Here is a 56,264-nt window from a genome sequence, read left to right as displayed (position 1 = left end):
CGCCATTGATTACGGGGGAGAGCGCAGGTTCGACCCCGTAGGCCTTGAGGTTCGCCCAGTGTTTCTTCAATTCCTCCGCGCATCCCGTAAGATGGCCCCCGGTGCCGACGCCGGTGATCATCACGTCGATCGGGGTATCGGCGAAATCGGCAAGAATTTCCTGCGCAGTGGTGCGCGCGTGGACCGCGGGGTTGGCCGCATTGTCGAACTGGCTCGGCATCCATGCGCCCGGGGTCTTTTCGACTAGCTCCTGCGCCCGTTCAATTGCGCCCTTCATGCCGAGCTCGCGCGGTGTCAGGTCGAAACTTGCCCCATAGGCGAGCATCAGGCGGCGCCGTTCGATCGACATCGATTCCGGCATCACCAGCACCAGCTTGTAGCCCTTGACCGCTGCGACCATTGCAAGGCCGATCCCGGTGTTGCCCGAGGTCGGCTCGACGATCGTGCCGCCCGGCTGCAAGGCGCCGCGGGCTTCCGCATCCTCCACCATGGCGAGCGCGATGCGGTCCTTGATCGAGCCGCCCGGATTGGCCCTTTCCGACTTCACCCACACCTCGTGGTTAGGGAACATCCGGGCAAGGCGGATATGCGGGGTGCCGCCGATTGTGGCGAGGATGTTGTCAGCCTTCATGTCGATACCTCTCTCTTGAGTTCCTGCGGCTCGAAACTGCGGGCGCGGCGCAATTCGGGGAAATACCACGCCCATACCAGTGTCACGACTATCGCACCCGCACCGCCGAACACAACCGCGCCGGTCGCACCCAGAAGTGCGGCAGCAAGGCCCGACTGCATTTCGCCAAGTTCGTTCGAGGCGGAGATAGCAAGGCCCGATATCGCCGAGACGCGTCCGCGCCGGTCGTCGGGGGTGAAAAGCTGGACCAGCGAGCTGCGGATGAAGACGGAGACCATGTCCACCGCGCCCATCGCGACCAGGATTGCCAGCGACAGCAGAAAATTGCGCGAGAAGGCAAAGGCAATGGTGAAGGCTCCGAAGGCGGCAACCGCCCAGAGCATTTTCATCCCGACCTCGCTCACGAGTGGCCGGAAGGATAGCCACAGCGCCACACTTGCCGCGCCCAGCGCAGGAGCAGCCCGCATCAGCCCCAGGCCTTCCGGCCCCACGAACAGGATGTCGCGCGCGAAGACTGGCAGCAGCGCGGTTGCTCCCGCCAACAGCACTGCAAACAGATCGAGCGTGATGCAACCGAGCAGAAAACGCTCGCGCCAGACATAGACCATGCCCTCGATGATCTGTCGCAAGGGTTTGAGGTGCGGGCCATCATGCTTTGCCTTGATCGGACGAACCGACAGGATCAGGGCCGTCGCTCCCAGCAACATCGCGGCGGACAGGGCGTGCGGGAGCCATTCGTAGCGCGCGAAGATCAGCCCGCCGACTGCCGGTCCCGCCACGCTCGCCGTCTGCCATGCGATCGACGACAGCGCGATCGCTCGGGGCAGCAGGACGGGGGGGACGATATTGGGGGCAATCGCGCTCATCGCCGGATTGACGAACACCCGCGCGGTGCCGTGGGCGGCGGCAAGCGCAAACAGGATCGGAATATTGAGCGCATCAGCCCAAGTCGTTACCGCCAGCAGCACCGCGACCAGGCCGTCGATCCCGTTGGCAAAGGCCGCAACATGGCGGCGGTCGAAACGATCCGCAGCAAGGCCGGCGACCGGCGTCAGCACGAACAGCGGAATGAATTGCGCCAGTCCCAGCAAACCGAGATAGAACGAGGCCTTTGCCACGCTCATCCCGTAATCGGCCCGCGCGACCTCGTAGAGCTGGTAGCCGAGCAGCACCACCATCGACATGGTCGCGAACACAGCGAAAAAGCGGGCCAGCCAGTAGCGCCGGTAATCACCGATCTGGAGCGGGGAAGCAGGTTCGATCACGGCCGCGCCATGGCAGGCGGCAGCACCGCTGCCAAGCAGGCTAAACTTGCCTGCCTGTCAGATGTGCTTGTGCAACCGGGTCAACGCGGGCGGCGCAGACGCGGGTTGGGCTGGAGTTCGTCGATGATGGCGATGAAATCGTCGAGCCGGATGATACGTTCGAACTGGAAACCGGCGCGGGTATCACGGGTCCAGATTACATAGGCCTCGATCCGCCCCACCACCGGCAGACGAATAATGATCCGGTCACCGCGCGCCAGTTGATGCGCATCGTCGACCATGAACCCGTGGGCGGACAGATTGCTGACGTGCAGCTTGAGGTCGCCGTGCTCGAAATGTTCGACGATCACCGGATAATCAACGGGATGGCGCGCCGCGCGCCGCATATCGGTTACGCTAAGATTCGCTCCGCCAGTCACCCCTGCGATCCTTCCGTTATGCTATCGGGCCGGCTCGCAGCATGACGGGCAAAGACTTCTATTTGGTAAAAGCCCCTAGCGGCCAGGCGCTTCAGCGCCGCACCAGTGCGTGCCGCTTCTTGCCAAGGCTGATCCGGAGGGTTTCGGTTTCGGAAGGAAGCACCAGGTACGCAGGATCGGTAATTGTCTCGCCGTCCAGCTTGACCGCGCCCTCGGCCAATTTGCGCTTTGCCTCGCCATTGGAGGCGGTGAGGCCCAGTTCCGTCAGCAGTGCGCCGATTCGCATGCCATCGGCACCGACCGCAATGCTTGGCAGGTCCTCGCCGGCACCACTTCCTGCGAAGGTCTCGCGAGCGGTTGCCTCGGCCCGTGCAGCCGCCTCGGCCCCGCGCACCAGTTTCGTGACCTCGTTGGCGAGAACGATCTTGGCGCTGTTGATCTGCGCGCCCTCAAGCGCCTCGAGCCGTGCGATATCGTCCAGCGGCAGATCGGTGAACAGACGCAGGAACCGGCCCACGTCGCGGTCGTCGACATTGCGCCAGTATTGCCAGAAATCGTAGGCCGGTAACTGGTCCTCGTTCAGCCACACCGCACCGGCCGCGGTCTTGCCCATCTTGGCGCCGTCGGCCGTGGTCAGCAGCGGGGTTGTAAGGCCGAACAGTTCGCGCCCCTCCAGCCTGCGTCCCAGTTCCATTCCATTGACGATATTGCCCCACTGGTCGCTGCCGCCCATCTGCAAGCGGCAATCGTAACGCCGCGCCAGCTCGACGAAGTCGTAAGCCTGAAGGATCATGTAATTGAATTCGAGAAAGGTCAGGGGCTGTTCGCGCTCGAGCCTAAGCTTGACCGAATCGAAGGTCAGCATCCGGTTGATGGTGAAATGCGGCCCGACATCGCGCAGCAGATCAATGTAACCGAGACCCGACAGCCACTCGTCATTATTGACCATCACGGCATCGGTCGGACCGTCCCCGAAAGTCAGCAACCGCTCGAAAACGGTAAAGATCGAGGCGATGTTGGTGTCGATGACTTCAGGTGTCAGGAGCTTGCGGCTCTCGTCCTTGCCCGATGGATCGCCGATCTTGGTCGTCCCGCCGCCCATCACGACAATCGGCTTGTGCCCGGCCTGCTGTAAACGGCGCAGCATCATGATCTGCACCAGACTGCCGATGTGGAGCGAAGGCGCGGTGGCGTCGAAACCGATATAGCCCGGCACGATCTGTTTGGCCGCGAGAGCATCAAGGCCTGCGGGATCGGTGACCTGATGAATGTAGCCGCGCTCTTCGAGCAGGCGCAGGAGGGCGGATTCGTAGGTGCTCATGGGATTCCTGTCGTTTCGGGGGCGCTTAACAGGGGGGAAGGGCAACGGGAAGAGACTTGCCCGTAATCCGGTGCGCAGGCATGGAGCGGCGATGAACCCGCTTATGCTTCACCAGACCTGCGATCTGGGTCCGATCCGCGCCGTTACCGCTTCGATCACCGCCACACCGCAGGGATGCGAAGCGGAATTCCGCCTCGACGGGCACGTGCCCGCAATCATTCTTCCGCCGCCCGCATCGCCCGAACGGATGGACAATCTGTGGAAGACCACCTGTTTCGAGATCTTCTGGCAGCCGCTCGGCGGGACATATTACCGCGAGTTCAACCTTTCGCCTTCGGGACGCTGGGCGGCCTATGATTTCGATTCCTTCCGCGAAGGGATGCGCGATGCCCCGGTGGATGCCATCGCCATCGCCTGTTCGCATGACGAGTACGGGCTGGTGCTCAAGGCCAGCATCGCCGCCGCGCTTCCCGATCCGGCGCAGGTGGCGCTCAACGCCATTGTCGAACATCCGGGCGGGGCCCTGCAATTCTGGGCGCTGGCCTTCCCCCCGGGCAAGCCCGAGTTCCATTCCGAAGCCTGCCGCCAGCTGATTCTCGAGCGTTAAACCTTCGCCCGGTCATTGCCGAAAGGGCCGTTGAGCTGGACGATCCTGGCGTTCAGCACGCAGGCAAAGCTAACCCAGGCGAAATAGGGGACCATCAGCCACCCGGCGAGGCTGCTGCCGGTCAGGCGCGGCAGGCCCGTGACCAGTGCCGCGACCGACAGCCACAGGAAGGCATTCTCGGCCAGCGCCCAGTCGGGCCGCTTCCACTTGAAGAATAGCGGCGACCACAGGGCGTGGAGCACGAAGGTCACCCCGAACAGCGAAAGGACGATGTTGCGCACATCCGCCGAAGGTGCGGCGGCGAGGGCGAGATAGAAACCCGTCCCGGCACAGGCGAGGTTGACGAACCAGGCCGGGCCGAACAGCCAGTCGGGCGGTTGCCAGGGCGGTTTCCTGAGATTGCGGTACCATGGGCCGATCTCGGTCAATCCGCCGCCCACGCCCATGAGGATGATCGCCCAACCGGCCGCGATGGTGATGCTGGTCCAGTCCATGGCCGGTCTATGGCCAATTGCCGCGCAAATGTCATTGCCTTTGCCGCAGGGCTGCTTCAACCCATTGGCCCATGAAGACAGGAATTGACCGGCTGCTGGCCGATCCCGCTCTGCTCGCGCAATTGAAGGGCCGCCGCGTCGCGCTGGTGGCGCATCCGGCGAGCGTCACCGCCGATCTGACGCACAGCCTCGATGCGCTGATTGGCGCAGGCGTGGGCATTTCCAGCGCCTTCGGCCCGCAGCACGGTCTGAAGGGCGACAAGCAGGACAACATGGTCGAGACGGCGGACGAATTCGATCCGCACTACCGCATCCCGATTTTCTCGCTCTACGGCGAGGTGCGCCGCCCGACGCCCGCGATGATGGCGAGCGCGGACGTGTTCCTGTTCGACCTGCAGGACCTCGGCTGCCGGATCTACACCTTCGTCACCACGCTGCTCTATCTGCTGGAGGAAGCGGCGAAGGCCGGCAAGGAAGTCTGGGTGCTCGACCGGCCCAATCCCGCCGGGCGCCCGGTGGAAGGCACCCTGCTGGTGCCGGGGCAGGAAAGCTTCGTCGGTGCTGCGCCGATGCCGATGCGCCACGGGCTCACCATGGGGGAGATGGGCCACTGGTTCATCGCCCATTTCGGCCTCGACGTCGCCTATCGGGTCGTGTCGATGGAAGGCTGGCGGCCCGACGAGGATGGCAGCTGGGGCTGGCCGGCGTCACGCCTGTGGATCAACCCGTCGCCCAATGCCGCCAATGTCAACATGGCGCGCTGCTATGCCGGCACCGTGATGATCGAAGGCACCACGCTTTCGGAAGGGCGCGGCACGACGCGGCCGTTGGAGGTCCTGTTCGGCGCGCCCGACATTGACGCCAAAGCGGTGCTGACAGAGATGCACAAGCTCGCGCCGGAATGGCTGGCGGGCTGCGCATTGCGCGAATGCTGGTTCGAGCCGACTTTCCACAAACACGCAGGAACGCTCTGCAACGCCTTGATGGTCCACGCGGAAAGCCATTTCTACGATCATCACGCCTTCAAGCCGTGGCGGTTGCAGGCGCTGGCGTTCAAGGCGATCCGGCGGCTCTATCCCGACTACCCGATCTGGCGCGATTTCCCTTACGAGTACGAGCTCACCCGGCTCGCGATCGACGTCATCAATGGCGGGCCTGCCTTGCGCGAATGGGTCGATGACAGGGCTGCGATGCCGGACGATCTTGACGTCATGGCGTCACATGACGAGGCGGCGTGGGTGCAGATGGTGCGCGGGCATTTGCTGTATTGATCGGTGCCAGATCACGATAGCTAAGCACGAAAAAGCGCGGTTTCTGGGAATCGTCACGGAAGCGCCAGACAAACAACTCGGCAGTTGCTGTCGAGGTGAAAGGCCGCTCTTCAGGAAAAGTGACTGCTTCTGCAATGATGGTCTCGACTGTGTCATCTGCCAGAAAAGCATGCAATGGAAAGTCGCAACCGGGATGCCAAACGGTGACGCCACCGTTGGACGTTTCCGCACCATACATTGCAGCCTTTGGAATACTGAGTTCGGCGTTGATCGAAAGAGCACCGGTATCCTCGCCGATAGCTTTCAAGGTGCAGATGTCGCGACCGTCAGGCTTATACGATCCGCAGCTACCCAGCAAAAGCGCTGCAATGCCCGCTCCGACAGACCAAGATAGCCTCAAGCCCCGTGCTTCCGCGACAGCTCCCGCATCGCATCGTCCAGCCCTTCGAGCGTCAGGGGATACATCCGGTCGCCGACCAGCTGCTTGATCATCTTGGTGGACTGCGAATAGTTCCACTGCTTTTCCGGCACCGGGTTGAGCCACACGGTCGCAGGATAGGTGTTGGTCACACGCTGCAGCCACACCGCGCCCGCTTCCTCGTTCATGTGTTCCACCGAGCCGCCCGGATGGGAGATCTCGTAGGGGCTCATCGCCGCATCGCCGACGAACACGATCTTGTAGTCGTGGCCGTATTTGTGGAGCACGTCCCAGGTCTTGGTGCGTTCCTGCCAGCGGCGCTTGTTGTCCTTCCACACGCCTTCGTAGAGGCAGTTGTGGAAGTAGAAAAATTCGAGGTTCTTGAACTCCGCGGTGGCGGCGCTGAACAGCTCTTCGACCAGCTTGATGAACGGGTCCATCGATCCGCCGACATCGAGGAACAGCAGCAGTTTGACGGCATTGCGCCGTTCGGGCCGCATCCTAATGTCGAGCCAGCCCTGCTTGGCCGTGCCTTCGATCGTGCCGGGAATGTCGAGCTCGTCCGCCGCGCCTTCGCGGGCGAAACGGCGCAGGCGGCGCAGCGCCATCTTGATGTTGCGGGTGCCCAGTTCCTTGGTGTTGTCGAGGTTCTTGAACTCGCGCTTTTCCCACACCTTGATCGCGCGGCCATGCTTGCTCTCGCCGCCGATCCGCACGCCTTCGGGGTTGTAGCCCGAGTTGCCGAAGGGCGAGGTGCCCCCGGTGCCGACCCACTTGTTGCCGCCCTGATGGCGCTTTTCCTGTTCTTCCAGACGCTTCTTCAGCGTCTCCATGATCTCGTCCCAGTCGCCCAGCGACTTGATCTTCTCCATCTCCTCTGGCGTCAGGAACTTCTCCGCCACCGCCTTCAGCCAGTCTTCGGGGATATCGACCGGGTTCTGCCCGTAATCGGTCATGATCCCCTTGAAGACCTTGTGGAACACCTGGTCGAAGCGGTCGAGCAGGCCTTCGTCCTTCACGAAGGTCGCGCGCGACAGATAATAGAACGCTTCCGGCGTCTGCTCGATCACGTCCTTGTCGAGCGCCTCCAGCAGCGTGAGGTGCTCCTTGAACGATGCGCCAATACCGGCAGCCCGCAGCTCGTCGACGAAATTGAAGAACATGATCGCGTGCTTACCGTGCTGCTCGGGGCCTGACCAGTCCCCATTACTGGGGGGCGAAACAGGCGCGGATTAACGCTTCGCTTACCATCGCGCGGTTAGGGCAACGGGGACAAGAAGGGGCCGCGCAACATCATGAAACCCATCGCTATCGACACCGCCAATGCCCATGCGCTGGGGATGATCCCGGAAAGCTGCGGGGCGGTGACGGTGGGTTGCACCGATGTGGCGGGCGTGGTCGAGGCGGTGATCGCTTCCTCCAAGACCCTGCGTTCCGAACACGAGGCGCTGGCCGAGACCGTGCGCGCGCTGGAGGCCGACCAGACCAAGGTGGCCGAAGCGAGCGACGAGGCGCGGCTGCTGTCCGAACGCGCGATCGACCGGCTCAACGAAGGCACCGCGCTGATCCAGTCCTCATTGGGCCAGATCGCCTCTCTGATCGAACTGGTCGAGACGCTGGGCCAGCACGTCACCAGTTTTTCGGCGGCGATGGAGCAGGTGCGCCGCTCCGCGCAGGACATCGACAATATCGCCGAGACGACCAATATTCTCGCGCTCAACGCCACGATCGAAGCCATGCGCGCAGGCGATGCCGGGCGCACCTTCGCGGTGGTGGCGAGCGAGGTGAAGAGCCTCGCCAACGATACCCGCAAGGCAACCGAGGAAATCGCCCAGACCATCGATGCGCTTGGCGGCGAGGCGGAAATGGTGATCGGCCGGATCGAAGCGGGCGCGCGGGCCAGTGATGAAGCCAAGGCTTCGGTCGCGCGGATCGAGAGCACCATCACCAGCGTCGGCGGCCTAGTCGAGGAAGTCGACAAGCAGAACGACGTCATCGCCCGTTCAACCGGCACGATCTCGAGCCACGTCGACAAGGTGCAGCGGGTGCTGACCAGTTTCGATGCGGCTGCGCGCAGCAACGAGGATCGCTTGCATGGCGCGCATCGCAAGATGGAGGAGCTTGAGATCACCGCCAGCGAGATGTTCGACCGGATCGTGCAGGCCGGGCTCAGCCCCGAAGACAGCGCGATGGTCGACCGCGCGCAGGCGATGCTGGCCGAGCTGGTAGCGCATACCGAAGCCGCGATCGCCTCGGGCGCGCTGACGATGGGGGCGCTGTTCGATACCGACTACGTGGCTATCCCCGGCACCAACCCGCAGCTGTTCCGCACCCGCTTGACCGACTGGGCCCATGCCGAGTGGCGCCCCTTTCTGGACCGCGCAAAAGCAAGCGACTCCCGTGTCCTGGCTGCCGCCTGTACCGACATGAACGGGTTCCTGCCGACCCACCTGACCGAACGCAGCCGTACTCCCACGGGCGACATCAACCATGACACCCAGTTCTGCCGCAACGGCCGGATCATGCTCGAGGTGATCGACCGCAAGGCCAAGGTGTCGACCGCCCCGTACATGATGGCGGTCTACCGTCAGGAGGGCGACGGCAATTCCTACGTGGTGGTCCGCAATGTCTATGTTCCGCTGGTGATCGGCGGCAAGCGCTGGGGCGATTTCGAGCTGGCCTACAGCTTCGATTAACGCCCATGGCCAAGGCCGATGTTTCACGCGAAACATCGATCTGGCGGGGGTCTAAACCGGGTCTGGACAGGGTCTAGCCGGGGCAGAAGGGGGTCTGGCAGCCACCAAACCCCAAATGAGCCCTTGCGTTACGACGGGTTGCGCCGCGCCATGAAGGCCAGCCTCTCGAACAGCATGATGTCCTGTTCGTTCTTCAGCAGCGCGCCGTGCAGCGGCGGGATGGCGCTTGCCGGGTTCTTGTCCTGCAAGACCTCCAGCGGCATGTCCTCGTTGAGCAGCAGCTTGAGCCAGTCGAGCAGCTCGGAGGTGGAGGGCTTCTTCTTGAGACCCGGCACTTCGCGCAGGTCGTAGAAGATATCCATCGCCTTCTTCACCAGCGTCTTCTGGATGCCGGGGAAGTGCACGTCGATGATATCCTGCATCGTCTCGCGGTCGGGGAACTTGATGTAGTGGAAAAAGCAACGGCGCAGGAAGGCGTCGGGCAGCTCTTTCTCGTTGTTCGAGGTGATGACGACGATCGGGCGTTCCTTGGCCTCGATCCGCTCTTGCGTCTCGTAGACGTCGAAGCTCATGCGATCCAATTCCTGCAGCAGATCGTTCGGGAACTCGATATCGGCCTTGTCGATCTCGTCGATCAGCAGCACCGGGAGCTGGGGCGAGGTGAAGGCCTCCCACAGCTTGCCCTTCTTGATGTAGTTGCGGATGTCGTGGACGCGCTCTTCGCCGAGCTGGCCGTCGCGCAGGCGCGCCACGGCGTCATATTCGTAAAGGCCCTGATGCGCCTTGGTGGTCGACTTGATGTTCCATTCGATCAGCGGCGCGCCCAAGGCCTTGGAAATCTCATGCGCCAGCACGGTCTTGCCGGTGCCGGGCTCACCCTTGACCAGTAGCGGGCGGCGCAGCGTCACGGCGGCGTTCACGGCAACCTTGAGGTCTTCGGTGGCGATATAGGATTGGGTGCCTTCGAAACGCTGTTGCGGCTGATCGGTCATGGGTTTTCCTGTGAGACTGAATTTGGCTGGCAGCGATAAGGGCGCAAAAGCGCTCGCGCAAGGGGCGGGGGGCTGGCAAATCAGCGAGGCAGCAGCAGAATGCGCTGGGCAATGGCGTTCAATTTGCCTTCGTCGAGCACTGCTTCGGGATTGTTCCAGCCGAGCGTCAGCACCCAATCGCGGCCCGCCGTGTCGGTGAGCAGCCAGGTGTAGTTGAGCACCCCCGGCTCCGACCCGCCCTTGAAGCCGATATAGGGCCAGCTGGCGCGGATCGTCTCGCCATTGGCCGAGGGGTTGATCGCGAGGATGTCGAAAGCGCCCGGATCAGCAGTGCGGCGCATATGCGCGAACAGTCGGGCAAGGTCGGCGGGCGAGGCGAACCATTCGATGTCGATTGCCTTGGGGCCATTGCCGAAGGCGGCGTTGACGTCTTCGAGCGGTACGGGCTCGACCATGCTTTCAGCAACGTTTGCTGCTGTCGTTGCCGCACGTTCTGTCACACTTCCACTGCGCCATGAACTGATCGTCATATCGTCACTCGCCTTGAGCAAGAACAACTCGCGGGTCGTGAGGAATGGGGTGTTGAGAGCAGGGTTATGATGTCCGCTCTCCTTCATCAGCTTGAGAATGCGCTTCTTGCCCAGCACTGTGATCAGCTGATCGGTGGCGGTGTTGTCGCTGATCGCAATCATCAGGCTGGCGAGCGTGTGCAGCGTCACCGGCGCGCCTTTGGGCCAGTCCTGCAATTGGCCGCTGGGGTAGCTCTTCTCGGTCAGCGGCACGACGTCAGACCACTTGCGCCGGCCCACCTTCACGTCCTCGGCCAGCGCGGCCAGCACATAAAGCTTGAAGGCGGAACCCAGTGCGAGGGGCTGGTCCGCACCGAGACTGATGACCGGCGCGCCGCCATCAAGGGGTGCGAACCACGCATTGACGCTGCCGGGCAGGGCGGCAAGGTCGGCGGTGATCCTGGCAGGCGTATCATCGGCCACCGCCAGCGGTTCGATCTGCGTGAAGCGCAGGCCGCTCACGCGGTTATCCTGTGCCGGATCGAGCACGATCGGCCCCTTGGCAAGGCCGCGTTCGAACCGGATTTCAAGGATGGCCGAGGTGCCCTCGCGCGGGTCCAGTTTCGTCACCTCCACAGCCTCGCCGAACTGGGAGGCAAGGCTTGCGTTCAGGGCCTTGAGCTGGGCGGCCGGAACGGCGGCGAGAAACTCCTTGCTGAACAGGTCTTCGGGTGCCTGCTCGCCCCTCAGCACGGCAACCACCTGTTCGCTGCGCTGTTCGAGCGCGGTCTGCGGTGCGGGGGCAGGCCGTTCGGCATCCGGTTGCGCTGCAAGAGGGGCGCATGGCAGGCCGGCCGTTGCAAGGGCCAAGGCGAACAAGCATGGGCGTAACATGGCTTTGTCTCCGGCTAGGTGAACAGGTGATGGGAATCGCGGCATTCGTGCAATCACTCGTCGGGCGGACATAAGCCGTCAGGATCAGGCCCGTCGGGCACAATCTCGAACCCTGCAAGTTCGCCCTCGCTTATGTCGACGCGGAAGGGGGGAGGCGGAGCGCCGCGCAGGAAGGCCGCGAAATCGGCGCGGGTGCGGCAATCCTCGATGAAGTCATTGTGGTCGTAATGGTCGGCAGGATCGATGCGGCTGGTGCTGACCACGGACAGCCCCTCGCGCGGGAAGGTGCGGTGACAATTGCCGTGCTTGCCCAGCGCGCGCCGGCTGTAGATCAGATCATAGCTGCAATCGGTGCTGCCGAGACGGGCATAGGCATGGACGCGGCGCGACAGGTCGATGGGCGTATCGCGGTAACTCGAATAGATCAGTATCTGGCGATCATGGCGCAGCATCATATCGACGCTGCCGCCTTCGCGCAGCACCCGGTCGCGGTCCTCGTCGCCAGAGGCCAGCACAACCTTGCGCACCCGTTCGGGCCGGGCGTGGGCGTAACCATCGAGCGCCAGCACCGCGCGGATGGTGGCCCTTACGCCCATGGAATGGCCGACAATGGTGATGTCATCGGCCTTGGCGGTGAGATCGGCCAGCGCCTCGTCAATCGGCCCCTGCGCCCAGGAGATGGTCGCCTCGTCCGCCGGATAGCTGAGCGCCCTTTCGCGCGAGGGCCAGTGGAACAGCACCAGCGGCACGTCCTTTCCGGCAAGCTTGCCGATCTTGGCGGCCGTTTCATGGGCTTCGATAAAGGTCGTGTTGTAGCCGTGGATGAAGATCAACAGGCGGCCCTTGCCGGCAGGCTCGGCTAGGCGCCTTGCAATCCCGTCTATCCAGGTCTCGCGCGCGTGGGCCACCATCGCCGGCTCGAGCGGCTTGCGTTCATCGGCCCAGTTGTAGAGCCCGCTGCCATAGGTGAGGTTGTAGTGCCGGAAAGGCGCCAGCTTGAGCGATCCGTCGCGGCAATCGGGCAGGGCGCTGGAAAGGAAGAAGAACTGCGACTGGTCTTCGCTTGCCGCGCGCACCGGACCGGTCGGGCAGCCGGCGGTATAGGGGACGGGATCGGGTACCCTGAGCCCGCCGCAGCCGGCGAGCATCCCTGCTGCAAGCAAAGCCGATATCTGGCGCATCTGGCTGGACAAGGTGCGACCCATGGCGGCTCGAAGGTTACGGCGCGACGCGCGGTGGTTCAAGCATCGATCAGGTCGCGGTCGATTTCACCTGCACGGTTCTGGATGAAGTTGAAGCGGTGTTCGGGGTTGCGGCCCATCAGCTCGTCCACGAGCCGTGCCACGCCCGCGCGCTGCTCGTATTCGGTCGGCAGGGTGATGCGGATGAGGCTGCGCGTTTCGGGGGCCATGGTGGTCTCGCGCAATTGCTGCGGGTTCATTTCGCCAAGGCCCTTGAAGCGGCTGACTTCGACCTTCCTGCCCTTGAACACCGTCGCTTCCAGTTCCGCCCGGTGCGCATCGTCGCGGGCGTAGCGGCTCTCCTTGCCACTGGTGAGCCGGTAGAGCGGAGGCTGGGCAAGGAACAGGTGGCCGCGCCGCACGATATCCGGCATCTCTTGGAAGAAGAAGGTCATCAGCAATGTGGCGATATGCGCCCCGTCCACGTCCGCATCGGTCATGATGATGATGCGGTCATAGCGCAGGTTCTGCGGGTCGCAGTCCTTGCGGGTGCCGCAGCCGAGGGCAAGGATCAGGTCGGCGATTTCGGAATTGGCGCGGATCTTGTCGTTGGTGGCGCTGGCGACGTTGAGGATCTTGCCGCGGATGGGGAGGATCGCCTGGCTCTTGCGGTCGCGCGCCTGCTTGGCGCTGCCGCCTGCGCTGTCCCCCTCGACGATGAACAGTTCGGTCTCGCGCCCGCCTTCGCCCGAACAGTCGGTCAGCTTGCCGGGCAGGCGCACCTTCTTGGCGTTGGTGGCGGTCTTGCGCTTGATCTCGCGCTCCTGCTTGCGCTTGAGGCGTTCGTCCATGCGCTCCATCACCTCGCCCAGCAGCGCCTTGCCACGGTCGAGATTGTCGGTGAGGAAATGGTCGAAATGGTCGCGCACCGCGTTCTCGACGAGACGTGTAGCCTCGGACGAGGTGAGGCGGTCCTTGGTCTGGGACTGGAACTGCGGATCGCGAATGAAGACCGAAAGCATCACTTCCGCGCCGGTCATGACGTCATCCGCGGTGATGTCCTTGGCCTTCTTCGCGCCGACCAGCTCGCCAAAGGCCCGCAGCGCGCGGGTCAGCGCCATGCGCAGGCCCTGTTCGTGGGTGCCGCCGTCGGGAGTGGGCACGGTGTTGCAATACCAGCTGGTCGCCCCGTCGGAATAGAGCGGCCAGGCGATCGCCCACTCGACCCGGCCCTGTTCATCGGGGAAGTCCTGCCGGCCGGTAAAGGGCTGGGCGGTGACGCATTCTCGTGTTCCGACCTGTTCGGCCAGATGATCGGCGAGACCGCCGGGGAACTTGAACACGGCCTCGGCGGGCACATCGTCAGTGGCCAGCGAGGCTGCGCATTTCCAGCGGATCTCGACCCCGGCGAAGAGATAGGCCTTGGAACGGGCGAGCTTAAACAACCGCTTGGGGCTGAACTTGCGGTCGCCGAAGATTTCGGTGTCGGGGGTGAAGCTGACCGTGGTGCCGCGCCGGTTGGGTGCCGCGCCGAGGTTCTGGATCGCCCCTTGCGTTATGCCCCGTGCGAATTCCTGCGCGTATAATTGCCGGTCACGCGCGACTTCGACGCGGGTGTGCGAGGACAGGGCGTTGACCACGCTCACCCCCACGCCGTGCAAGCCGCCGCTGGTGGCATAGGCCTTGCCCGAAAACTTGCCGCCCGAGTGCAGGGTCGAGAGGATCACCTCGAGCGTCGACTTGCCGGGAAACTTGGGATGCTCGTCAACCGGAATGCCGCGGCCATTATCGGCGATGCTCAGCCGGTTGCCTTCCTCCAGTCGCACCTCGATACGTGTCGCGTGGCCCGCCACCGCCTCGTCCATGGCATTGTCGAGCACCTCGGCGGCAAGGTGATGCAGCGCGCGATCATCGGTCCCGCCGATATACATGCCGGGGCGGCGGCGGACGGGCTCCAGCCCTTCGAGCACCTCGATGGCCGAGGCGTTGTAATCCCCGCTTGAAGTGGGCGTATTGGCGAAGAGATCGTCGGGCGTGGTTTCGGACATATGCCAGCTATAGGCACAGGCTCCGAGGGCTCACAAGCATCTGCGCACGGTTTTGCTCAGCGGCCAAAGCCTGTGGGTGCGGGATCGACCGCGATGATATCGCCGCCGCGCACCTCGCGCACCTCCAGCGCGCGTTCGGCAACCCCGGTGCGGGCAAACCGGAAAGGACCGTCCACCCCGAGGAAACCGCCCCGGTCATAAAGCTCGTTCTTGGGAAATGGCGTGCCCACCTTCCACTCGCGCGCGATCCGCAGGGTCAGCAGCACGGCATCGTAGCCGAGCGTCGCGACCCTGTAGGGCCTGTTACCGAAGCGCGTTTCATAGCTGTCGGCAAACCGCCTGTAGCGCTGGTCGGAGACTGCCGAGAAAATCGCCCCGTCCATCGATGCAGCGCGGGCAAGGAGGGATTCTCCGCTCCACAGGTCGGTGCCGATCAGGCGCGTGCGGGGATTGGCATCACGCTGCAATTCGTCGGCGGCCTCGAGTCCGAGCCGCGCGCTGTCCGCGATCAGAACCGCATCATAGCCACCTGCCGCACGCAGACGCTGCGCCGCGCTGACAATCGAGGTGTTGCCGCGCGCATAGCTTTCCCGGCCGACGAGGGCTCCGCCGAAATCACGCAAGGCATTGTCGAGCGCCGAGGCGGAACGCTCGCCATAATCGCCCTCGGGCAAGAGCGCGGCAAAGCGGCTTGCACCGCGGCTGCGGGCATATTCGATGCTGCGCCGGATCGATTGTTCAGGATCGTGGCCCATCACGAACACGTCGCTGCTGGCGACCTTGGTATCATTGGAGAAGGTAATCACCGGGACCCCGGCAGGACGCGCGGCTGACTGTACCGCAGGCACCGCGTCGCCCATCAGCGGCCCGAGGATCAGGCGGTTTCCGTCGGCAATCGCCTGACGTGCCGCTGCCGAAATGCCGGTCGAGGTATCATAGGTGGTGATGCGCAGGTTATCGGCATTGGTATCGAGCAGGGCCATTGTCGTGGCATTGGCGATGGCCTGACCGACCTCGGCCGTTTCCCCGCTCATCGGCACCAGCAAAGCGATGCGGTGGCGGCCGGAATCGGTTGGCAGAGCGGTTGCCGAAGGTTCGGGCGCGGGCGGCGGCGGGGCACTGGCGTCAGGCACGTCCACCTTGGGAATGACGGCGCAACCCGCCGCAAGCAGCGCCGCGCCTGCAAGCGCAAGGTTGCGGGGCGCAAGTATCCTGCCCGCGCGCACCAGCCATCCTGCCCATTTCGGCGCCTTGCTGTGGTTCATCCTTGCCGACCCCTCGTTGGTGCTTCAATGCTTGGCCCGCATGTCGAGCGAGCTTCCATCCATCCCCGCAGGGATTCCCGAACCCGGGCTCTATATCGTTGCGACCCCGATTGGCAATCTCGGCGATATCACCTTGCGCGCGATTGCCGTGCTGCAAGGCTGCGCGCTGATTGCCTGCGAGGATACGCGGGTGACAGGCAAGCTTCTGAAACATCTGGGGATCAAGGCGCGGCTCCAGCGGCTCGACGATCATGCATCTGCCGATGCGCGTGCGCGGGTGATCGACGAAGCGAGGGTTTCGCCGGTCGCGCTGGTGAGCGATGCGGGCACACCGCTGATCTCCGATCCGGGTTACCGTCTGGTGCGCGAGGCGCGGGCATCGGGGGTCACGGTCACCAGCATTCCGGGGCCGTGTGCGGCTGTCTCGGCGCTGGCGATGGCCGGCTTGCCGAGCGACCGGTTCCTGTTTGCAGGCTTCCTGCCCGTCAAGGACAAGGCCCGCCGCGACACGCTCGAAGGGCTCGCCGGGATTGCCGCCACGCTGGTACTCTATGAAACCGCCCCGCGGCTCGAACGCACGCTGCAGGCGATTGCCGAACTGTGGCCGGAGCGCGAGGTGGCGGTCGCGCGCGAGTTGACCAAGCTGCACGAGGAATGCCGCAGCGGCACGGCCGCAAGCCTTGCGGAACACTATGCCGCACACCCGCCCAAGGGCGAAATCGTGTTGCTGGTCGGCCCGCCGGGCGAGGACGAGGCTCCGGTGCTGGACACTGACGTCCTGCTGCGCGCCGCGCTGGCCGACGCGGGGCCGGGCAAGGCGGCAGGCATCGTCGCCAAGGCAACCGGGATCGACCGTGCAACGCTTTATGCCCGTGCCCTGGAGCTGAAAGGCGAATGAGCCTGCCCTCCGACAACAGGCGGCGCACTCCCGAACAGCGCCACGAGGCCGACCGGCGCGGGCGCGAAGGCGAGGCGGCGGCGGCGATGTTCCTTGCCCAGGCGGGTTGGCGGATCGTCGCCGAGCGGGTCAAGACCAGGGCGGGCGAGATCGACCTTGTCGCCAAGCGTCCCGGCCTTGTCGCCTTTGTCGAGGTCAAGTGGCGCGCGCGCGCGGCAAGCCTTGCCGATGCGATCGACGAGCGCCGACTGGCGCGCGTGGCAGCTGCAGTCGAGATGGTGTGGCAGGACTACGCCACCGCCGGAGAGGATATCCGTATCGACGTCATCCTGCTTGCACCCGGCCGCAAGCCGACCCACATCGAAAACGCATGGATGCCGTTTGGCTGATCCCTCGGAGTTGAATGAATGACATTGCGCGTCGCCGTCCAGATGGACCCCATCGACCGGATCAACATCGCCGGAGACAGCTCGTTCGCGCTGATGCTGTCCGCACAGGCGCGCGGCTACACGCTCTATGAATACCACGTCGAAAGCCTGACGCTCGACGAGGACGACCGCCTTTTCGCCCATGCCTTCCCGGTGACGGTGCAGCGGGTCGAGGGCGATCATTTCTCCCGAGGGCCGCAGGTGCGGCTTGATCTGGGCAAGGATGTCGATGTGGTGCTGATGCGGCAGGACCCGCCGTTCCACATGGGCTACATCACCGCGACCCACATGCTCGAACGGATCGCGGCAGAGACGCTGGTGGTCAACGACCCGGCCAATGTGCGCAATGCCCCCGAAAAGGTGATGGTGCTCAACTATCGCCGCTTCATGCCGCCGACGCTGGTGACGCGCAGCGTGGACGAGGTGCGGCGTTTCATGGCCAGGCACGGCGCGATCGTGGTCAAGCCGATCCACGGCAATGGCGGCAAGGCGATCTTCCGGGTGCCCGAAAACGGCGAGAACCTGACCGCGCTGTTCGAGGTGTTCAACCAGACCTGGCCCGAACCCCACATGGTGCAGCCCTTCCTCCCCGAAGTGGCGCAGGGCGACAAGCGCATCGTGCTGGTCGATGGCGAGGTGGCGGGCGCGATCAACCGCGTGCCGGGCGAAGGCGAGTTCCGGTCGAACCTCGCGATGGGCGGCAGCGCCGAGGCGACGGCCCTCACACCGCGCGAACAGGATATCTGCGATGCGCTCGGCCCGGATCTGAAACGGCTCGGCCTGACCTTTGTTGGCATCGACGTCATCGGCGGTAAGTGGCTGACCGAGATCAACGTGACCTCGCCAACCGGCATCGTGGCGATTGACCGGTTCAACAACACTGATACGGCGGGGATGATCTGGGATGCGATCGAACGGCGGCTTGCCGAACGCGGTGCATTCCCGGCGCAAAGCTGACGGAAAGGCCCGATGACCGAAATCCTGCTCGAACTGCTCGACAAGGGCGGCTACCTCGGCATCTTCCTGCTGATGGCGGCCGAAAACATCTTTCCGCCGATCCCGTCGGAGGTGATCATGGGCGCTGCCGGCGTGCTGGTGGCACGCGGGCAAATGACCTTCATGACCCTGTGGATCGTCGCCACCGCCGGCACGGTCGCGGGCAACCTGTTCTGGTTCTGGCTGGGCGTGCGCTGGAGCGAGGAAACCCTGAAAAAGGTGATCGACCGCTGGGGCCGCTGGCTGACCTTCGAATGGGACGAGTTCCTCAAGGCCCGCGACATTTTCCGCAAATATGGCGACTGGATCGTGTTCCTGCTGCGCTTCTCGCCGATCCTGCGCACCATCGTCTCGCTGCCCGCCGGGCTTGCCAGGATGAAGCTGTGGCGCTTCGTGCTGTTCACCGCTCTGGGCTCGGCAATCTGGAACGGGATCCTGATCTTCGGTGGCAAGGCAATCTCGGGCCTGATCGACCGCTACGAGACGCTGGCGGGATATGGCATCGTCGCCTTCGTGCTGATCGGGGTCGCGATCTATATCTACCGCGTTATGACGTGGGAGCCGGTCGCCGCCTTCGAAAACAAGGACGACTAATCGCGGCTCTTGGCCTTGCCCGCGCGCGGGTGGGCGGTGCGATAGTTCTCCAGCAGACTCGCGGCATCAACACGGGTGTAGATCTGGGTCGAGCCAAGCGAGGCGTGGCCCAGCAGTTCCTGCAGGCTGCGCAGATCCGCCCCGGCTCCCAGCAGATGGGTCGCAAAGGAATGCCTGAGCGCGTGGGGTGTCGCCGTATCGGGCAGGCCGAGCGCGCGGCGCGCCTGTGCCATCGCCTTCTGCACCATGCCGGGTGATAGCGGCCCGCCCTTGGCCCCGCGGAACAGCGGCTGATCAGGGGTTATCGGCCATGGGCATTGCCGCACATATTCGGCAACCGCGGCACGGGTGACAGGCAGCAGCGGCACCATGCGCTGCTTGCCGCCCTTGCCGGTGACCCGGAGCACCTCGCCCGGCATGGCATCGCGGCCCGTCAGCGACAGTGCCTCGGCGATGCGCAGGCCCGATCCATACATCAGCAGCAGCACCGCCCGGTCACGCGCACCGATCCAGTCCTCGAGTGCAAGGTCGCCCGCCAGTTCGGTGAGGTTGACCGCCTCGTCCGGGGTGACGGGGCGCGGCAGACCCTTCTTCAGCCGCGGGCCACGCAGGCGCGGGGCGGCGGGGTCGGGATCGCCCGCCTGCGCTCGGGCAAAGGCGATGAAGGCCTTGAGCGCCGAAAGCTCGCGCGCCGCGCTGGCATTGCCCAGTCCCGCGGCACGGCGAGCCGCAAGGTGGGCGCGCAGATCATGCGCCTCGGTGCGCGCCACCGCGCCCCAATCATCCAGCGCGTTGGCCGCAACAAGACGCTGGGCGGCGGCCACATAGGCGCGCACCGTGTGGGGCGAGCGGCGGCGGTTGTCGGCAAGGTGCGCCTGCCATGCGGCGATCAGATCGGGGGCGCTCATACGGTCACCAGCGTATCGGCGACGAGTTCGGCGAGCAGCGCATCGAGCACCCCGCGTCCCTCCGGCGCCACGCCGATCCGCGCGCCCTCGGCCCATACCAGCCCGAGACCGCGAAGCCGGGCGAGGGCCCCCTCATCCACCAGTCCTGCGCGCGGCAGGCCGAAGCGGGCCGAGAGTGCAGCCAGATCGATGCCCTCGGTCAGCCGCAATCCCATCAGCAGCGCCTCGGCGGCCTGGTCGCAGACGGGCAGGGACCGCGCCTCGGCAATCCCGTTGCCTTGCCGCTCCACGGCGGCGAGGAAATTCTCCGGCTTCTTGTGCCGAACCGTCGCCACGCCGCCACGCCGCCCATGCGCGCCGGGGCCGATCCCGCAATAATCCTGATAGCGCCAATAGACGAGGTTATGACGGCTCTCCTCCCCGGCGCGGGCATGGTTGCTCGTTTCGTAGGCAGGCAGTCCGGCAGCCTCGGTGAGGCTCTGGGTGATGCTGAAAAGTTGGGCAGCCGCGTCATCATCGAGCGGCACCAGACGTCCGCGCCGCACGTCGCTGGCAAAGCGCGTGCCGGGTTCGATAGTGAGCTGGTAGAGCGACAGGTGCCCGGTGCCCAAAGACAAGGCACGTATCAGGCGGTCATGCCACAGTTCGGGCGTATGGCCGGGCAGGGCATAGATCATGTCGAAGCTGACGCGGGCGAAATGGGCTTGCGCAGCCTCCAGCGCCCGCAGTGCCTCCCCGGCGCCATGCAACCGCCCGAGAAAGCGCAGTTCCGCATCGTCCAGTGATTGCACCCCCAGCGATACGCGGTTCACGCCCGCGCCGGCCAGCGCCGCGAAGTTCGCCGCCTCGACCGAAGAGGGATTGGCTTCCAGCGTAATCTCGATGGCCGGATCGAAGCCCCACAGGCGCTCGGCTTCGGCCAGCAGGGCTGCGACAAGGGCAGGGGGCATGAGCGAGGGTGTTCCGCCGCCGAAGAAGATCGAGGTGAGCGCCCCGCTTCCTTTGGCACCGCCCGCGACTTCCGCCTCGGCGCGCATGTCGGCGATCAGCGCTGCCTGCCAGCCCGCCACGTCCACGCTCTCCCGCACGTGCGAGTTGAAATCGCAATAGGGGCATTTCTTCGCGCAGAAGGGCCAGTGGATGTAAAGCGCGCGGGCCATGAGCGCAGTCTAGCCGCCGAACTGCTCCGCGACCAGCTTGGCAAAGGCATCGGCGCGGTGGCTGATGGCGTGCTTCGCCTCCGGTGCAATTTCAGCAAAGGTCTGCGAGCCGCCCGTCGGCACGAACACGGGATCATAGCCAAAGCCCAATGTCCCTCGCGGCGGCCAAGTCATGCTTCCGTCACAGCGGCCTTCGTAGATCGCATATTCGCCGTCCGGCCAGGCGATTGCGAGGACGCAATGGAAGGCGGCGGAACGGTCGACGCCTTCGCCCTGTTCGGCCAACATTCCCTCGACCTTGCCCATCGCCATGTACCAGTCGCGGCCCGGTGCGCCCTCGAACCATTGCCGTTCGGCCCAGTCCGCGGTGTAGACGCCCGGACGCCCGTCCAGTGCTGCCACCGACAGCCCGCTGTCATCCGCCAGCGCCGCCAGTCCCGACGCCTCGGCCGCAGCGCGGGCCTTGATGAGGGCGTTCTGGGCGAAGGTGGTGCCGGTCTCTGCGGGTTCGGGCAGGCCCAATGATCCGGCCGAGATGCACTTGACCCCGTAGGGATCGAGCAGCGCCGAGATTTCCTTCAACTTGCCCGCGTTGTGCGTGGCAATCACCAGCGTGCCGGAGCCCAGGCGGCGTGTCACTTCACCGCGTCCAGCTGCGCAGCGAAGATCCGGTCGGCGCCGATGCGGGCCAGGCGCAGCAGGCGCAGCAGGGCTTCCTCGTCATAGGTCGCGCCTTCTGCCGTGGCTTGCACCTCGGCGATCTTGCCGCCCGTGAGCAGCACGAAATTGCCATCGGCCTCGGCGGAGGAATCCTCGTCATAGTCGAGATCGAGCACCGGCGTGCCCTTGTAGATTCCGCAGGAAATCCCCGCGACCTGCGCGGCAATCGGATCCTGCTTGATATCGCCCGAAGCCATCAATCCGTTGACCGCCAGACGCAGCGCAATCCACGCACCTGAAATCGCCGCGGTACGGGTGCCGCCGTCCGCCTGGATCACGTCGCAGTCGAGCGTGATCTGCCGCTCGCCAAGCTTCTGCAAATCGACCACGGCGCGTAAAGACCGCCCGATCAATCGCTGGATTTCCTGCGTGCGGCCCGATTGCTTGCCCTTCGCCGCTTCACGCTGCCCCCGGGTGTGGGTGGCACGCGGGAGCATTGAATATTCGCCCGTTACCCAGCCTTCGCCCTTGCCGCGCAGCCATGGCGGCACATTCCGCTCGACGCTGGCGGTGCACAGCACCTTGGTGTCGCCGAAGCCGATCAGGCACGATCCTTCGGCATGGCGGGTAAAACCGGTTTCGATGGTGATGGCGCGCATTTCATCGGGCGCGCGTCCTGAAGGGCGCATGGGGGACTCCGTAAGTAGGCTTGGGGCCATTAGGCGTGGGCCACTTGTCGCGGCAAGCGCAAACACTAAGATTGCACCGATGACTTCACTTCCCGTCACCGAACTGACCCAGCGCGCGCGCGAGATATTCCGGCGCGTTGTCGAGGAATATATCGAAAGCGGGCAGCCGGTGGGCTCCAAGACGCTGGCGGCGGATGGCACGCTCAATCTTTCGCCCGCCTCGATCCGTTCGGTGCTTGCGGATCTGGAAATGGCAGGCTTGCTCGCCGCGCCCCATACCAGCGCTGGACGGATGCCGACCGATGCGGGCCTTAGAATTTTCGTCGACGGGATGATGCGCGTTGCCGAGCCGACCGCGCAGGAACAGGCCGCAATCGAGGCGCGACTGGCCGAGGCCGGGCCGGTCGAGGCGGCGCTCAAGCAGGCAAGCGCAATTCTTTCCGATCTGTCGGGCGCGGCGGGGATGGTGCTCGTCCCCCAGCGCGAACAGCGGCTCGCCCAGTTCAGCCTCGTCGATCTGGGACAGGGCCGGGCGCTCGCGGTGCTGGTGGGCGAGGATGGCGGGGTGGAGAACCGGATCGTCACCATCGGCGGCGCCCTGAACCCCGGTACGCTCGATCGCGCCTCGAACTACATCACCGCGCGGCTTGCCGGTCGCACGCTGGGCGAGGCGGCGCAGGCGATGCGGTCCGAGATCTCCGCCGGCAAGTCGCAGCTCGATGTCGCCTCGCGCGATCTGGTCGAGCGCGGCCTTGCCGTCTGGAGCGAGGACGCCGCCGCACGCCCTGTGCTGATCGTGCGCGGCGCGGCCAACCTGCTCGATGAAAGCGCGCTGGGCGATATCGAACGGGTGCGGCTGCTGCTCGAGGATCTGGAGAACAAGCAGTCGGTCGCGCAGTTGCTCGATTCGGCGCGCGAGGCCGAGGCGACGCGCATCTTCATCGGTTCGGAAAACCGCCTCTTCGCCCTGTCCGGCTCTTCGGTCATTGCCTCGCCCTATCGTGATCGCGAGGGGCGGGTCGTCGGCGTGCTCGGCGTGATCGGCCCGACGCGGTTGAATTACGCGCGGGTTGTCCCCATGGTGGATCTGACCGCCCGTTCGCTGGGCAAGCTGATCGCTTGAATGGAAAGCCACACAACATGACCGAGAACGACAAGCCGCGCGATGAAGCGGCCGAAGCCGAATTGAAGGGTGTCCCCGAAGAGTTTCTCGATAACCCGGAAGGGGAGGACGGCCTTGCCGAGGCACTTGCCGCACTCCGGCGCGATCTGGAAGCGGCCAAGCAGGACATTCTCTACGCACAGGCCGAAACGCAGAACGTGCGCCGCCGTCTGGAGCGCGAGAAGGACGAGGCGCGCGCCTACGCCGCGACCGGCTTTGCCCGAGACATCCTTTCAGTTGCGGACAACCTCGCCCGCGCCGTGCAGGCGATTCCCGAAAGCCTTCGTGCCGACGACAGCATGAAGGGGCTGGTCGTGGGCCTCGAAGCCACCCAGCGCGAGCTGGAGAAGGTCTTCGCCGGGCACGGCATTACCCGTATTGCCGCCATGGGCCTGCCGCTCGATCCCAACCAGCACCAGGCCATGCTCGAAGTTCCCACCGCCGATGCGGAGCCCGGCACGATCGTGCAGGAGCTGCAGGCCGGATGGATGATCAAGGACCGGCTCTTGCGCGCAGCGATGGTGGCTGTCGCGAAAAAGCCGGACTAGGGTTTCAGATCAGATAGATCACGAGATAGCGCGCAATCAGCAAAGTCAGCAGGGCCGTGCTGATGTTGCGATTGCGCGTCACCGCCGTTGCCAGCATCAGCGCCAGCAGCACTCCGGTAAGGACCAGTGCGATAGGTCGAAAGGCCGTGTTCACAAGCACGGGAATCGACAGGATGAAGAGCCATTGCACGATGACCATCATGATCAGCATGGCAAACACGATGCGGTGCACCCGGAAGTAATGCGTATCGAGGTCGACGAAATCATCGGGCCTTGATGGAAACACCAGCCTGCTTGCAAGGAAGTAGGCCCCGGAAAACACCACCACGCCCAGAACCATCGGCGTGCTGACGGTAATCAGCCGCTGGATCGGCCACGCGAACATCCAGAACGACAGAAGGTCGAGGATCACGAAGACCGCCAGCAGCGGTGTCAGCCAGCCGATGCGGAAGGGCTCTCCGTCCGCCTGGCGCTGGAGCCTGAATTCGAGCGTGCGCCCGAGACCTGTCAGCAATTCGACCAGAGACAGGCCGAACACCAGGCTGAAGAGGGCAAAGACAAACTCGAATTCGCTCATGACGACCGGCTCCCGAAATCGACCAGACGGTCATAGGCCGCAGCATCGGCCACGCCCGCAACCCATGCTCCGCGCCTCAGCAGAAAGGCGTGCCGCACAATCTCTGCCTGTTGCTCGATGCCGTAACGCTCGAGCCTCCATCCCGGTTTCAGCGCATAGTCATAGCGGCACCACGGGTGGCGGCGCGTCACCAGATACCAGTGCCCGTGTGTCTGGGTCTGCCAGACATGGGTCATCTCGTGGATGAAGTGCGCCTGCAAGGTCAGCGGCGCGAGGGCAAAATCGTCGCAGTAATGCGCCGCATCAGGGTGAAAATGGAGGTGCCCCATGGGGGCCATCGTCACCCGCCGCGACTGGAAGGGCAGGAACCTGCGGCGCCGGATTGTGACGCGCGCATAGTCGATTGCCGCACCGAACATGCTGCGCGCAAGAGCAACCTCTCCTGCCGTCAGCGGGCGGATACCGCCGACCGGACAGACCGGCGGCGGCGCATCACGCTGCACCGCCGCCAGTTCGTCTGCAGTCAGCTGGTCGATCAGCGCTCTTCACCTGCCGCGCGTACTTCGGCCTCGAACACCTGGGTCGCGCCGCCCGACATGGTGAGTGTCACTGTCACCTTGTCGCCCGGCGCAAGCTCGGCCGAAGGCTCCATCGCCATCACATGCAGTCCGCCCGGCTCGAAGGCGACCTTAGTGCCTTTCTTCAGGGCGATGGGGAGAGCCTCCATCATCTGCACCTTGAAGTCATATTCGCCGTAGTCGTGCATCATCGCGCTTTTCGCCTCGGCCACCTCGGCCTTGCGGATCGTGAGCCCTTTGTCACCTTCATAGGCAAGGTCGAAATAGACCGCCGCCGGATTGCCCGCGACCGGCGCGAGCACCATGCGCGCATTGCTGATGGTCATGCCCGGAACCTGCCCCGCTACGGCCTCTGCCGCGGGCGCCTCGGTCTCGCCGCCGCAGGCCGCCAGGCCCATTATCGCTGCCGCCATGCCCGCAGCCAGCAGACCTGCACGCATCCCCCTTACCGATCCCTTGTTGTTTTTCACGTTATTGCACTCCCTCTTGGCAAGGGCGGAAAACTAGGGCCTCACAAGTCTTGTGCCAAGCAAAACCGCACCTATATCGCGCTCACAAACGAGCTGCCGAAGCGCCTTGCCTTGCACGAGGGAGGTGCAAAAGGCGGTGTCCAACAATCTTCCAGATGGATGGGGAAACAATGGGTAAAGTAATCGGTATCGACCTCGGCACCACCAACTCCTGCGTTGCTGTCATGGACGGCGGCAAGCCCAAGGTCATCGAGAATTCCGAAGGCGCGCGCACCACGCCTTCGATTGTCGCCTTCACCAAGGATGGCGAACGTCTGATCGGTCAGCCGGCAAAGCGCCAGGCGGTGACCAATCCCGACAACACCCTCTTCGCGATCAAGCGTCTGATCGGTCGCCGTTTCGACGATCCGCTGACCAAGAAGGACATGGAACTCGTCCCCTACAAGATCACCAAGGGCAAGAACGGCGATGCCTGGGTGAACGCTGGCGGCGAAGACTACAGCCCCTCGCAGATTTCCGCCTTCATCCTGCAGAAGATGAAGGAAACCGCCGAGAGCTACCTCGGTGAAACCGTGACGCAGGCCGTCATTACCGTCCCCGCATACTTCAACGACGCCCAGCGCCAGGCGACCAAGGACGCAGGCCAGATCGCAGGGCTCGAAGTGCTGCGCATCATCAACGAGCCGACCGCAGCCGCGCTCGCCTATGGCATGGACAAGGACGACGGCAAAACCATCGCGGTCTATGACCTCGGCGGCGGCACCTTCGATATCTCGATCCTCGAAATCGGGGACGGCGTGTTCGAAGTGAAGTCGACCAATGGCGACACCTTCCTTGGCGGCGAGGACTTCGACAATGCAATCGTCGAGTTCCTTGCGGATGCCTTCAAGAAGAAGGAAGGCATGGACCTGAAGTCCGACAAGCTCGCCCTCCAGCGCCTGAAGGAAGCGGCGGAAAAGGCCAAGATCGAGCTGTCGAGCGCGGCCACCACCGAAATCAATCTGCCCTTCATCACCGCGCGTATGGAAGGCGGGGCGACCACACCGCTGCACCTCGTGGAAACGATCACCCGCGCCGACCTCGAAAAGATGGTCGACGGGTTGATCCAGCGCACGCTCGAGCCCTGCAAGAAGGCTCTGAAGGATGCCGGCATCTCCAAGGATCAGGTCGACGAGGTGATCCTCGTTGGCGGCATGACCCGTATGCCCAAGGTGCGCGAAGTGGTGGAAAGCTTCTTCGGTGCCAAGCCGCACACCGGCGTGAACCCGGATGAAGTGGTCGCCATGGGTGCTGCCATTCAGGCGGGCGTGCTGCAGGGCGACGTCAAGGACGTGCTGCTGCTCGACGTGACCCCGCTCAGCCTCGGCATCGAGACGCTGGGCGGCGTGTTCACCCGCATGATCGACCGTAACACCACCATCCCGACCAAGAAGACCCAGACCTATTCGACCGCCGAGGACAACCAGAACGCGGTGACGATCAAGGTCTATCAGGGCGAGCGCGAGATGGCCGCGGACAACAAGCTGCTCGGCAATTTCGACCTGATCGGCATTCCGCCCGCACCGCGCGGCGTGCCGCAGATCGAGGTCACATTCGATATCGACGCCAACGGCATTGTCTCCGTGTCGGCCAAGGACAAGGGCACCGGCAAGGAACAGACGATCAAGATCCAGGCGTCGGGCGGCCTTTCGGACGCAGACATCGACCAGATGGTGCAGGATGCCGAGAAGTTCGCCGAGGAGGACAAGAAGCGCCGGGCTGCCGCGGAAGCGCGCAACCAGGCCGACAGCCTCGTGCATGCGACCGAAAAGCAGCTTGAAGAGCATGGCGACAAGGTCGATGCCGCAACCAAGTCGACCGTCGAGGAAGCCATTGCGGCGACCAAGACCGCGCTCGAAGGCGGCGATGCCGATGATATCAACGCCAAGGCTCAGGCGCTGACCGAAGCAGCGATGAAGATGGGTCAGCAGATCTATGAAGCGCAGCAGGCCGCCGGGCCGGAAGCTGCCGCCGAAGGTGCTGAAGAGACAGCCGCCGACGAAGACGTCGTCGACGCCGAATTCTCCGAGGTCGACGAAGACAAGAAGGGCTAAGGCCCCGATGCCATCCAGTGCATCGCTGATGTGCCCGGTCCCCCTTTCCGGCGCATCGGCGATGGCTGGTCACGGGGAATAGGTCAGCATCATGTCCAGCGCCCAGCTCGATTACTACCAGACACTCGAAGTCAGCCGCGATGCGGACGGGGCCACGCTCAAGAGTGCCTATCGCAAGCTCGCGATGAAGTATCACCCGGACCGCAATCCGGGCGACAACGAGTGCGAGGCCAGGTTCAAGGCAATCAACGAGGCCTATGACTGCCTCAAGGACCCGCAGAAGCGCGCGGCCTATGACCGCTATGGCCATCAGGCCTTCACGCAGGGCATGAACGGTGGTGGCGGTTTCGGCGGCGGAGGCGGGCGCGGCGATTTTGCCGATATCGGCGATATCTTCGAGACGATCTTCGGCAGCGCCTTTGGCGGCGGCGGTGCGCAGCGCCAGCAGAACCGGCGCGGGGCGGACCTGCGTTATGACATGCAGATCAGCCTCGAAGAGGCATTCCACGGCAAGAACACCGAAATCGAGATCGAGGTCTCGCAATCCTGCGACACCTGCGATGGCAGCGGCGCCACGCCCGGCACCTCCGAACGCCAGTGCAACCTGTGCCACGGCATGGGCTCTGTGCGCGCCAAGCAGGGGCTGTTCGTAATCGAACGGCCGTGTCCCACTTGTAGCGGGCGCGGCAGCGTGATCGAGGATCCGTGCAAGGTATGCCGTGGCGAGGGCAGGGTCGACCGTCCGCAGGCCCTGAAGGTCGAAATCCCCGCAGGCGTCGACACCGGAACCCGCATTCGCTTGTCCGGCAAGGGCGAGGCAGGTCAGCGCGGCGCGCCGCCGGGCGATCTCTACATCTTTCTCCATGTCCAGCCACACCGCGTATTCGAGCGCGAAGGCACGACACTCGCCACCCGGATTCCGGTGAGCTTCACCACCGCAGCCCTTGGCGGCTGCGTCGAGATTCCCGATCTCGACGGGAGCACCAACAAGCTCGACATTCCGGCCGGCATCCAGTCGGGCAAGCAATTGCGCATCCGCGGAGCGGGCATGCCGGTGCTGCAAGGGCGCGGGCGCGGCGATCTGGTGGTCGAAATCGCCGTCGAGACCCCTACCAAGCTGTCGCGCCGCCAAAAGGAACTGCTGGAGGAATTCCGCGCCACCGAAACCGGTGAGGAATGCCCCGAAAGCCGCGGTTTCTTCGACAAGCTCAAGGACGTCTTCGGGGGCTGAGGGCGGACACGGTGCTGCCCTCGCTCATCATCCTCGACGATTTTCTGAAGGACCCGTGGGCTGCGCGCCGCGCAGCGCTCGCGCTCGATTATGATCCGGCGAGGCAACACGGCAATTTTCCCGGCCTCAATTCCTCCGCGCCGCTCGATACGGCTGCGGTGGACAGCGCGGTCTCCCGTCATCTGGGAATGCGCCTTGGTGCAGCCCCGGGCACCCAGCACGGGCATTGCCGCCTGACCCGCAAGGGCGACAGGGGCAAGAGCGGGGTCCATATCGATCCGGCCAGCTACTCCGGCATCCTTTACCTCTCGCGACCCGAAGATTGCGCCCGGCCGGATGCCGGTGGCACTGATTTTTTCCGGCACAAACGCACCGGACTAGAGAGCGTGCCGCATGATCCGGCGCGTATCGCCGCTTCAGGCTATGCAGATGCGAATGCCCTGATCGAGGACGTCGTCAACAAGGACACCAAGCTGCCTGCAAAGTGGGAGCGCACCTTGCGCGTGCCGGCCCGGTTCAACCGGCTGCTGCTGTTCTCGCCCTGGCAGTTCCACAATGCCGCACCCGGTTTCGGTACCACGCCGGAGGATGCGCGGCTGGTGATGCTGCTGTTCTTTGCGCCGGTGGCAGCGGCGGGGCGCAGCTAGCCCATCCGTTCCCGGACCTCGAGCCGGATCTGCTCGATCAGCCCGCGCTGGCAGCGCCCGGCGATTTCCTCCTCTTCCAGCAGGGCGAGGAACACCGCCCGCTTGGCCGCGCGGATCCGCGCTTCGGGCATTGTCCCGCCAGCGGTCGAGGCGACCAGGTCGATCATTCGCTCGGCCCCGTGGATGCGTCCCCACAGGTAATCGTTCTCGCGATAATCGCGGCTGAAGAAGGCGCCGAAATTGTAGAACTCGATACCGCGCAAGGTGGCGCTGGTGCCGCCGTCGCGCACCGAAGGCGCGTCTTCGGGGGAAATGCGGTCAATCCGCACCGGGTTGAACTCGTCCAGCCCCTCGCGGCGGGTCAGCGGAAAGGTTGCGAGATCGTAGAAGGGAAAGCCCAGATAGGTCAGCAACATCCTTCGCTTGAGCGTCTTGGGCACCTCTTCGAGCGCATCGATCAGCATCTCCTCGGCAGCCAGATCAGTTGTCGGCAAAAGCCGCTCGGCGGCGAGGAAATCGAGTGCCGCCCCCGGTTCAGCCTGTGCCCTTGATGCAAGATAGGCAAAGCGCGGGTGACCCAAAACGGCGCTGTCCGTCCGGTAGTAGAGCGCCAGAATATCGTAGAGCCGGTCACGCGCACGGTCGAGCGCATCGTCGGGGATTTCGGGATCGAGCTCCCAGTCACGCGAAAGCTTGCGCGCCAGCATCTGCAACCGGCGGATACGGAAGCCGATATCGTGGGCGCGGAAGAAAGCGATGGCTTCAGCGCTGGCACCGCCGTCCTTGTCGGTCAGCCGCTCAAGTCCGCGCGCGGCGAGTTCACGGCGCAGGATCTGCGCCAGCTGCGCGTGGTCATCGGGACCGGCTCCGGCAGCTTTCAGCGTCAGCCGCGCCAGCTGGTCGAGGATCGCGTCGAACTTGGTCAGGGCATAGGCCCCGAACGCAAATCCGGACCGCTCGGCCGCGGCCTGCTGCGCCTTGGCCCGCCATCCCGCAAGCCGCTTGGGCGTCGGCCGGTCGAGCAGGAACGTATAGCCGAACAGCTTCTCCACTGCCCGGTCGATATCGGGCTGCAGGTCCATCACGATCTGCTTCAAACGCGCTGCGTCGCGCGATTGCTGTTCGATCCGTTCGAGATCGTCACGGATCGGTTGCTCGCGCGGAATGGTCGAGAGCGAACCGAAGATCGCACCGAAAAAACCGATTTCGCGCTGCGAGGCGGCAGGCGCGAACTCGCGGCTTTCCGGACGCGGGTCGATATAGACGAAGCGGCGGTCGACCTCGCGCTGGGCCGGCCGGCCCTGAAGCGCATCGAGCGCCGCGCCGAAGGGCGCATTGACCAGAACAGCACCATCGATCAGCGCGACCTTTTCGATACTTCCGTCACGCATGTGCGTGGGCATGATGCGCTGAAGGAAGGCTTCGCGGCCCGTCCAGACATGACCCGCCTTTGCGGCAAGCTGGTCGATCTCTTCGATGGCAAGCGGCGGAAAGGCACCGGGAAAGCTCGCCGTCGCCCGCGCGGCGAGCACCAGTTCGAGCCTGTCGGCCAGCGGCTGCGGCGGATTGGCGGCAACGCGGCTGCGGAAACAGATCGGCAGGCGATGCTCCATTTCCTCGATCTGCGGAGGCGAGTTGAGGCGCAGGCTTTGCGGATGGCCGCGAAAATCGGTCGCGGTCACGGCCAGATCGATCGGATAGCCCGGCGGGAGCAGCGCGATGCCATCACCTTCCGATTCCATCTTTCCGAGCGCCTCGTAAAGCATGGTGGAAAAGCGCGGACCGGAGAAGGGCGGGCTGAACCAGCGGCCGCGCACGAAGCGCGAGACCTTGTGGCGCACTTCCGCGCGGGTTTCGGGCGCGACAGTGGCGCTCACGGCATTGCCGGGCCGGCTCAGGAACCATTCGGCGATCGGCTGCGCCCAGAACTTTGCAAACCGCCACAAGGGCTGGGCTGCCGGATCGGTCAATTCGCTGACGTCGGCATTTTCGAGCCACAGGTCCGTCAGCGGCTCGAGGCTGTGTCCCGAATGCAGCGCCTGGGCAAGAAACACGGCGTTGATCCCGCCCGCGCTCGCACCCGTTAGAATGTCGGGCAGGACGCGCAGTCTCACGGCTTGCGCATGCTCTATTTCCGTGAGGAAGGCGTGATAGGCCTGCGCGACACCGTCCAGCGGGACGGCATCAGGCTGGTGAAATGCCCGGCTTGCACGGGCAAGGTGCCAGATTTCCTTGGTGATGCCGTGCATGTAGACCGCAAGGCTGACGCCGCCGTAGCATACAAGAGCAAGGCGCAGTTCCTTCTGCCGCATGGCCTGTCCCTAGCGCGCAATGCTGCGCCAATGCAATTGCGTTCTAATTCTGTTCCGTTTATGGCGGCGCCTTATGGCAAAGTCGAAACGCCGTTACGTGTGTCAGGCCTGCGGGGCGGTGTCGCCGCGCTGGCAGGGCCAATGCGCCGATTGCGGTGAATGGAACACGCTGGTCGAAGACGTGCCGGCAACGGTATTCTCCCAGAAGCACGATCTCTCGCGCGGCGGGCGGGCGCTCATGTTCGAACCCTTGAACGCGCCAACGCAATTGCCGGTCAGGAAGTCCACGGGGCTTGCCGAATTCGATCGCGCGCTGGGCGGGGGGCTGGTACCCGGCTCGGCGGTTCTGATGGGCGGGGATCCCGGCATCGGCAAGTCGACATTGCTGCTCCAGACCGCGGCGACCATCGCCCGGGGAGGCAATGATGTCGTCTATGTCAGCGGCGAGGAAGCCTCGGGTCAGGTGCGCCTGCGCGCGGCGCGCATGGGCGTTGCCGATGCACCGATCCGGCTCGCCTCGGAAACCTCGGTGCGCGATATCCTGACGACGCTGGGGCAGGGCGATCCGCCCGCGCTGCTGGTGATCGATTCGATCCAGACCATGCATTCCGACATGATCGAAGGCGCGCCCGGCACGGTCAGCCAGGTGCGCGGCTGCGCGCTCGAGCTCATCCGCTACGCCAAGGAAAGCGGCTGCGCGCTGGTGCTGGTCGGGCACGTTACCAAGGACGGCACCATCGCCGGGCCGCGCGTGCTGGAACACATGGTCGATGTGGTAATGAGCTTCGAGGGCGAACGTTCGCACCAGTACCGCATCCTGCGCGCGCTCAAGAACCGCTTCGGCGCTGTCGACGAGATCGGCGTGTTCGCGATGGCGGCAGAGGGGCTGGCGGAAGTCGCCAACCCATCGCTGCTGTTCCTGTCGGGCCGCGAGACGCCGCTGGCGGGCAGCGCGGTGTTCCCGGCGCTGGAGGGCACGCGGCCCGTCCTCGTCGAAATCCAGGCGCTGATCGTTCGTCTGCAATCGGGTGCCACCCCGCGCAGGGCGGTGGTGGGCTGGGACAGTGGGCGCCTCGCCATGCTGCTGGCGGTGCTCGAATCGCGCTGCGGGCTGAATTTCTCCTCGGCCGAGGTCTATCTCAACATTGCCGGTGGCTACCGCCTGACCGATCCCGCCGCCGATCTTGCGGTCGCCGCAGCCCTGGTCTCCGCACTCGCCGACAGGCCCTTGCCCGACAAGGCGGCCTGGTTTGGCGAAGTCAGCCTTGCGGGAGAGATCCGTCCCGTCGCTCACGCTCCGCTGCGGCTGCGCGAAGCGGCCAAGCTGGGCTTCTCGCGCAGCTACGGCCCGGTTGGTGGCGCGGACAGTGACAATGCGCCATCCTATCGCGGACTTGCCGCACTTGCGAACCTCGTTGACCAGGTGATGGGCTCGGCATAGAGCTTTCTGGCCATGGCAGGGCTCGATATCATCATTCTGATCATTGTGATCGTTGCCGCGATCGGCGGTTTTCTGCGCGGGCTGGTGCAGGAAGTGCTTTCGCTCGCGTCCTGGATATTTGCGGCACTGGCAGTGCATTTCCTGCATCCGGTCCTCACACCGGCACTTACCGACCTGCTCAATTCCTCGCGGCTGACGCCGGTCCTGTCATTCGTGCTACTGCTGCTGATCCCCTATGCGGCCATGAAGCTGATCGCAGGCAATATCAGCGAGGCATCGGACGGCGCGATCCTCGGGCCGATCGACCGCGTACTGGGTTTGGGGTTCGGGGCGGTGAAAGGCGCGTTGATCGGCATTTTCGCGTTCTCCTTGCTGGCGCTCGGCTTCGACGAGGGCTGGGGATACAAGGGCCGACCGGTATGGATCATCAGTGCGCAGACATATCCCGCTGTCGATGCCTTCTCGCGCGATCTGGTTCCGATGATCGCGATCCGGCGTGACAGGCTGCGCCGCGAATCCGACGCGCGCGATGCCGCCGCGGCAAGGGCGGGCAGCTGATCACCTTGGCAGCCGCGACCCGACCGACGCTTTATTCGCCGGACATTCTGGCACTGGCCACCACTCTCGCTGCCTATCCGCTGGATGACAACCTGCCGCTTCGCGCCGAGGCGCGCTCGCGTACCTGTGGCAGTGCGATCACGATCGGGGTGGCACTCGGCGCGCAAGGGACAATCGAGCGTATCGGGATGCAATTGAGCGCCTGCGCCATCGGCCAGGCATCCGCCGGGTTACTGGCGCGGGAGGCAGCCGGGGCGGCGAGCGGCGATATCACCTTGACCATGAACGGGATCGTGCGCTGGCTGACAGGTGCTGGTCCGCTGCCCGAGTGGCCCGGCCTCGACCTGCTGGCCCCGGCGCGGGAGCATCCTGCACGTCACGGGGCCTTGCTCCTGCCGTGGACGGCAGCCTGCAAGGCGCTTTCAAGCAGCGCTACGGCGGGCTAGAGGTCATTCGAGACAGGTTGCTGCCGGACAGCAGCGATGCGACAGGGATAGTGGGACATGGCACAAGCGCAGGCGCCCGGCACTCGCGAGCCGAGCGAGAAGGAAATCCGCCTGGTGATCGGCGCGTCGAGCGCGGGCACCATCTTCGAATGGTACGATTTCTTCATCTACGGCACGCTGGCCTACATCCTCAAGGACGCCTTCTACGCCACCGACAACGAAACGCTCGGCCTACTGCTGGTTTGGTCGACCTTCGCCGTTGGGTTCGCATTCCGACCGCTCGGTGCGATCCTGTTCGGCTTTCTGGGTGACAGACTGGGCCGCAAATACACCTTCCTCGTCACGGTCACGCTGATGGGTATTGCCACGGCCGGCGTGGGCCTGATCCCGACAGTCGATACCATCGGCATGGCCGCGCCCATCATCGTCATTCTGCTGCGCATCATTCAGGGGCTCGCGCTCGGCGGCGAATACGGTGGCGCGGCGATCTATGTCGCCGAGCACGCCCCGCCCGAAAAGCGCGGCTATTACACCAGCTACATACAGGCCAGCGTTGCCGGCGGTTTCGTGCTGTCGATCATCGTCGTGCTGGCGTGCCGCTTCCTGATCCCGGCCGATGCCTTTGCCGCCTGGGGGTGGCGCGTGCCATTTCTGCTGTCGCTGATCCTGCTGGCGATCTCGCTGTGGATGCGGCTGAAGCTGTCCGAAAGCCCGGTGTTCCAGGCGATGAAGGCGGCGGGCGAGACCTCGGGCAATCCGTTCATCGAAAGCTTCACCTATCCGGGCAATCCGAAGCGCATCTTCGTCGCGCTGTTCGGCATCACCGGCATCCTGACGACGATCTGGTACACCGCCTTCTTCTCGGGGATGAGCTTCCTGCGCGGGCCGATGCATGTCGATGACCGGACGGTGGAATGGGTACTGCTCGTCTCGGGCCTTATCGTGATGAGCTTCTACGTCATCGTCGGCAAGTGGTCCGACCGGATCGGGCGCAAGAAGCCGATCATCATCGGCGCGGCGCTGACGCTGGCACTGCTGTTCCCGCTGTTCTGGGCGATGGGCAGCCTGGCCAACCCGGGTTTGGCCAAGGCTGCCGAGCGCACCCCGATCGTGGTGAGCGGCCCAGCCTGCGTGACCGATCCCTTCGCCGAGCTTTTCCAGCGCGAGCAGACAGATTGCGGCAAGATCCTCGAAACGCTCACCGCTTCGGGCGTGCCTTACACGCTCCGAATGGATAGTGCGCTCTCCCTGACCGCGGGCGGCGAGCCGATCGCCATCGATCCCGCGTGGTTCGCCGACGGCGCGACGCGTCGGGCGGGCATCCATGCCGCGCTCGCTCCTTACGGTTTCGATTTCGCCAAGCAGCAGCCGTCCATCGCCAACATCCTCGGCATCATCGGAGTGCTGCTGGCACTGGGGATGCTGTCCGCGCTTACTTATGGCTCGGTCGCGGCGCTTCTTTCGGAGATGTTTCCGCCCAAGATCCGCTACTCCTCGATGTCGATCCCGTACCACATCGGCGCCGGATACCTCGGCGGGTTCCTGCCGCTGATCGCGGGGGTAATCGTGGCGAGCACGGGCAACATCTATTCGGGCCTGTGGTATACGTGGGGCGTGGTTGCCTTCGGGCTGGTGGTGGCGTGGTGGGGCATCCCTGACGGCCCGCCGAAAGACTTTGCCGATGAATGAGGTTCCGCCGCCGCCCAGCTTGCGGCTGACGGTCGATACCGCAGCGCTGGCTGCAAACTGGCGCGCGCTCGATGCCCTGTCAGGTGCGGCGCGGGCGGGCGCCGCGGTCAAGGCGGATTGCTACGGCCTCGGCGTCGATACCTGTGTGCCGGCCTTGCGCGATGCGGGCTGCGAGACATTCTTCGTCGCGCACTGGAGCGAGGTTGCCGCAGTTGTCCGCCATGTGCAGCCCGCGCAGGTTGCGGTGCTTCACGGGCCGCTGACCGAAGCTGACTGCGCCTATGCCCGCAGCCTTGGCGCGGTGCCGGTCATCAATTCGCTTGAGCAGGCGGTGCGCTGGACGGCCAGCGGCGGCGGGCGCTGCCATGTGATGGTCGATACCGGCATCAACCGGCTCGGTATCGCGCCGTCCGAGGCCGGCGACCCGGTCATCGCCGCCCTCGATATCGATATCCTGATGAGCCACCTCGCCTGCGCCGACGAGAACAGCGCGATGAACGCAGGCCAGCTCGCCGCCTTCCGGGAGGTCGCCGATCGCATCCCGCATCGCCGCGCCAGCCTTGCCAACAGCGCGGGAATCGCGCTGGGGACCGATTACGCCTTCGATCTGACCCGCCCCGGACTTGCACTTTATGGCGGGGTGCCGCGCGACGAGCTGGCCGGGGCAATCCTCCCTGTCGCCCGGGTGGAGGCGACACTGCTGCAATGCCGCAGCATCGCAGCGGGCGAGAGTGTGGGCTACAATTCGACCTTTGCAGCGCCCCGACCGATGCGGGTCGGTACGGTTTCGATCGGCTATGCCGACGGGTTCCTGCGCCTGCGCGGACCGGGCAATGCCCTGATTCACGGCGCACGCCGGCTCCCGATCCTCGGCAAGGTGTCGATGGACATGGTGGTGGTCGACCTCGCCGAAGCTCCTGACCTTGGTGCGGGCGCCTGGCTGACGGTGCCCTGGGACATCAATGATTGTGCGCAGCAAAATGCGCTTTCGCCCTACGAGTTGCTCACGTTAATCGGGCGCCGTCTGCATGCGCACTGAGCATTTTCATGCGCTGTTATTGCGCTGCAGCTTGTGCAGGTGCTAAGGTGCCCTAGGGTCAACACACGGGATAAGATAATGGTCGGCAGGTCGAAAGCGGCATCGGGCGAGGCGGGCGATGCGGTCATCATCAAGAAATACGCCAACCGCCGCCTCTACAACACAGCCTCCTCAAGCTACATCACGCTTGAAGACCTTGCGCGGATGGTGCGCGAGAATATCGATTTCAAGGTGCTCGACGCCAAGACCGGCGACGATATCACTCACTCCATCCTGACCCAGATCATCATGGATGAGGAAGCGAACGGCGGCCAGATGCTTCCCGTGAGTTTCCTGCGCCAGCTGATCGGGATGTATGGCAATTCGATGCAGGCCATGATGCCTTCATACCTCGAAGCCAGCATGGCCAATTTCCGCGATAACCAGTCGAAGATCCGCGAGGCCTTCGAAAAGGGGATGAGCGCCAGCCCTTTTGCCGCGCTGCATGAAACCAACATGGCAATGATGCGCGCTGCAGCCGACGTGTTCATGCCGGGCATCGGCAAGCCCAAGGACAAGCCCGCAGCACCCGCCGCAGAGGCGAAGGACGAGATTGCCGCCCTTCGCGAACAGATGGCAGCCATGCAAAAGAAGCTGGACGAACTGGGCAAATAACGCGAAGCGGCGCGCGGTTTTGCACCCGATTCAGTCAGGAAGTTCTGCAGTGTCCCAGATCCGCCACGCGCTAACCGTCAAGCGCGAAGACGATTTTGCCAAATGGTACCAGGAGGTCATCTCAGCGGCCGACCTCGCCGAGGAATCGGGTGTGCGCGGCTGCATGGTCATCAAGCCCTGGGGCTACGGCATCTGGGAGCGCATCCAGCGCCTGATGGATGACCGGATCAAGGCGGCGGGCGTGCAGAACTGCTACTTCCCGCTGTTCATCCCGCTCGCCAACTTCACCCGCGAGGCCGAGCACGTCGAAGGCTTTGCCAAGGAGATGGCGGTCGTCACGCATCACCGCCTGATTGCCGATGGCAAGGGCGGGCTGATCCCCGATCCCGCCGCCAAGCTGGAAGAGCCGCTGGTGGTGCGTCCGACCTCGGAAACCATCATTGGCGATGCCATGGCGCGCTGGGTGCAATCCTGGCGCGATCTGCCGTTGCTCACCAACCAGTGGGCCAACGTGGTGCGCTGGGAAATGCGCACCCGGATGTTCCTGCGCACCAGCGAATTCCTCTGGCAGGAAGGCCACACCGCGCACGAGAACCGCGAGCAGGCGCTCGAGGAAACCCACCGCGCGCTGGAAATGTACCGCGCCTGCGCCGAGGATGACCTCGCCCTGCCGGTGATCGCCGGCGAGAAGCCCGAAAACGAGCGCTTCCCCGGCGCGGTGGAGACCTGGTCGATCGAGGCGATGATGCAGGACGGCAAGGCGCTGCAGGCCGGCACCTCGCACTATCTCGGCACCAATTTCGCTCATGCGGCGGGCATCCAGTACCAGGACCGCGAGGGCGCCCAGCAATATTGCCACACTACCAGCTGGGGTGTGTCGACGCGGCTGATCGGCGGGGTGATCATGACCCATGGCGATGACGATGGCTTGCGCGTCCCGCCCGCCATCGCGCCGCAGCAGATCGTTATCATCCCGATGCTGCGCGAGGCACCCGAAGATGCAGAGCTGATCGCCTATTGCGCGGAGCTGCGCGTCGCGCTGGCCGGGCAGTCGGCGCTTGGTGAGCGCCTGCGGATCCTGCTCGATACTAAACCCGGAAAGGCCGCGGCCAAGCGCTGGGACTGGGTGCGCAAGGGCGCGCCCGTCATCATCGAAGTCGGCCCGCGCGACATGGCCGAGGGCAAGCTCGCCGTGCTGCGCCGCGACCGGCTCTGGAACACGGCCAACGGCAAGCCCGCCTTCACCTATCCGGCACAGGGCGAGTTTGTTTCCGGCGCAGGGGCGCTGCTCGAGGATATCCAGCAGTCTCTCTTCGACGAAGCCCGCGCCCGGCGCGATGCCAATATTACCCGCGGCATTACCGAGTGGCAGGCGGTGGTCGATCACTTCGAGAAGGGCGGCAAGTATCCGGGCTGGGTCGAGGTCGAATGGGCCAAACCCACCGGCGCCGCGCTCGATACCGTTGTAGAGAAACTGAAAGCCGTCAAGCTCACCATTCGCAACGTGCCGCGCGATGCCCAAGCTGCCACCGGCGCCTGCATCTTCACCGGCGAACCGGCCGTCGAGCGTATTCTGGTGGCGCGCGCCTACTAGGCTTGCATCGCGGCGAGGCACGGGGCAGGGAAGGCGCATGATCAAGCGCCTCACCCTTATCGCGGCTATTATTGCCGCACCGCTCGCCGCCCAGACCCATCCCGCCGACAAGGTTTCCGAACAGCGCCTCAAAGGCGATGTCGAGAAGCTTGTCAGCTTCGGCACCCGCCACACGCTATCGTCGCAGGACGATCCGAAGCGCGGCATTGGCGCAGCGGTCAACTGGGCGCTGGACGAGTTCCGCCGCATCGGTGCGGACTGTGGCAATTGCCTTGAAGTCCTGCCCGTCGGCGAGGTGATCCAGCCCGATGCGCGGCGTATCCCGACAGCGACCCTCGTGCGCAACGCCGTCGCGATCCAGCGCGGCAGCGAACGTCCCAACGAGGTCGTGATCGTGCAGGGCCATATCGATAGCCGCGTCAGCGATCCGCTGGACTTCACCAGCGATGCGCCGGGTGCCAATGACGATGGCTCGGGCTCTGCTCTGGTGCTGGAAGCCGCGCGCGCGCTGAGCGGCACGAAATACCCCGGCACGATCATCTACGCGCTGCTCTCGGGCGAGGAACAGGGCCTGTTCGGCGGGCGCATTCTGGCCGACTGGGCCGAGCGCCAAGGCTTCACGGTGAAGGCTGTGCTCAACAACGACATCGTCGGCAATTCCTGCGGCAAGGACGGCTATTGCGAGCCCAAGGTCGTGCGCGTCTTTTCCGAAGGCCCGCGCGCCGACCTGACCGACCGGCTTCGGGCCGCACAAACCCGCTTTGGCGGCGAGAATGACACGCCCTCGCGCAACCTCTCGCGCTGGGTGGCGGATCTTTCGGCCAAGCACCCTGACGAAATGCAGGTCCGCCAGATCTGGCGCACCGACCGCATGGGCCGCGGCGGAGATCAGGTGCCGTTCCTCCAGAAGGGCTATCCCGCGATCCGCTTCTCGGTCGGGGTCGAGGATTACGATCACCAGCATCAGGACATCCGCACCGAAGACGGCGTGTTTTACGGCGATACCATCGAGGAAATGGATTTCGCTTATCTGGCTGGGGTGACGAAACTGAACGTGCGGGCATTGGATGCGCTAGCCCGTGCGCCGATGCCGCCAGCGCTTACCGCAAATGCAGCCGTGCGGGTGGATACCGGGCTCAAATGGCGCTCGGTGCCGGGCGGAGATTCCTATCTGATCGTCGCACGAAGGACGGACGAAACGGCGTGGCGCTCGGCTGAACGCGGCGACACCGAAGCGGTTTTCGACCCGATCCCGCTGTTCAATCCTTCGCCCGAGGGCGTGGATTTCGATCTTGCGGCTCCGCTGCGCGGCGATGACTGGATGTTCGGCGTGCAGGCCTGCGATGGTGAATTCTGCTCGCCCGTCTCCAGCGCGGTTCCCGGCGGCGCGTTCGAGCCGGTGGCGAAGGATTGACCGGGAAAATTTCCTACGCCCCCGATTCATGCGATAGGGGGGCAATGGGCGCACCCGAAATCCTGAAACAAGGCCGGTCTTCCCTGTCCGTCAAGCACGGGGATACGGGTGCAACCCTATGGTAATGATGCAGAAATTCGAAAACCTTCAGCTTGACAGGGTGTCAAGTTTGTCAAGCTGTGCTGCGGCAGGTGTAGCATGAAGGGCAAGCCCAAACTCCCGCAGGGGATGCCGAGTGCGCAACAGGTGCTCGACTTCATCCAGTCATCCGACATTCCCGCCGGCAAGCGCGAGATTGCCAAGGCTTTCGGGCTCAAGGGGCAGGAGAAGATCAAGCTCAAGGCCCTGCTCAAGGATATGGCCGAGGAAGGCCTGATCGACGGGAAAAAGTCGGCCTATCACCGGATGGGCGGGGTGCCCAAGGTCACGACCCTGAAGATCGTCGCCCTCGAGGATGGTGAGCTGATCGCCGAGCCCGAAAATTGGGATCCCGAAGCCCCCGGCAAGCCGCCGCGCCTGATCATCCGCGAGCCGAAAATGCGCGGGGCAAAACGTCCTCCGGCTTTGAAGCGCGGTGACCGGGTGCTCGCCCGCACCGAGGAAACGGACAGCGGCTGGATCGCGCACCCGATGAAAAAGCTGCCCGCGCGCACCGAAGGGCTGATGGGCATCGTCGAGATCGACAAGACCGGCAAGGCCTGGCTCGCGCCGGTCGACAAGCGTGTGCGCCAGTCCGCCCCCATCGCCGACCGGGGCGAGGCGGAACAAGGCCAGCTGGTAATTGCCGAGCGGGTGGGGCGCTCCGAGCGCGCGGGGGTCAAGGTGATCGAGGTGGTGGGCGATCCGCTTGCGCCGCGAAGCTTCAGCCTCATCGCCATCGCCAAGCACGGCATCCCGCACATCTTCCCCGACGAGGTGCTGGAAGAGGCTCCGCGCGCGGCCAAGCTCAAGCTCTCGGACAAGGCGCGTGAAGACCTGCGGCATCTGCCGATTGTCGCCATCGACCCCGCTGACGCGCGCGACCATGACGATGCGATCTGGGCGGAGCCGGACGGGCAGGGCGGGTTCAACGCGCTGGTCGCCATCGCCGATGTCAGCTTCTACGTCCGCCCCGGCTCCGCGCTTGACCGCGAGGCGAGGAAGCGCGGCAATTCGGTCTATTTCCCCGACCGCGTGGTGCCGATGCTGCCCGAGGTGCTGTCAGCAGATGTTTGCTCCCTGAAAGAAGGCGAGGATCGCGCAGCAATGGCCTGCCACCTGCACATCGATGCGCACGGCAAGGTCAACAAGTTCCGGTTTACTCGCGCCTTGGTAAGGATCGCGCACAATATCGCTTACGAGGACGCGCAGAAGGCGGTGGATGACGGCAATCCGCCTGAATATCTCGCCAACCTCTGGGCTGCATGGAAGGCGCTGGCCGCCGCACGCCATGCCCGCGATCCGCTGGAACTCGAACTGCCCGAACGCCGCGTGGTGCTGAACGAGAAGGGCCAGATTACGGAAATCGCCATTCGCGAAAGGCTCGATGCGCACCGCGTGGTCGAGGATTTCATGATCGCCGCCAATGTCGCCGCGGCCAAGGCACTGGAGGCGAAGACCGCGCCGGTGGTCTACCGCATCCACGAACCGCCGAGCCGCGAGAAGCTGATTGCCCTGCGCGATTATCTCGCCACGATGGGCAAGAAGCTGGCGCTGGGGCAGGTGGTCACGCCGGGCCTGTTCAACCGGATGCTCAAGGACATTTCCGACGAGACCGAAAAGGCGCTGGTGATGGAAGCCGTGCTGCGCAGCCAGACCCAGGCCTATTACGGCCCCGCCAATGCCGGGCATTTCGGGCTGTCGCTGGGCAGCTACGCGCACTTCACTTCGCCGATCCGGCGCTATTCCGATCTGCTGGTGCATCGTGCGCTGGTGGATGCCTACAAGCTTGAACAGCCCGCGCCTCCGGGATCAATTCCCGCAACCAGCGGCCTCTCCGACCGTGACCGCGCTTCGCTGCAACAGGTCTCCGACGCGATCAGCCAGACCGAGCGGCGCGCGATGGAGGCCGAGCGCGACACCATCGATCGCTATGTCGCGGCGTGGCTATCGGCACGGGTGGGCGAGGTGTTCGACACCCGTATCACCGGCGTTCAGGGCTTCGGGTTCTTCGCCACCATCGTCGGGCTGGGCGGTGACGGGTTGGTGCCGATCTCGACGCTGGGTGGCGAATACTTCCGCCATGACGAGGCGGCGCAGGCGCTGGTCGGGGAAAGCAGCGGGACGACCTTCGCCGCAGGCGACCGGCTGAAGCTGAAACTGGCTGAAGCCAATCCGCTGACCGGTGCCTTGAAGTTCGTCCTGCCCGATGCCGATACGGGCCGGATCGAGCCGCGCGGGACGCGTCCGCAAGATCGCCAGCGCGGGCCGAAGAAGGCAGGCAAATATACCGCCGGCAAGCGCGGCCGCCCCGGCAATATCCGCCATCAGGGACGCCGGAAATAACGCGCTAGACGCCGTGCTCGCGCGCCATCTCGTCATAATCGGCAGGAACGATGTAGAGCGGGCAGGGCAGGGTTCCAGCAGCGGCCGAGAAATGCGTCACCAGCGGACCGGGCGCGGCTCCTCTGGCTGCGCCGAGCACCAGAGCGGCCACCTCGGGATGCTCGGTCAGGAATTCGCCGACGATCTTCTGGCCGTTGCCGATCTTGACCGAAATGGTCGGCATGATCCCGCTTTCTGCCAGAAGATTGCCTGCCACACCGTGGGCGAGCATTTCCGCCCGGTCGCGCGCCTCGGCCTCGATGGTGGCCTGCACCGCGCCGAAAGCGGAGAAGTTCTGCTGCGGCACCAACGCGAGGAGATGCACAGCTCCCCCGACCGCTGCCGCCCGCCGCGCAGCGTAACGCAGAGCAGCCAGCGCCTCTTCGCTCTCGTCGATGATGACCAGAAATGTGCGCATGTCTCGAACCCCGTGAGGAGCCGAGGTATCAATGCATTCGTATGGATTGGCAAGTCCCCCCACTTCTGACCCTTGCCCGCTGCGCCCGAATTGGCCAGAGACATGACCGAGGATCGAACACGGGAGTTTCAGCGGATCATGGCCTTGGACATCAAGATGCCGGCTTTGTCGCCCACCATGGAAGAAGGCACGCTTGCGCGCTGGCTGGTCAAGGTTGGAGACACGATTTCCTCGGGCGACATCATGGCCGAGATCGAGACCGACAAGGCGACGATGGAGTTCGAGGCAGTCGATGAAGGCGTGATTGCCGAGATCCTGATTGCGGAAGGTACCGAGGGCGTGAAGGTCGGCGCGGTGATCGCGCGGCTGGCGGTGGAAGGCGAGGAGGCGGCGCCCGCCTCGGCTACGGCGCCTGCGCCTGTCCCTTCTGCGCCTGCCGAAGGCCCCGCCGCCACGCCGACCGCGCGCAAACTGGCCGAGGCTAACGGCATCGACCTTTCCAGCCTTGCCGGCACCGGCCCCAAGGGCAAGATCACCAAGGAAGACGTGGAAAGCGCGATTGCGGCGGGCGGCGGTTCGCCTGCGCCTGCGGCAAGCCCCGCTCCGGCTCCGGCTCCGGCTCCTGCACCCGCCCCTGCAGCCCCGGGCGCGCGGGTGATCGCCTCGCCGCTGGCCAAGCGGATCGCGGCGGACAGGGGCATCGATCTTTCGCAGGTCAAGGGCACCGGACCCAATGGCCGCATCGTCAAGGACGATGTGGAGGCCTTCACCCCCGCTGCGGCCGCGCCTGAGGCTCCGGCGGCGGCGCCTGCATCCGCACCCGCTGCAGCACCCGCGCCGGTGGCGGTCCCCACGCTCGGCGGCGATCTCGATGCGCCATACGAGGCAATCAAGCTCAACAATGTTCGCAAGGTCATCGCGCGCCGCTTGACCGAGGCCAAGCAGACCATTCCGCACATCTACCTCACCGTCGATGTGCGTCTGGATGCGCTGCTCAAGCTGCGCGGAGAACTCAACAAGTCGCTTGATGCTGACGGCGTGAAGCTGTCGGTCAATGATCTGCTGATCAAGGCGCTGGCCCGCGCGCTCCAGCGCGTGCCCAAGTGCAATGTCAGCTTCCAGGGCGATACGCTGCTGCAATTCTCGCGGCAGGATATCTCGGTTGCGGTGGCCGCTCCTTCAGGCCTCATCACGCCGGTGATCCGCGATGCGGGGCGCAAGGGCCTCGCGCAGATCAGCACCGAGATGAAGGAACTGGCGAACAAGGCGCGCGACGGCAAGCTGATGCCGCAGGAATACCAGGGCGGCACGGCCTCGTTGTCCAACCTCGGCATGTTCGGCACCAAGCAGTTCGACGCGGTGATCAACCCGCCGCAGGCGATGATCCTCGCGGTCGGCGCGGGCGAGCAGCGGCCCCATGTGATCGACGGCACGCTGGGTGTCGCCACTGTGATGAGCGTCACCGGCAGCTTCGACCACCGCGCCATCGACGGCGCGGACGGCGCGCAGCTGATGCAGGCGTTCCAGCAGTTGGTCGAGAACCCGATGGGGCTGGTGGTCTGACGCCATGCCTGTTGGCGAGTTAACGATCAGGGCCACCGCCATGCCGGCCGACACCAACCCCTATGGCGGGGTGTTCGGCGGATGGCTGATGGCGCAGATGGCGCTGGGCGCGGGCAGCCTTGCAAGCCGCGTGGGGCAGGGCAAGGCGGTGGTCGTCTCCGCGACCGACTTCGCCTTTCCGGGCGCAATGGCCGTGGGGGATGAACTCTCCGTCTATTGCGACGTTCTCGCCACCGGCACCACCTCGCTCACCATCGCCGCCGAGGCGATAGCCCGCGAACGCAACGGTGAGGCGACCACGATGGTCGCCAAGGGCACGTTCAAATTCGTGCTGATAGGCGAGGACGGCCGCCCGCGCGCCATCGCCGCCAATGCAACGCTTCTCCTCCCCAAGGATAAAGACAATGGCTGACAATCAATATGACGTGATCGTGCTCGGTTCCGGGCCCGGCGGCTATGTCGCGGCAATCCGCTGCGCGCAGCTGGGCCTGAAGACCGCGATCGTCGAGCGCGAGAACCTCGGCGGCATCTGCCTCAATTGGGGCTGCATCCCGACCAAGGCGATGCTGCGCTCGGCCGAAATCTTCCACTACATGCAGCATGCGGGCGACTATGGCCTCGTCGCGCAAGGCATCGAGGCGGACCTGGCCGCCATCGTCAAGCGCAGCCGCGGGGTGGCCAAACAGCTCAATCAGGGCATCGGTCACCTGATGAAGAAGAACAAGATCACAGTCCACATGGGCTCCGGCACGCTGACCGGCGCAAACAGCCTGACGGTCAACGGCGAGAAGGGCGAGGAAGCCCTCACCGCCAGGCACATCATCGTCGCCACCGGCGCGCGCGCCCGCGACCTGCCTTTCGCCCCCGCCGATGGCAAGCGCGTGTGGACCTATCGCCACGCGATGACACCTGCCGAATTGCCGAAGAAGCTTCTGGTGATCGGATCGGGCGCCATCGGAATCGAATTCGCGAGCTTCTACAACGATCTCGGCAGCGAGGTGACCGTGGTGGAGATGCTCGACCGGATCGTGCCGGTGGAGGATGCGGATGTCTCGACCTTCCTTGAAAAGAGCCTCAAGAAGCAGGGCATCACCATCATGACCGGCGCGGGCGTGGAGGACATCAAGGTGTCCGACAAGGGCATCACCGCCACCATCAAGGACAAGGCGGGCAAGAGCGCGACCGGCGAATACTCCCACGTCATCGTCGCCATCGGGATTGTGCCCAATACCGAAAACATCGGCCTCGAAGGTCTGGCGGACATGGACCGCGGCTTCATCCAGATCGATCCCTATGGACGCACCAAGACCAAAGGCCTGTGGGCAATCGGCGACTGCACGCCCGGCCCGTGGCTGGCGCACAAGGCAAGCCACGAGGGCGTAACCTGCGCCGAGGCGATCGCCAAGGAACTCGGCAACACCGAAGTCCACCCGCACCCCTTGAACCGCAACAACATCCCGGGCTGCACCTATTGCCACCCGCAGATCGCCTCTGTCGGCCTCACCGAAGCCAAGGCAAAAGAGGCGGGCTACGAGGTGAAGGTCGGCAACTTCCCCTTCATCGGCAACGGCAAGGCGATCGCGCTGGGCGAGGCCGAGGGCTTCATCAAGACCGTGTTCGACGCCAAGACCGGCGAGCTGCTGGGCGCGCACATGGTCGGCGCGGAAGTGACCGAGCTGATTCAGGGCTACACCGTCGGCAAGACGTTGGAGACCACCGAGGCCGAGCTGATGCAGACCGTCTTCCCGCACCCGACCCTGTCGGAAATGATGCACGAAAGCGTGCTCGACGCCTACGGACGGGCGCTGCACTTCTGAGGAACACGGCATGACACAAGGCGGCACCGAAGCGCTCAAGGGCGAAGACTGGGCGGGCGAAATGGGCGCGCGCTGGCTCGCCTCTCTCGACCGGTTCGAGGGCATGATCGCCCCGATCGGCACGGCGCTGCTGGCGCAGGCGGATTACCAGACCGGCGAGCGGGTGCTCGATCTGGGCTGTGGGGGCGGGGCGACGACGCTTGCGATTGCCGAAGCGGTCGGTCCTCAGGGTGCTGCCCTGGGCCTCGATGTTGCTCCGATGCTGGTCGCCAAGGCCATCGAACGCGCCGCATCCGCGGATAGCCACGCGCGCTTTGTCTGCGCCGATGCGGCCACTGTCAGGCTTGATGAACCGCCCTTCGACCGGCTGTTTTCGCGCTTCGGGTCGATGTTCTTCGAAACGCCGGTGGCGGCCTTCCGGAACATCAAGACCATGCTGAAGCCGGCCGCCCGCATCGATCTCGCCGTCTGGGCCAACCCGCGCGACAACCTGTGGATGATGGAAGTCATGGGCGTGGTGCGCCGCCATGTCGAAATCCCCCCCGCCGTGCCGCGCGCACCCGGCCCTTTTGCCTTCGAGGACCTTGCATACCTTGAAGATGTGCTGACCGGTGCAGGGTTCTCGGGGATGGAAGCCGTCGCCTATCAGGGCAAGCAGCCGGTGGGAGGATCTGGCGCATCGCCGGAAGATGCTGTCGATTTCGTGCTCTCATCAATGGCCGTGGGCCGGGTGCTCGATGAAGCCGGAGCAGTTATCCGGGAGGCAGCGCGCAGCGATCTGGTCGAACTCTTCCGCGACCGTCACATCCCGGAGCAGGGGGTGATGATGGGCTCTAAGGCGTGGCTGGTCACAGCGAGGGCATAGCTGCGGGACGGATGGCGGACAGGGTGGGATTCGAACCCACGGTAGGCTTGCACCTACGGCGGTTTTCAAGACCGCTGCCTTAAACCACTCGGCCACCTGTCCGCGTCGGATTGCCTCTAGCCAAGCATCTTTGTCCTGTCACCAGACTTCACCTGTTGGGAATCCGGACAAGATGTGACACGCTGGAAAGAATGATTCCCCGCTCGCGTCCTGTTGCCTGGCTTTTGCCTGCCGCCCTTTGTCTTTCAGGTGCGACCCCTGCTCTTGCTCCGGTCGTGGCCCAGTCGCAGCCACAGGCGGTCTTGCCCTTTGATGCCTATCTGGAAGTGCTCAAGGCACGCGCGCGCGCCGAGGGCGTGAGCAGCGCGACGATCGATCGGATGACGGCAGGCCTGACGCCGAACGAACGGGTGATCCGCCTGGACCGCAACCAGCCCGGCAGTGCCACGTCGCAGGGCTATCCGCCGCTTGCGCCCTATATCGCGACCCATGTGAACCGTGAGCGGATCGCCACGGGACGCGGCGTCTATGCCGGGCATCGCGACCAGCTCGCCCGAATCGAACGCGAGACCGGCGTACCCGGCGCGATAATCATCGCCATCTTCGGCCACGAGACCAGCTACGGCCGGATCAAGGGCGATTTCGATCTCGCTCGCAGCCTCGCCACTTTGGCCTGGGAAGGGCGGCGACGGGAATTGTTCGAAGGCGAATTCATTGCCTTGCTCAAGATTGCGGATAAAGGCTTTGCCCGTTCGGAACTTGTGGGCAGCTATGCCGGCGCTTTCGGTAACCCGCAGTTCCTGCCGAGCGTGTACCTGCGGCTCGCCACCGACGGAGACGGAGACGGGCGGGCGGACATATTCTCGAACCGCGCGGATACCTTTGCCTCGATCGCCAATTATTTCCGGGACGCCGGATGGCGTCCGGGACAGCCTTGGGGCGTGAAGGCCTATGTGCCATCCGGCTTCGACGTGGACGCCTACAAGACCCGGCTTTCCGCGCCACTTTGCCCGCGGGTCCATGAACGTCACAGTGTCTGGAAAACCGTTGCCGAATGGCGCGCGCTGGGAGTTGTGGCCCAGCAAGGTCTTCCCGATGACGTCATGGTGTCGCTGTTTCAGCCCGATGGCCCGGGCGCACCGGCATGGTTGCTGACGGGCAATTACCGCGCAATTCTCGAATATAACTGCTCCAACTACTATGCGATGAGCGTGGGACTGCTGGCCGACGAAATCGTGAACTGAAGAGATGGCCTGCCTCGCCAAGCGCGGGGGGCAGGGCTATAGCTCGCCGTGTGAACAGCCTGATGCGTTTCCTGTCCGCCCTTCTTGTGCTGCTGAGCGCCATGGCCATGCCTGTGCGTGCCGAGGCAAGGTCGGCGCTCGACATCGCCGCACCGCCGTCAGCCGCACAGGCGCCTGTTGCATTGCTGGTCGACATCACCAGCGGGCAGGTGCTGCATGCCCGCAACGCCGACCGGCGCTTCATGCCTGCATCGGTGACCAAGGTGATGACGCTTTATCACGCCTTCGAATTGATCGAAGCAGGGCGGCTCGATCCGGCGCAGGTTTTCGCCATGAGCCCGGCGGTGGCGCGCGAGTGGCGTCGCAAGGGCTCGACAATGTTCCTTGATGCCGGCGAGCGGGTGAGCGTGCATGACCTTCTGCTCGGCATCGCCAATGTTTCAGCCAATGATGGCGCGGCGGTGCTGGCCGAGGGCCAGGCAGGTTCGGTCAGTGCCTGGACGATGGGGATGAACGAGGAGGCACGCAAGCTCGGCATGAGCGGAAGCCATTTCGGCACGCCCAACGGCTTTCCCGACGAAGGGCGCACCTTCACAACGGCGAATGACCTTGTAAAACTCGCCCGCGCGCTGGTCACCCGTCACCGCGACAAGTTCGGCTACTACATTGGTCGCACAGGGTTCGATTACAAAGGAATTGCACAGGTCAATCACGATCCCCTGATCGGGCGTGTGCCGGGTGCGGACGGGATCAAGACCGGGTTCACCAATGAATCGGGCTTCTCCTATCTGGGTACGGCGAAGCGCGACGGGCAGCGGCTGGTGATGGTGCTGGCGGGGGTCGAAAACGGGCGACTGCGCGCACAGCTGGCCCGCTCCTACATCGAATGGGGCTTTTCAGCTTTCGATCGCCGCCTGCTGTTCGCGGCAGGGGCGGTCGTGGGCAAGGCACGGGTGCAGGATGGTGATGCCCGTCAGGTGAGCCTGGTGGCGAGGGGGCTGGTTGCGATTAACCTGCCGAAGACCGCCAAGGCGCCGCTTTCCGCAACGATACATTACGAAGGGCCACTGCGCGCACCGATTACGGCCGGACAGGAAGTTGCGGTTCTTGAAGTCACGGCCCCCGGAGTTGCTCCGGCCCGCATTCCGCTCCATGCCGCCGATGCGGTCGGCGTGGCGGGACCGTTCGACCGTATCGTCAATGCTATCGTCGGACTGTTCACATGACCGCGCCGGGCCGCTTTATCGCCCTCGAAGGCGGAGAGGGGGCGGGCAAGTCCACGCAATCGCGGCTGTTGGCCGAAGCGCTGAGGGCGAGAGGGCTGACGGTGGTCACCACCCGCGAGCCTGGCGGAACTCCGGGTGCCGAGGCGATCCGCAACCTCCTGCTCGCCCCGCCAGGGGAGCAGGGTTGGACGCCGGAAGCCGAAGCGCTGCTGTTTGCTGCTGCGCGCGCAGACCACGTTGCTCATCTTGTTCGGCCGGCGCTTGCTCGCGGCGAATGGGTTGTGTGCGATCGCTTTGTGGACTCAAGCCGTGCTTACCAGGGCGGGGCTGGCAAGCTCGGAGACGATGCCATCCTGGCGCTCCATGACTTCGGTAGCGACGGGCTGAGGCCGGACCGGGTGATCCTGCTCGAAGGCGACGAGGCAGCGCTGGCTGCGAGACTGGCCGGGCGGGGCGCCGAGACCGACGCCATCGAAGCGCGTTCCGCAAGCTATCACCGCGCTGTGACGGCAGCTTTTCGGGCCATCGCCGCAGCCGATCCAGCGGGCTTCGCGAGGATCGACGGGATCGGCGCACCCGACGATGTTCATGCCCGCATCATGGCAGCCCTTTCCGACCTGCTGGAAGGGGCTGCCGGATGACGCGCTGGCCCAATCATGCCGATGCCTGGCGGCAATGGCGCGAGGCACTCTCGGGTGACAGAATGCATCACGGGTGGCTGCTGGCGGGCAAGGCCGGGCTGGGCAAGCGCGATTTCGCCCTTGCGGCTGCGCGCGAGCTTGTGGCGCAAGACGGCATACCTCAGCCGCAGGATCATCCCGACATTCACATCGTGACCTACAGCGCCAAGGACGACAAGGAAGAGCGCAAGCGCCAGGACGGCAAGCCGTTCGAATTGTCGAAAGTCATCCGGGAGCGCGACGTCGGGGCGATGCAGGCGCGGCTCAGAACCCGTCCAACACTCGGTTCAAGGCGGGCGATAATCATCGAGCCGGCTGACGACATGAACCAGCATGCGGCCAACAAGCTGCTCAAGAGCCTCGAAGAGCCGCCCGCCGGCACATTCTTCCTTCTGGTCACCCACCGTCCGGCCAGGCTGCTTCCCACCATCCGCTCGCGGTGCCGGATCATGCGTTTTCCAGCGCTTTCGGACCGCCAGCTGGCAACAATGCTGGAAGAGGCAGGAGTATCGCCCGATCCGGATGCCATCGCCGCTGCGGAAGGCTCCTTCGGCGCAGCGCTGCGCTTTGCCGAACAGGACCTTGCCCCGATCGCGCGGATTATCGAGCAGATGCTGCAGGGCGGAGAGGAGGGTTTCGGGCAGCGCGGCGAACTTGCCAGACTGATCGGGCCGCGGGCCGACCGCGAGCGCATGCAGGCCGTGCTCGAGCTTGCTCAGGCCCTGACCGCACGCGCAGCGCGCGAGAGCGACGATTCCGCCCGGCGCCTCAGGCTGATCGATGCCCATGGCGCGCTGGCACGGCTTGCTGCGGAAGCCCCGACAGCCAATTTTGATGCAGGCATCCTGCTGTTCGAGATCGGCGGCTTGCTTGTCGGAGCCGCCCCCGCTAGCGAGCCGGCCCATGGCTGAGACCGACACCACCCCCTTCTATATCACCACCGCGATCTCCTACCCCAACGGACGACCGCATATCGGACATGCCTACGAGGCGATTGCAGCGGATGTGATCGCGCGTTTCCAGCGTCTGCGCGGCCGCCCGGTACGGTTCCAGACCGGCACCGACGAACACGGGCTCAAGATGGCCCGCAAGGCCGAAGAACAGGGGCGCAGCCCGCGCGATCTGGCGGATGAAATGTCGGCTTATTTCCGTGAGATGTGCGATGCACTCAACGTGTCATATGACCGGTTCATCCGCACGTCTGAGCCCGACCACCATCGTGCCAGCCAGGCGATCTGGGAGCGCATGGCAGCGGCCGGCGACCTCTACCTCGACCGCTACGAGGGCTGGTACTCCGTGCGTGACGAGGCCTATTACGACGAAAGCGAGCTGTCCCTGGGCGAGGGTGGCGAAAAGCTCTCCCCGCAAGGCACGCCGGTCGAGTGGACGATCGAGGAAAGCTGGTTCTTCCGGCTTTCGAAATATCAGGATCAACTGCTTGAATTGCTGGGAACACCGGGCTTTCTCGAACCCGCAAGCCGCCGCAACGAGATGATCGCTTTCGTTGAACAGGGCCTGCGCGATCTTTCGGTCAGCCGGACATCCTTCGATTGGGGCGTGCCGGTGCCGGGCAGCGAAGGACACGTGATGTATGTGTGGGTGGATGCGCTCACCAATTACCTCACGGGCCTCGGCTATCCCGACGATACCGCGCTGATGAGCGAGTTCTGGCCCGCGAGCCTTCACCTGATCGGCAAGGATATCGTGCGCTTTCACACGATCTATTGGCCGGCCTTTCTGATGAGCGCAGGCCTGCCGCTGCCCGACAAAGTGTTCGGCCACGGCTTTCTGCTCAATCGCGGGCAGAAGGAATCGAAGTCGCTCGGCAATGTCACCGATCCGCTTGAACTGGCCGAGCGCTTCGGGGTTGACGCCTTGCGCTATTTCCTGATGCGCGAAGTCGCCTTCGGACAGGACGGAAGCTATTCTCCTGAAGCCATTGTTTTACGAGCCAATGCGGAGCTGGCCAACAGCTTTGGCAACCTGGCTCAGCGCACGCTGTCGATGATCGCGAAGAATATGGACGGCAGGCTCGAAGCCTTTGAGATGGCTGATGCTGATGCCGATTTGCTGACCACGGTGAGGATCGCCTGTGAGAGGGAACTCCCGCGCGAATTCAACGCGCTGAACTTCTCCACCGGGATCGAGGCCTGGCTGCGTACGGTATATGCCTGCAACCAGTATGTCGACGAGCAGGCACCATGGAAGCTGAAAAAGACCGATCCGGAGCGGATGAAGGCGGTACTCCAGACGCTGTTCATGGCGCTGCGCGATCTCGCCATCGCGATCCAGCCCGTGGTACCGGAAAAGGCAGGCGCGCTGCTCGATCAGCTTGGCATTCCCGCTGACGCGCGATCTTATGCCGTTCTGGATGATCGGGAATGGTTCAATCGCCTCGTCACCAGTGGCTACACCGTTGCGCCGCCGACCCCTCTGTTCCCGCGCCTTGAACTGCCAGCGGAAGAGGCTACGAACGCCTGATGCTGGTCGATAGCCACTGCCACCTCGAGTACAAGGGCCTCGTCGAGGACCGGGAGGGCGTGCTGGCACGCGCACGCGCCGCAGGGGTAGGAGCCTTCCTCAACATCTCGACCCGCCAGAGCGAATGGGACCAGGTCGTCGGCACCGCTGCGCGCGAGCCGGATGTGTTCGCCAGCGTCGGCATCCATCCCCACGAGGCGGACGCGCATCAGGATCTCGGTCGCGCCGCGCTGCTTGAAGCGACCCGCCATCCCAAAGTCATCGCGATCGGCGAGACGGGGCTCGACTATTATTACGACAAGTCGGACAGAGACGCCCAGAAGTGCTTGTTCCGCATGCATATCGATGTCGCCCGCGAGACGCAGTTGCCGCTGATCATCCACACCCGCGATGCTGAGGAGGACACCTATGCGATCCTTGCCGAGGAGATGGGGAAGGGGGCCTTCCCGGCGCTGATCCACTGTTTCACGGCATCCTTCGATTTCGCCGAAAAGGTCCTGGCGCTGGGCCTGACCATCTCGCTTTCCGGCATCGTGACCTTCAAGAACGCCAAGGACTTGCAGGAAGTCGCGAAGATCGTTCCTGAAGACAGGCTGCTCGTGGAGACCGACAGTCCATTCCTCGCCCCCGTGCCGCATCGGGGAAGAGTGTGCGAGCCTGCCTATGTTGCCGATACTGCCGCCTTCGTCGCAGGGTTGCGAGGAACGGAAGTGGAACAACTGAAGGCCACTACGACAGCCAATTTCTTCAAGCTTTTCAGTAAGGCGCAAGCATGAAGCTGGTGATGCTCGGCTCTGGCACTTCCACCGGGGTGCCACGACTGGGTGGGGCTGACGGCACGGGCGACTGGGGCGATTGCGACCCTCTCGAGCCGCGCAATCGTCGCACGAGGGTCTCGATCCTGGTGGAAAGCGCTGAAGGTCGGCGGCTGCTGGTCGACACGTCATCGGACTGCCGGGCGCAATTGCTTGCGAACCGGATCGGCAGCATCGACGCGGTATTCTGGACGCATGATCACGCCGACCATTGCCATGGCATCGATGATCTGAGGGTGCTGCGTTACGGACGCGCCGGACCGATCCCGTCCTTCGCCTCGACCGAGACAGTGAGACGCCTGCGCCAGCGCTTCGGCTATGTCTTTGCCGGGCAGGACGGCTATCCGACGATCTGCACCATCGACACGCTCGACCGGCTGCGCATGATCGCAGGGTTCGGTGTCGAATGGTGCCAGATGGCGCACGGCAGCGGCGAGACGACCGGTTACCGCTTCGAAGCCAATGGAAAGTCCATCGCCTATGCCACCGATTTCAGTGAGATTTCGGATGAGATGATCGATCTGTTCGATGGTGTCGACATTCTCGTTTCCGATTGTCTCCGGCGTGAGCCGCATCCGACCCATGCGCACCTAGCAATGGCGATTGAACTGGGCGAGCGCTGCGGCGCGAGGCGCGTTGTCCTGAGCCATCTCGACAAGAGCATGGACTACCGCACGCTGTGCGGTGAGGTGCCCGATTTTGTCACCGTTGGGTACGATGGGCTGGAGATCGCGGCATGACGATGGATAGCCTCATTCCGCTTGTCGGCCTGATCGGCTGGCTGGTGCTCGCCGGGTCGGCGCTTGCGTCCTATCGGCTCGGCTGGAGCCGGATCGCCAGGATGGCGCTGGTTTGGCTGGCCGTCTTTGTCGGCCTGTTCGTGATGGTGGAGTGGTTCCTGCGGGCACAGGGAGCCGCAAGCGCCCTCCTATAATTTAACATAATATATATTATCCATCTTAAGGTCAGGCATGAGCGAAGCCCCCCACCAATCCCCCATCGATCGCCTCCTCGCGATCATGGCCCGCCTGCGCGACCCGCACGACGGCTGCGACTGGGATCTCGCCCAGACCTTCGCCACCATCGCACCTTACACGATCGAAGAAGCCTACGAGGTCGCGGATGCCATTGCCCGCCGCGACATGGACGATCTGCGCGACGAACTTGGCGACCTGCTGCTTCAGGTCGTCTTTCATGCGCGTATGGCGCAGGAAGCCGGCCTTTTTGGTTTCGCCGATGTCGCGCAGGCGATCAGCGACAAGATGGAAGCCCGTCACCCGCACATCTTCGGGGGCGAATCAGGTTCGATGGACGAAACACGCTGGGAAGACATCAAGCAAAGCGAAAGGACAGCCAAGGGTGTCAGCAGCGCGCTGGACGGGGTTGCACTTGCCTTGCCCGCGCTGATGCGCGCCCAGAAGCTTCAGAAGCGCGCCGCGCGCACGGGCTTCGACTGGCCCGATCCTGCTGGGCCGGAAGCCAAGGTTTCCGAGGAGATCGAGGAACTCAAGGCGGCGTCGGACGATCAGGAGCGCTTCGAGGAAGCAGGTGACCTGCTGTTTGCGGTCGTCAATCTCGTGCGTGCCTATGGCATCAGCGCCGAGGATGCCTTGCGGGCCGCCAATGCGAAATTCGAGCGGCGGTTTCAGGCAATGGAGCGCCTTGCGAGGGATGACTTTGCAAAACTACCCCTCGCAGCCCAGGAAGAACTCTGGCAGAAGGTGAAGAAAGCCGAATAGATCACTGATTTACTGACCTAAGGTCGTAAACTGCCCCAGTTCCTTGGGATTGAGCCTGACAGTTACCCGGCGCAGCGGGCCGGCGTCGCCTTGACC

Annotated in this window: 56 protein-coding genes and 1 tRNA gene (2 of these 57 running past the window's edge); 34 read left to right on the top strand and 23 right to left on the bottom strand. The window is 64.5% G+C overall.

What is annotated here, in order from left to right; genetic code table 11:
• The 4 genes from cysK to tyrS all read right to left on the bottom strand — a co-directional run.
• On the bottom strand, positions 1 to 631 hold the 5' portion of the coding sequence (cysK, locus tag I603_RS03750; RefSeq protein ID WP_068862428.1) for a cysteine synthase A. It extends 290 nt beyond the left edge of the window; the window shows 631 of its 921 coding nt (coding positions 1-631); it begins with the start codon at positions 629 to 631; its stop codon lies off the left edge, out of view.
• Positions 628 to 1,896, bottom strand: coding sequence for an MFS transporter (locus tag I603_RS03745; protein ID WP_086621853.1), 1,269 nt, complete (start codon positions 1,894 to 1,896; stop codon positions 628 to 630). The genes cysK and I603_RS03745 overlap by 4 nt, the downstream gene beginning before the upstream one ends.
• A gap of 80 nt (positions 1,897 to 1,976) precedes the next feature.
• Positions 1,977 to 2,315: a PilZ domain-containing protein gene (locus tag I603_RS03740; protein WP_198157214.1), complete on the bottom strand. Its 339-nt coding sequence runs from the start codon at positions 2,313 to 2,315 to the stop codon at positions 1,977 to 1,979.
• Between the two features lie 91 nt (positions 2,316 to 2,406).
• On the bottom strand, positions 2,407 to 3,636 hold the full coding sequence (tyrS, locus tag I603_RS03735) for a tyrosine--tRNA ligase (protein WP_068862425.1): 1,230 nt from the start codon (positions 3,634 to 3,636) through the stop codon (positions 2,407 to 2,409).
• A gap of 91 nt (positions 3,637 to 3,727) precedes the next feature.
• Here tyrS and I603_RS03730 point away from each other — a divergent pair, with 91 nt between their 5' ends.
• A complete protein-coding gene (locus tag I603_RS03730) occupies positions 3,728 to 4,243 on the top strand; it encodes a DOMON domain-containing protein (protein WP_068862424.1) in 516 nt (171 codons plus the stop codon).
• On the opposite strand, the gene I603_RS03725 is transcribed toward I603_RS03730, so the two are convergent.
• Complete coding sequence (locus I603_RS03725) at positions 4,240 to 4,737, bottom strand: TspO/MBR family protein (protein WP_068862423.1); 498 nt, start codon at positions 4,735 to 4,737, stop codon at positions 4,240 to 4,242. The two genes, I603_RS03730 and I603_RS03725, sit on opposite strands and share 4 nt — an antisense overlap.
• A gap of 71 nt (positions 4,738 to 4,808) precedes the next feature.
• Between I603_RS03725 and I603_RS03720 the strand changes: the two genes are divergently transcribed.
• Entirely contained in the window at positions 4,809 to 6,008 is a 1,200-nt protein-coding gene (locus I603_RS03720) for an exo-beta-N-acetylmuramidase NamZ family protein (RefSeq protein ID WP_068862422.1), read from the top strand.
• Here the strand turns inward: I603_RS03720 and I603_RS14425 are convergent.
• Both I603_RS14425 and I603_RS03715 read right to left on the bottom strand, forming a co-directional pair.
• Positions 5,947 to 6,315: a hypothetical protein gene (locus I603_RS14425; protein ID WP_143736739.1), complete on the bottom strand. Its 369-nt coding sequence runs from the start codon at positions 6,313 to 6,315 to the stop codon at positions 5,947 to 5,949. The two genes, I603_RS03720 and I603_RS14425, sit on opposite strands and share 62 nt — an antisense overlap.
• A gap of 89 nt (positions 6,316 to 6,404) precedes the next feature.
• Entirely contained in the window at positions 6,405 to 7,589 is a 1,185-nt protein-coding gene (locus tag I603_RS03715) for a vWA domain-containing protein (protein ID WP_068862421.1), read from the bottom strand.
• 132 nt (positions 7,590 to 7,721) lie between these two features.
• On the opposite strand from I603_RS03715, the gene I603_RS03710 reads away from it, so the two are divergent.
• Positions 7,722 to 9,122 (top strand): methyl-accepting chemotaxis protein, encoded by a 1,401-nt coding sequence (locus I603_RS03710; RefSeq protein WP_068862420.1) that lies wholly within the window; start codon positions 7,722 to 7,724, stop codon positions 9,120 to 9,122.
• 128 nt (positions 9,123 to 9,250) lie between these two features.
• Here I603_RS03710 and I603_RS03705 read toward each other — a convergent pair whose 3' ends face one another.
• The 5 genes from I603_RS03705 to I603_RS03685 all read right to left on the bottom strand — a co-directional run bounded on the left by I603_RS03705 (position 9,251) and on the right by I603_RS03685 (position 16,011).
• Positions 9,251 to 10,114 (bottom strand): AAA family ATPase, encoded by an 864-nt coding sequence (locus I603_RS03705; protein ID WP_068862419.1) that lies wholly within the window; start codon positions 10,112 to 10,114, stop codon positions 9,251 to 9,253.
• An 80-nt stretch (positions 10,115 to 10,194) separates the two neighbouring features.
• Positions 10,195 to 11,493 (bottom strand): serine hydrolase, encoded by a 1,299-nt coding sequence (locus I603_RS03700; protein WP_158093658.1) that lies wholly within the window; start codon positions 11,491 to 11,493, stop codon positions 10,195 to 10,197.
• 77 nt (positions 11,494 to 11,570) lie between these two features.
• Positions 11,571 to 12,722: an alpha/beta fold hydrolase gene (locus I603_RS03695; protein ID WP_084439806.1), complete on the bottom strand. Its 1,152-nt coding sequence runs from the start codon at positions 12,720 to 12,722 to the stop codon at positions 11,571 to 11,573.
• A gap of 35 nt (positions 12,723 to 12,757) precedes the next feature.
• Complete coding sequence (parE, locus tag I603_RS03690; RefSeq protein WP_068862416.1) at positions 12,758 to 14,746, bottom strand: DNA topoisomerase IV subunit B; 1,989 nt, start codon at positions 14,744 to 14,746, stop codon at positions 12,758 to 12,760.
• Between the two features lie 56 nt (positions 14,747 to 14,802).
• A complete protein-coding gene (locus I603_RS03685) occupies positions 14,803 to 16,011 on the bottom strand; it encodes a penicillin-binding protein activator (RefSeq protein ID WP_084439805.1) in 1,209 nt (402 codons plus the stop codon).
• A gap of 40 nt (positions 16,012 to 16,051) precedes the next feature.
• Between I603_RS03685 and rsmI the strand changes: the two genes are divergently transcribed.
• The 4 genes from rsmI to I603_RS03665 are packed head-to-tail and all read left to right on the top strand — an operon-like array spanning position 16,052 to position 18,927.
• Complete coding sequence (gene rsmI / locus I603_RS03680; RefSeq protein WP_068862415.1) at positions 16,052 to 16,909, top strand: 16S rRNA (cytidine(1402)-2'-O)-methyltransferase; 858 nt, start codon at positions 16,052 to 16,054, stop codon at positions 16,907 to 16,909.
• Positions 16,906 to 17,298, top strand: coding sequence for a YraN family protein (locus I603_RS03675; protein ID WP_068862414.1), 393 nt, complete (start codon positions 16,906 to 16,908; stop codon positions 17,296 to 17,298). The genes rsmI and I603_RS03675 overlap by 4 nt, the downstream gene beginning before the upstream one ends.
• An 18-nt stretch (positions 17,299 to 17,316) precedes the next feature.
• The gene (gshB, locus tag I603_RS03670) at positions 17,317 to 18,294 is read left to right on the top strand and encodes a glutathione synthase (RefSeq protein WP_068862413.1); all 978 of its coding nucleotides are present in this window, start codon (positions 17,317 to 17,319) and stop codon (positions 18,292 to 18,294) included.
• Between the two features lie 12 nt (positions 18,295 to 18,306).
• A complete protein-coding gene (locus tag I603_RS03665) occupies positions 18,307 to 18,927 on the top strand; it encodes a DedA family protein (RefSeq protein ID WP_068862412.1) in 621 nt (206 codons plus the stop codon).
• On the opposite strand, the gene I603_RS03660 is transcribed toward I603_RS03665, so the two are convergent.
• The 4 genes from I603_RS03660 to rph are packed head-to-tail and all read right to left on the bottom strand — an operon-like array spanning position 18,924 to position 22,344.
• A complete protein-coding gene (locus I603_RS03660; protein WP_068862411.1) occupies positions 18,924 to 19,835 on the bottom strand; it encodes a tyrosine recombinase XerC in 912 nt (303 codons plus the stop codon). The genes I603_RS03665 and I603_RS03660 overlap by 4 nt on opposite strands.
• Positions 19,832 to 20,995: a radical SAM family heme chaperone HemW gene (hemW, locus tag I603_RS03655; protein WP_068862410.1), complete on the bottom strand. Its 1,164-nt coding sequence runs from the start codon at positions 20,993 to 20,995 to the stop codon at positions 19,832 to 19,834. Before hemW ends, I603_RS03660 begins: the two co-directional genes overlap by 4 nt.
• 9 nt (positions 20,996 to 21,004) lie before the next feature.
• Positions 21,005 to 21,634: an RdgB/HAM1 family non-canonical purine NTP pyrophosphatase gene (rdgB, locus tag I603_RS03650; protein WP_068862409.1), complete on the bottom strand. Its 630-nt coding sequence runs from the start codon at positions 21,632 to 21,634 to the stop codon at positions 21,005 to 21,007.
• A complete protein-coding gene (gene rph / locus I603_RS03645) occupies positions 21,631 to 22,344 on the bottom strand; it encodes a ribonuclease PH (RefSeq protein ID WP_068862408.1) in 714 nt (237 codons plus the stop codon). The genes rdgB and rph overlap by 4 nt, the downstream gene beginning before the upstream one ends.
• 79 nt (positions 22,345 to 22,423) lie before the next feature.
• On the opposite strand from rph, the gene hrcA reads away from it, so the two are divergent.
• Together hrcA and I603_RS03635 are read left to right on the top strand one after the other, a co-directional pair.
• On the top strand, positions 22,424 to 23,467 hold the full coding sequence (hrcA, locus tag I603_RS03640) for a heat-inducible transcriptional repressor HrcA (protein WP_068862407.1): 1,044 nt from the start codon (positions 22,424 to 22,426) through the stop codon (positions 23,465 to 23,467).
• A 17-nt stretch (positions 23,468 to 23,484) separates the two neighbouring features.
• Complete coding sequence (locus tag I603_RS03635) at positions 23,485 to 24,054, top strand: nucleotide exchange factor GrpE (protein ID WP_068862406.1); 570 nt, start codon at positions 23,485 to 23,487, stop codon at positions 24,052 to 24,054.
• Positions 24,055 to 24,058: 4 nt separating this feature from the next.
• Here I603_RS03635 and I603_RS03630 read toward each other — a convergent pair whose 3' ends face one another.
• From I603_RS03630 to I603_RS03620, 3 genes are all read right to left on the bottom strand, one after another.
• Positions 24,059 to 24,631 carry a hypothetical protein gene (locus I603_RS03630; RefSeq protein WP_068862405.1) on the bottom strand — a complete coding sequence of 191 codons (573 nt, stop codon included), beginning with the start codon at positions 24,629 to 24,631 and terminating at the stop codon, positions 24,059 to 24,061.
• Positions 24,628 to 25,050 carry a vgr related protein gene (locus I603_RS03625; protein ID WP_068862546.1) on the bottom strand — a complete coding sequence of 141 codons (423 nt, stop codon included), beginning with the start codon at positions 25,048 to 25,050 and terminating at the stop codon, positions 24,628 to 24,630. The genes I603_RS03630 and I603_RS03625 overlap by 4 nt, the downstream gene beginning before the upstream one ends.
• A 116-nt stretch (positions 25,051 to 25,166) precedes the next feature.
• Positions 25,167 to 25,679, bottom strand: coding sequence for a copper chaperone PCu(A)C (locus I603_RS03620; protein ID WP_232305235.1), 513 nt, complete (start codon positions 25,677 to 25,679; stop codon positions 25,167 to 25,169).
• A 170-nt stretch (positions 25,680 to 25,849) separates the two neighbouring features.
• Between I603_RS03620 and dnaK the strand changes: the two genes are divergently transcribed.
• The 3 genes from dnaK to I603_RS03605 all read left to right on the top strand — a co-directional run bounded on the left by dnaK (position 25,850) and on the right by I603_RS03605 (position 29,650).
• A complete protein-coding gene (gene dnaK, locus I603_RS03615; protein WP_068862403.1) occupies positions 25,850 to 27,772 on the top strand; it encodes a molecular chaperone DnaK in 1,923 nt (640 codons plus the stop codon).
• A 91-nt stretch (positions 27,773 to 27,863) separates the two neighbouring features.
• Positions 27,864 to 29,003, top strand: coding sequence for a molecular chaperone DnaJ (gene dnaJ / locus I603_RS03610; protein WP_068862402.1), 1,140 nt, complete (start codon positions 27,864 to 27,866; stop codon positions 29,001 to 29,003).
• Between the two features lie 11 nt (positions 29,004 to 29,014).
• Positions 29,015 to 29,650, top strand: a complete 636-nt coding sequence (locus tag I603_RS03605) for a DUF6445 family protein (RefSeq protein ID WP_084439803.1) — start codon at positions 29,015 to 29,017, stop codon at positions 29,648 to 29,650.
• Here the strand turns inward: I603_RS03605 and I603_RS03600 are convergent.
• Positions 29,647 to 31,962, bottom strand: coding sequence for a patatin-like protein (locus I603_RS03600; RefSeq protein WP_068862401.1), 2,316 nt, complete (start codon positions 31,960 to 31,962; stop codon positions 29,647 to 29,649). The genes I603_RS03605 and I603_RS03600 overlap by 4 nt on opposite strands.
• A gap of 73 nt (positions 31,963 to 32,035) precedes the next feature.
• Here I603_RS03600 and radA point away from each other — a divergent pair, with 73 nt between their 5' ends.
• The 9 genes from radA to rnr all read left to right on the top strand — a co-directional run bounded on the left by radA (position 32,036) and on the right by rnr (position 43,281).
• Entirely contained in the window at positions 32,036 to 33,403 is a 1,368-nt protein-coding gene (gene radA, locus I603_RS03595) for a DNA repair protein RadA (protein WP_068862400.1), read from the top strand.
• A 12-nt stretch (positions 33,404 to 33,415) separates the two neighbouring features.
• Positions 33,416 to 33,961 carry a CvpA family protein gene (locus tag I603_RS03590; protein WP_068862399.1) on the top strand — a complete coding sequence of 182 codons (546 nt, stop codon included), beginning with the start codon at positions 33,416 to 33,418 and terminating at the stop codon, positions 33,959 to 33,961.
• Between the two features lie 5 nt (positions 33,962 to 33,966).
• Positions 33,967 to 34,407 carry an iron-sulfur cluster assembly scaffold protein gene (locus tag I603_RS03585; protein WP_232305234.1) on the top strand — a complete coding sequence of 147 codons (441 nt, stop codon included), beginning with the start codon at positions 33,967 to 33,969 and terminating at the stop codon, positions 34,405 to 34,407.
• Positions 34,408 to 34,464: 57 nt separating this feature from the next.
• Positions 34,465 to 36,096, top strand: coding sequence for an MFS transporter (locus tag I603_RS03580; protein ID WP_068862398.1), 1,632 nt, complete (start codon positions 34,465 to 34,467; stop codon positions 36,094 to 36,096).
• Positions 36,089 to 37,135, top strand: a complete 1,047-nt coding sequence (alr, locus tag I603_RS03575; RefSeq protein ID WP_068862397.1) for an alanine racemase — start codon at positions 36,089 to 36,091, stop codon at positions 37,133 to 37,135. Before I603_RS03580 ends, alr begins: the two co-directional genes overlap by 8 nt.
• 78 nt (positions 37,136 to 37,213) lie before the next feature.
• Positions 37,214 to 37,789, top strand: coding sequence for a polyhydroxyalkanoate synthesis repressor PhaR (gene phaR / locus I603_RS03570; RefSeq protein WP_068862396.1), 576 nt, complete (start codon positions 37,214 to 37,216; stop codon positions 37,787 to 37,789).
• A 49-nt stretch (positions 37,790 to 37,838) separates the two neighbouring features.
• Complete coding sequence (locus tag I603_RS03565; protein ID WP_068862395.1) at positions 37,839 to 39,383, top strand: aminoacyl--tRNA ligase-related protein; 1,545 nt, start codon at positions 37,839 to 37,841, stop codon at positions 39,381 to 39,383.
• A 37-nt stretch (positions 39,384 to 39,420) separates the two neighbouring features.
• Positions 39,421 to 40,797, top strand: coding sequence for a M20/M25/M40 family metallo-hydrolase (locus tag I603_RS03560; RefSeq protein ID WP_198157213.1), 1,377 nt, complete (start codon positions 39,421 to 39,423; stop codon positions 40,795 to 40,797).
• Between the two features lie 198 nt (positions 40,798 to 40,995).
• Positions 40,996 to 43,281, top strand: coding sequence for a ribonuclease R (rnr, locus tag I603_RS03555; RefSeq protein ID WP_232305233.1), 2,286 nt, complete (start codon positions 40,996 to 40,998; stop codon positions 43,279 to 43,281).
• A gap of 4 nt (positions 43,282 to 43,285) precedes the next feature.
• On the opposite strand, the gene I603_RS03550 is transcribed toward rnr, so the two are convergent.
• Complete coding sequence (locus tag I603_RS03550; RefSeq protein WP_068862393.1) at positions 43,286 to 43,738, bottom strand: universal stress protein; 453 nt, start codon at positions 43,736 to 43,738, stop codon at positions 43,286 to 43,288.
• Positions 43,739 to 43,876: 138 nt separating this feature from the next.
• On the opposite strand from I603_RS03550, the gene I603_RS03545 reads away from it, so the two are divergent.
• The 4 genes from I603_RS03545 to I603_RS03530 are packed head-to-tail and all read left to right on the top strand — an operon-like array spanning position 43,877 to position 47,983.
• On the top strand, positions 43,877 to 45,301 hold the full coding sequence (locus tag I603_RS03545) for a 2-oxo acid dehydrogenase subunit E2 (RefSeq protein ID WP_068862542.1): 1,425 nt from the start codon (positions 43,877 to 43,879) through the stop codon (positions 45,299 to 45,301).
• 40 nt (positions 45,302 to 45,341) lie between these two features.
• On the top strand, positions 45,342 to 45,713 hold the full coding sequence (locus I603_RS03540) for an acyl-CoA thioesterase (protein WP_232305232.1): 372 nt from the start codon (positions 45,342 to 45,344) through the stop codon (positions 45,711 to 45,713).
• The gene (gene lpdA, locus I603_RS03535; RefSeq protein WP_068862391.1) at positions 45,706 to 47,118 is read left to right on the top strand and encodes a dihydrolipoyl dehydrogenase; all 1,413 of its coding nucleotides are present in this window, start codon (positions 45,706 to 45,708) and stop codon (positions 47,116 to 47,118) included. The genes I603_RS03540 and lpdA overlap by 8 nt, the downstream gene beginning before the upstream one ends.
• A 10-nt stretch (positions 47,119 to 47,128) precedes the next feature.
• Positions 47,129 to 47,983, top strand: coding sequence for a class I SAM-dependent methyltransferase (locus I603_RS03530; protein ID WP_068862390.1), 855 nt, complete (start codon positions 47,129 to 47,131; stop codon positions 47,981 to 47,983).
• A gap of 12 nt (positions 47,984 to 47,995) precedes the next feature.
• On the opposite strand, the gene I603_RS03525 is transcribed toward I603_RS03530, so the two are convergent.
• A tRNA-Ser gene (locus I603_RS03525) sits at positions 47,996 to 48,085 on the bottom strand.
• Positions 48,086 to 48,174: 89 nt separating this feature from the next.
• Here I603_RS03525 and I603_RS03520 point away from each other — a divergent pair.
• The 9 genes from I603_RS03520 to mazG are packed head-to-tail and all read left to right on the top strand — an operon-like array spanning position 48,175 to position 56,168.
• On the top strand, positions 48,175 to 49,227 hold the full coding sequence (locus I603_RS03520) for a lytic murein transglycosylase (protein WP_068862389.1): 1,053 nt from the start codon (positions 48,175 to 48,177) through the stop codon (positions 49,225 to 49,227).
• Positions 49,228 to 49,277: 50 nt separating this feature from the next.
• Positions 49,278 to 50,453: a D-alanyl-D-alanine carboxypeptidase family protein gene (locus tag I603_RS03515; protein ID WP_232305231.1), complete on the top strand. Its 1,176-nt coding sequence runs from the start codon at positions 49,278 to 49,280 to the stop codon at positions 50,451 to 50,453.
• Positions 50,450 to 51,094 (top strand): dTMP kinase, encoded by a 645-nt coding sequence (gene tmk, locus I603_RS03510; protein WP_068862388.1) that lies wholly within the window; start codon positions 50,450 to 50,452, stop codon positions 51,092 to 51,094. The genes I603_RS03515 and tmk overlap by 4 nt, the downstream gene beginning before the upstream one ends.
• Entirely contained in the window at positions 51,091 to 52,044 is a 954-nt protein-coding gene (locus I603_RS03505; RefSeq protein ID WP_068862387.1) for a DNA polymerase III subunit delta', read from the top strand. The genes tmk and I603_RS03505 overlap by 4 nt, the downstream gene beginning before the upstream one ends.
• Positions 52,037 to 53,614 (top strand): methionine--tRNA ligase, encoded by a 1,578-nt coding sequence (gene metG, locus I603_RS03500; RefSeq protein WP_068862386.1) that lies wholly within the window; start codon positions 52,037 to 52,039, stop codon positions 53,612 to 53,614. Before I603_RS03505 ends, metG begins: the two co-directional genes overlap by 8 nt.
• Complete coding sequence (locus I603_RS03495) at positions 53,614 to 54,390, top strand: TatD family hydrolase (protein WP_068862385.1); 777 nt, start codon at positions 53,614 to 53,616, stop codon at positions 54,388 to 54,390. Before metG ends, I603_RS03495 begins: the two co-directional genes overlap by 1 nt.
• Positions 54,387 to 55,169 carry an MBL fold metallo-hydrolase gene (locus I603_RS03490; protein WP_068862384.1) on the top strand — a complete coding sequence of 261 codons (783 nt, stop codon included), beginning with the start codon at positions 54,387 to 54,389 and terminating at the stop codon, positions 55,167 to 55,169. Before I603_RS03495 ends, I603_RS03490 begins: the two co-directional genes overlap by 4 nt.
• Entirely contained in the window at positions 55,166 to 55,363 is a 198-nt protein-coding gene (locus I603_RS03485; protein WP_068862383.1) for a hypothetical protein, read from the top strand. Before I603_RS03490 ends, I603_RS03485 begins: the two co-directional genes overlap by 4 nt.
• A gap of 37 nt (positions 55,364 to 55,400) precedes the next feature.
• The gene (mazG, locus tag I603_RS03480; protein WP_068862382.1) at positions 55,401 to 56,168 is read left to right on the top strand and encodes a nucleoside triphosphate pyrophosphohydrolase; all 768 of its coding nucleotides are present in this window, start codon (positions 55,401 to 55,403) and stop codon (positions 56,166 to 56,168) included.
• 9 nt (positions 56,169 to 56,177) lie between these two features.
• Here mazG and hflX read toward each other — a convergent pair whose 3' ends face one another.
• Positions 56,178 to 56,264, bottom strand: partial view of a GTPase HflX gene (gene hflX, locus I603_RS03475; protein WP_084439801.1) — the end only. It continues 1,209 nt past the right edge of the window; the window shows 87 of its 1,296 coding nt (coding positions 1,210-1,296); its start codon lies beyond the right edge, outside the window; it ends in the stop codon at positions 56,178 to 56,180.

Origin of the sequence: Erythrobacter dokdonensis DSW-74 (assembly GCF_001677335.1) — a bacterium.
Lineage (GTDB): Bacteria > Pseudomonadota > Alphaproteobacteria > Sphingomonadales > Sphingomonadaceae > Erythrobacter > Erythrobacter dokdonensis.
This window is presented reverse-complemented; position numbering and strand designations above follow the sequence as displayed.

Bases quoted from the DNA above. Each gene is read 5' to 3' on its own strand.
- tyrS (WP_068862425.1), bottom strand. From the start codon at position 3,636: ATGAGCACCTACGAATCCGCCCTCCTGCGCCTGCTCGAAGAGCGCGGC.
- I603_RS03730 (WP_068862424.1), top strand. From the start codon at position 3,728: ATGAACCCGCTTATGCTTCACCAGACCTGCGATCTGGGTCCGATCCGC.
- I603_RS03725 (WP_068862423.1), bottom strand. From the start codon at position 4,737: ATGGACTGGACCAGCATCACCATCGCGGCCGGTTGGGCGATCATCCTC.
- I603_RS03720 (WP_068862422.1), top strand. From the start codon at position 4,809: ATGAAGACAGGAATTGACCGGCTGCTGGCCGATCCCGCTCTGCTCGCG.
- I603_RS03715 (WP_068862421.1), bottom strand. From the start codon at position 7,589: ATGTTCTTCAATTTCGTCGACGAGCTGCGGGCTGCCGGTATTGGCGCA.
- I603_RS03710 (WP_068862420.1), top strand. From the start codon at position 7,722: ATGAAACCCATCGCTATCGACACCGCCAATGCCCATGCGCTGGGGATG.
- I603_RS03705 (WP_068862419.1), bottom strand. From the start codon at position 10,114: ATGACCGATCAGCCGCAACAGCGTTTCGAAGGCACCCAATCCTATATC.
- I603_RS03695 (WP_084439806.1), bottom strand. From the start codon at position 12,722: ATGGGTCGCACCTTGTCCAGCCAGATGCGCCAGATATCGGCTTTGCTT.
- parE (WP_068862416.1), bottom strand. From the start codon at position 14,746: ATGTCCGAAACCACGCCCGACGATCTCTTCGCCAATACGCCCACTTCA.
- I603_RS03685 (WP_084439805.1), bottom strand. From the start codon at position 16,011: ATGAACCACAGCAAGGCGCCGAAATGGGCAGGATGGCTGGTGCGCGCG.
- rsmI (WP_068862415.1), top strand. From the start codon at position 16,052: ATGTCGAGCGAGCTTCCATCCATCCCCGCAGGGATTCCCGAACCCGGG.
- I603_RS03675 (WP_068862414.1), top strand. From the start codon at position 16,906: ATGAGCCTGCCCTCCGACAACAGGCGGCGCACTCCCGAACAGCGCCAC.
- gshB (WP_068862413.1), top strand. From the start codon at position 17,317: ATGACATTGCGCGTCGCCGTCCAGATGGACCCCATCGACCGGATCAAC.
- I603_RS03665 (WP_068862412.1), top strand. From the start codon at position 18,307: ATGACCGAAATCCTGCTCGAACTGCTCGACAAGGGCGGCTACCTCGGC.
- I603_RS03660 (WP_068862411.1), bottom strand. From the start codon at position 19,835: ATGAGCGCCCCCGATCTGATCGCCGCATGGCAGGCGCACCTTGCCGAC.
- hemW (WP_068862410.1), bottom strand. From the start codon at position 20,995: ATGGCCCGCGCGCTTTACATCCACTGGCCCTTCTGCGCGAAGAAATGC.
- rph (WP_068862408.1), bottom strand. From the start codon at position 22,344: ATGCGCCCTTCAGGACGCGCGCCCGATGAAATGCGCGCCATCACCATC.
- hrcA (WP_068862407.1), top strand. From the start codon at position 22,424: ATGACTTCACTTCCCGTCACCGAACTGACCCAGCGCGCGCGCGAGATA.
- I603_RS03635 (WP_068862406.1), top strand. From the start codon at position 23,485: ATGACCGAGAACGACAAGCCGCGCGATGAAGCGGCCGAAGCCGAATTG.
- I603_RS03630 (WP_068862405.1), bottom strand. From the start codon at position 24,631: ATGAGCGAATTCGAGTTTGTCTTTGCCCTCTTCAGCCTGGTGTTCGGC.
- I603_RS03625 (WP_068862546.1), bottom strand. From the start codon at position 25,050: ATGTTCGGTGCGGCAATCGACTATGCGCGCGTCACAATCCGGCGCCGC.
- dnaK (WP_068862403.1), top strand. From the start codon at position 25,850: ATGGGTAAAGTAATCGGTATCGACCTCGGCACCACCAACTCCTGCGTT.
- dnaJ (WP_068862402.1), top strand. From the start codon at position 27,864: ATGTCCAGCGCCCAGCTCGATTACTACCAGACACTCGAAGTCAGCCGC.
- I603_RS03600 (WP_068862401.1), bottom strand. From the start codon at position 31,962: ATGCGGCAGAAGGAACTGCGCCTTGCTCTTGTATGCTACGGCGGCGTC.
- radA (WP_068862400.1), top strand. From the start codon at position 32,036: ATGGCAAAGTCGAAACGCCGTTACGTGTGTCAGGCCTGCGGGGCGGTG.
- I603_RS03590 (WP_068862399.1), top strand. From the start codon at position 33,416: ATGGCAGGGCTCGATATCATCATTCTGATCATTGTGATCGTTGCCGCG.
- I603_RS03580 (WP_068862398.1), top strand. From the start codon at position 34,465: ATGGCACAAGCGCAGGCGCCCGGCACTCGCGAGCCGAGCGAGAAGGAA.
- alr (WP_068862397.1), top strand. From the start codon at position 36,089: ATGAATGAGGTTCCGCCGCCGCCCAGCTTGCGGCTGACGGTCGATACC.
- phaR (WP_068862396.1), top strand. From the start codon at position 37,214: ATGGTCGGCAGGTCGAAAGCGGCATCGGGCGAGGCGGGCGATGCGGTC.
- I603_RS03560 (WP_198157213.1), top strand. From the start codon at position 39,421: ATGATCAAGCGCCTCACCCTTATCGCGGCTATTATTGCCGCACCGCTC.
- rnr (WP_232305233.1), top strand. From the start codon at position 40,996: ATGAAGGGCAAGCCCAAACTCCCGCAGGGGATGCCGAGTGCGCAACAG.
- I603_RS03550 (WP_068862393.1), bottom strand. From the start codon at position 43,738: ATGCGCACATTTCTGGTCATCATCGACGAGAGCGAAGAGGCGCTGGCT.
- I603_RS03545 (WP_068862542.1), top strand. From the start codon at position 43,877: ATGGCCTTGGACATCAAGATGCCGGCTTTGTCGCCCACCATGGAAGAA.
- I603_RS03540 (WP_232305232.1), top strand. From the start codon at position 45,342: ATGCCGGCCGACACCAACCCCTATGGCGGGGTGTTCGGCGGATGGCTG.
- lpdA (WP_068862391.1), top strand. From the start codon at position 45,706: ATGGCTGACAATCAATATGACGTGATCGTGCTCGGTTCCGGGCCCGGC.
- I603_RS03530 (WP_068862390.1), top strand. From the start codon at position 47,129: ATGACACAAGGCGGCACCGAAGCGCTCAAGGGCGAAGACTGGGCGGGC.
- I603_RS03520 (WP_068862389.1), top strand. From the start codon at position 48,175: ATGATTCCCCGCTCGCGTCCTGTTGCCTGGCTTTTGCCTGCCGCCCTT.
- tmk (WP_068862388.1), top strand. From the start codon at position 50,450: ATGACCGCGCCGGGCCGCTTTATCGCCCTCGAAGGCGGAGAGGGGGCG.
- I603_RS03505 (WP_068862387.1), top strand. From the start codon at position 51,091: ATGACGCGCTGGCCCAATCATGCCGATGCCTGGCGGCAATGGCGCGAG.
- metG (WP_068862386.1), top strand. From the start codon at position 52,037: ATGGCTGAGACCGACACCACCCCCTTCTATATCACCACCGCGATCTCC.
- I603_RS03495 (WP_068862385.1), top strand. From the start codon at position 53,614: ATGCTGGTCGATAGCCACTGCCACCTCGAGTACAAGGGCCTCGTCGAG.
- I603_RS03490 (WP_068862384.1), top strand. From the start codon at position 54,387: ATGAAGCTGGTGATGCTCGGCTCTGGCACTTCCACCGGGGTGCCACGA.
- I603_RS03485 (WP_068862383.1), top strand. From the start codon at position 55,166: ATGACGATGGATAGCCTCATTCCGCTTGTCGGCCTGATCGGCTGGCTG.
- mazG (WP_068862382.1), top strand. From the start codon at position 55,401: ATGAGCGAAGCCCCCCACCAATCCCCCATCGATCGCCTCCTCGCGATC.